Source organism: Chryseobacterium sp. L12 (assembly GCF_056133985.1).
Genome location: NZ_JBVYOF010000024.1, coordinates 1 through 57,671 on the forward strand (window position 1 = coordinate 1; position 57,671 = coordinate 57,671).

Consider the following 57,671-nt stretch of genomic DNA (forward strand, 5'->3'; position numbering starts at 1 on the left):
GCAACAGCAGTTTCAGGAACGATTTCCCAGACGAATGTAAGCTGTAACGGCGGATCTAATGGTTCAGCATCAATAACAGTTTCTGGTGGAACTGCACCATATACATATTCATGGTCACCAACAGGCGGAACTGCTGCAACAGCAACAGGACTTTCAGCAGGAACTTATACCGTTACGGTAACGGATGCTAATTCTTGTACAACAACAAGAACGGTAACTATTACGCAATCGGCTGCTGTTGGAGCTCCAACTGGAGCTGCTGTTCAAAGTTTCAACGCTGGTGATACTTTAAGTGCTTTAGTTGTGAACGGACAAGGTATCAAATGGTATGCTTCTGCTGCTGATGCTGCAAATCATACAGGTAGTTTACCAATGACAACTCTGATTGTAAATAATACAACCTATTACGCTACACAAACTTCCGGTGGTTGCGAATCAACGGCTTCATTAGCTGTACTCGCTTATAACGCAAGTTTAAGTGTTGGTAATATAATAAAGTCTAATTCATCAATGCAGATTTATCCTAATCCAGTTAGAGAAGTTCTTAACTTCAGTGGTGAGGAAAAAATAATCAAAGTAGTAATTTTCTCGGGTGAGGGAAGAAAGATTACGGAGAAAACTTTCCAAAAAGGTGAAAGAAGTGTTGATGTTCATTCTTTAGTACAGGGAGTATATCTGATTCAGGTTTTCACACAAGATAATACTCAGACATTTAAGTTTATCAAAAAGTAAATTAATGTTCATTTAGATAATAACAGCAGTAATTATATTACTGCTGTTATTTTTTTATATTAATTGTAATGGAGAAGTAATTATTTTAAATTTTAAATAATTATTAATAGAATAAATGAATAGATTGTAGTTGGAATATTATTTTTTATAATAATTATAAATATGCTTTAAATGCTCAATTATCGTAAAATCCCTGAATAAATCACAATGATAAATTCTTATATTTGAAAGGATAAAAACTAATAACTATGTACAACTTTAAAACCGTTCAGAGGGTCTATGAAACCGCCTAATCAATACTGATACCATCAAACAGTCCTTATTTCGAGCTTAGAAATGTCTTCTTTATTACATGAAGACAGGTTTATTAACACCAAATTTTACAAAAATGATTATCAACAAAATTCTCAACGTCGATGATTATTATTACGACGTGTTCATGGCGATTTCAGAATCCCTCACAGGATTTTCCGTGAACGAACTGCAATCTACAGGCTTAACCGAGATTTATTACCAGTACATTCTCAGCCAGATTGAAACGGCAACTTTTATCGAATTTCTGAATGTTTCTAAAAATGTTCTTGAAAATTCTGAGAACAAGGAACAGCTGAAAAGCACGATTAAAGCTGAAATTATTGCCAATCCTGCAACTCAGGGCATTGCTCAGAGTGTTATCACGCTTTGGTATCTGGGAACCTGGGAAGGTGCTTATGTAAACGACAGATCTTATAAAGAAGGTCTTGTGTGGACGGTAATGCATGCGCATCCGCCGGGAGCAAAACAGCCGGGCTTTAAATCTTGGGAAACAAAACCTGTAAACAGCAACTCATGAATCATACAGAAAAAACACCGCAAAAAAAAGATGTAATCATCGTAGGAACAGGAATTGCCGGTTCTTTGATTGCTAAACTTTTAACAGACCATGTTTTTGATACAGATGCAAAAAAAATGGTTCACCGTACTGAAACGGACGACTCAAAAACCTACAAAGAACTATCAATCTTAATGTATGAAGCCGGATTGGAAGCCGGAATAGAGTTGGATTCTGCAACATCAATGGTTACTTACAACGATTATATCCGTAAGTTCTACATGGAAGAAGCCAAAGTTCCGAATTCACCGTATCCGGATCTGAAACAGGCGCCTTCTCCGAATGTTCTGGATATGCAGCCAATTGTTCAGCCTTTTCCGGATAAAAAAGGGTATTTGGTGCAGTTTGGTCCAATGCCTTTTGCGAGTGATGCCATTCGTGTAGGAGGAGGAACCACGCTTCACTGGCTCGGAACAACACCCAGAATGCTTCCCAATGATTTCAGACTGAAAGAAAAATACGGCAGAGCCATGGATTGGCCAATTGATTATGATACTTTGAAGCCTTATTACGAAATGGCCGAATTTGAGATCGGTGTTTCCGGAAATGTGGCAGCACAGCAATATCCTATCAACGAAAGTGTGGAAGAATATTACGGCAAAGATTATGTGTTTCCGATGGAAGAAATCCCGCAGAGTTATATGGATCATCAGATTATAAAGGGATTGGCGGGAACTTCAGTTCAGATAAATTCAGAAGAAATTCCGTTAACGATGGTTCCATCACCGCAAGGAAGAAATTCTACTCCGAATATTGCTTACGGAACCTCTAAATTAATTAAGGTGGAAGCTTCAGAATCAGGATATCAATTATCATTAAACAATATCGAAGATGAGGAGTATAAAGCTTTAGGATCAGTCTGGAATCCTTATCAGGGAGAACGTTGCGAAGGAAATGCCTCATGTGTTCCTATTTGTCCGGTTCAGGCAAAATATAACGCCTTGAAAACACTCAAAAAAGCTTTGTATAAAGTCAATAAAAACCAGAATATTCAGAGAAACCACAATATTCAGATTCAGGCGCAGAGTGTTGTTTATAAATTGAGTGTAGATGTGGAAGATCAGGAAAAAATCTCTAAAGTTCACATCAGAAGATACATTTCAAGGGAAAAAACAGATTTTGTGGAAGAAGTGATTGATACTAAAAATTCCATTGTCATTCTTGCTGCAAACGCTTTTGAAAATCCTAAAATTCTTTTAAATTCAAAATATACTGTTTGGGAAAACGGACATAAAATTGAAAAAACCGCAGCCAACAGAAGCGATCAGGTAGGAAGAAACCTGATGGATCATATGGTAATGCTGACTTGGGGATTATTTCCTGATCCTGTTTATTCTTACCGAGGTCCGGGTTCTACAACCAATATTTCGTCTTTCCGTGACGGAAATTTCAGAAGTGAATTTTCGGCGTGGATTTCTCCTCTCGACAATTGGGGATGGAGCTGGCCCGCTTTTTCTCCCGGATCAGACCTTTCACAATTCTTAAATGAAGGACTTTTCGGTGAAGACCTGAAACAGGCTTTAACGTACAGACTTTCCAGACAGGTGCTTTTCCATTTTGAAATCGAACAGCTTCCGAATCCTAATAACAGAGTAACCATCAACGATCAGTATTTGGATGTATTGGGAATTCCGCGTCCTGTGATTAATTATGAACTGACGGAATACGAAATGAAAGCAATGCAGCAGGCAAAACAGGCTTCAGATCAGATGTTTGAAAGATTGGGTATTCAGGATTTTACTCAATATAACGCAACAGACAACAATACTTTTGTCTATGACGGTGTAAGATATTCTTACAACGGAGCAGGACATATTGTAGGAACTCACAGAATGGGCGATAATCCCGATGATTCTGTAACCAACAGTTATTGCAAATCCTGGGATCATCCTAATTTATACATTGTAGGAGCAGGAAACATGACCACGTTGGGAACTTCTAATCCTACACTTACTTTATCCGCATTTACCATCCGTTCCGTAGAATCTATTTTGAAAGATCTGGAAACAATTTTAAAATAAAAAAAATGAGACAAAGACTTATCAATAAATCAGAACCTCAGGAAAATAATAATCTTCTGAGAAGTTCTTTAGCTAAAAATACCATTGTTGCAGAAGCAATTTCTTTACAGTCGTTATTATTTGATTCAAGCATCAATAAAGAAAACTGGATCGAAGGTCTGAAATATCACAGTAAAACGTTAACCAATCTTTTGCTGAATAACCAGATTGAAGAATTTAACCAATATCTGCAGTCTCAGTTTCACGGCGAAATCTCTGAAATGTTTCCTGTGGCAGAACTTTCAAAAACATCTTTTGAAGTTAAAAAAGGATTAACAGAATTAGATTATATTCCTATTTTACAGGATCTTTTGCAGACCGCAATTTTAATAGAACATTCTACCATTCCCCCGTATTTAACGGCATTGTATTCTATTAAAGACGGAACCAACGTTTTGGCATCACAGATTATCAGAAGTGTTGCGGTAGAAGAAATGCTTCACATGATTATGGTTTGCAACGTGATGAACGCAGTAAGCATTCAGCCTTCAGTGAACAGACCCGAAAATTACCCGACTTATCCGATGAAATTGCCAATGAATGTAGATTTCTATGTGGGGCTGGAAACATTTTCTTCAAACAGCATCGCAACTTTTATTGCTATTGAAAGTCCGAGTAATCCTTTGGTAGAAGCTCCGAAATACGATTATGATGCAGAACCGAATGCTTTACTTTCAAAAAGTGCAGTTCAGGAAAATAATCTGTGGACACTGGAGAATATGAAAGATTTTATGATGCAGAATGTTCATACCATCGGAGAATATTATGATGTTTTATTCTTTTATATTGTTGTTTTCCAGATTATTGCTTACTATAAAGCCAACGGGAAATTGCCTCAGACTTTTGAAGAATTAAATAAAGGCGGAATTTTTACTGGAGATCCTGCCAAACAGATCCGTCCCGAACAATATTATGGAAGTGGCGGAAAACTGCATCCCGTAGAAGCTTTGGAAGGGGTAATTCTTGTTTTTCAGGAAATTAAAGGACAGGGAGAAGGTGCAGATGATTCTATTTTTGATGTAGATGCGTCACAGTTTGAAGAAGGGGCAGAACTGGCGCATTATTTCAGATTTAAAGAAATTTTCCATGAACATTTTTATTTGGAAGGAGATTACACACCGTTTACCGATGAAAACGGAATGATGCCGGTAACAACTCCGCCTGTCGGAAAACCGCTTCCTGTCGATTGGAACGCAGCCTATCCTATGAAGCCAAATCCAAAAATGGCAGATTATCAATCGAATCCGCAGTTATTTGAGCAGGGAAAAGCATTTAATGAAACCTACAAAAAATTGTTGGATGCTATTCAGGCAGCTGTAGAAGGAAATCCCGAAGAACTGGCGAAATCCGTCATGTATATGTACGGTTTGAAAGAGCAGGCAATCGGATTGATGAGTCAGCCATTAGATTCGCAGTATAATGCGGGACCTACTTTTGAATTTCCTTTATAATTAATCAACCAAAAAACTAATATATCATGTTAAAAAGAAAAAAAGACGGACTGGAACAACAGGATGGTCAACTCTTAAGAGCCTCGGCAGAAAGTACAAAAGGCTATTTGGCAACGCTTATGGATGGGTATTCCAAACTTTTGATTGATGATCCTGTAAGACCATTTAGAGAAGAAAATTTAGCGGAAATCGCCAATAATGTTGATTATGGAATTTTAGCAGCTCTGGAAGGAACCTGGGTGAGTTACAATGCGAATTACAATCAAAACATTAAAAGACCGTCATTAGGAAGCGGAATTCATACGACGATTATGCCTTCTCCGGGAACTGATCAAAATAGAATTCCTGGGAAATTCAGCTTTGATACGGAAGAATATATTGAAAAATTAACTTTCGAAATCGTTCCGGGCGGTGTTCGTAACCGTGGCGGTGCGAGTGAACTGTTTTGTGGTGCGGTAAAATATGATCAGACCATTAAAAGCGTAAATAAAGTTGAAGGAAAACCTGATCTGGAATACGCAGGGATTCACGAAGAAAACGGAATGTATCTTTGGCTGAGTGATGTGTACAATTATGCAGCAACCAAAGAAACCATTGAAAAAGACCGCGGAATTCATGCATTTTCGCAGGAAGATTATCAGAAATACGGTTACAAAGGGGAATACAGAAATGAACCATTGGTTCAGGTAAAAGATGACTTTGGAAATGTGAGCTATATTCTTTTAAGTGAATTAAAAGAAGGGCAGGAATATTTTGAAATTATTCCGGCGCAGGAAATAAAGCCGGGAGACGGCATTACCGGTCCTTATTTTATTCCGGATTATTCGATCTCCAGAAGTGGCGTTATTCCTCACGGAAGCACGATTACCTTATTGGGAGATATTGCACCGAGCGGATCAAATTATTTAATCAGCGGTGCTCCGCAATTTCCTTACGGTGATGCAGCGTGGCAGCCGGATCATCTTGCGATTTCACCAACGATGGGCGGAGCCGGTGCAAGTGTGGCCAACCCGATCAATCTCGATCAGCCAGCTCCGGCTTGGGTTCATGAGACATTAACTGACGAAAACGATCCCGGTTCCAATAAAATATATACTCAAAGAATTCTTGCGAACGATCTTTATCCTTATTGTGTAAGACCCGATATGCGACTGAGAGATACATTAAGCGGACAAAATGTTGCCAATTATGTTCTGATTCAGATGTCGTCAAAAATGAAAACCGGAGCGCAGGGAGGAATTTTAAATGTTCCTTTTGTTAACCGATTTGTTCCTACTGTTGAAGTAGATTTCAGAATGTGGATAGAAACGGTGATAGAAGACGGAAAAGAAATCCTTCAGCTGCAATATGAGCAGATTATCTTTTTTGAATTTGATTTCGGAAATGACGGCGGTACTACAAGCTGGCCGCACATTCAGGTGAATACGCTTCGTAAGATTGAAGATATTCCTGCAGATCAGAGAAAAATTATTGAAGAGCAGTTTTTCAACGTACCTTCCGGAATGAGTATGACAACACCTGCTACCAATGCTGAACGTGCTGTAAATCCTCCTGCAGGATGTCCGTATCATAAACCTTAATTTTAATTTTAATAATAATTCTACGGTGTTGATGATTAAACACCGTAGTTTTTTTATTATGGATGTGTTAATTCTTTAAAGTTGGCAAAAGCACTTTATTATTAATTATTTTTGATACTGAGCTAACTTCAATAATAGTAGTACTTTATAATGTTTTTTTAAATTAGATGTGGTATGCAGTAATTTGATTTTGAATATAGTATAGGCTTTGGTGGCACATGCTTTGCGTATTTAAGAGTATGACACCAACCAAAAATTCACAAAATACAGACCTTGATCTGGAAGTGCGCCATGCTTTCAAGGAATTTGTTGATGATACACTTTTTCCTTGTGTGGCAGCCAAAGCTGCACTCAACAGAGATCAGATGCACATTTTTGTTGCAGGTCATTTAGCTTGTCCAAAAGATGATCAAGATATCCTGGACTTTATTTATAAATTTATAGATGAATATAGAGCATCAGAACAAGATTTTCATACCGTCTGTGTAATTTTTCCTGAAACACACCCGATCAATGAAGAAAGTTTTGACCGTTTACTATGGAGCAGATTACAGGCATTGTCTGATCTTGATGCACTGAAGTATCCTTATGACCGACGGGTAGATACTGATCCTTCATCACCACAATTCAGTTTCAGTTTAGGAGAAGAGGCGTTTTTTATCATAGGTCTTTTCCCGGGAAGCAGCAGAGAAGCAAGAAGATTCCGGTATCCGACCATTGTATTCAATCCTCATGCTCAGTTTGAAAAGCTCAGATCATTAAAGAGATATGATAAGATGAAAAATATTGTCCGTAAGAGAGATGTTGAGCTAAGTGGTACTATTAATCCGATGCTTAATGATTTTGGTGATGATTCTGAAGCCTATCAATACAGCGGTATGCAATACGACAAAAACTGGGAATGTCCATATAAATATAATAATCAATGAATACAATTTCGCCACGAAGCGGCACGGCATTTATCCTTAAAAAAGGAGAAAAACTTAAAATAACAGATATAGCAGGAGAACAGGTTTCCGACTTTATCTGTTTTAATCTGAATGATACCAAAGAATATCTGTCGTCTGGAAGAACAATAGATTATGCAGAAACTATCTTTCTTACTAAAGGAGATCCTTTTTATTCAAACAGGAGTAACATTATGTTTAATATCCTGGAAGATACAGTAGGTCGTCATGATTTTTTGCTGACTCCATGCAGTGCAGATACGTTTCGTATCATTTATGGACACGAAAATCCACACCGTGGCTGTTTTGGTAATCTTTGTGAAGCGCTGAAACCATACGGCATTGAACCGGATGCTATTCCTATCTGTTTTAATGTTTTTATGAATGTAACGGTTGATGGCGAAAGCGGTAAAATAAGTGTGCTGCCTCCTAAAAGTGGGGCAGGAGATTATATAATCATTGAGGCAGAAATGGATCTGATTATAGGAATGACAGCCTGTTCGGCAGAAATGTCTAATAATTATTCTTTCAAACCGATTGGCTACACAGTTATATGAAGTTTTCTTTTTTAATTAAAGTTTAAAATTGTTAAAAAAAACGCTGTAAACCTTTATGTTTACAGCGTTTTAGCTTATTTTGGTTTCCCAACTGGCGGAGAGTGAGGGATTCGAACCCCCGGACCTGTTACAGTCAACAGTTTTCAAGACTGCCGCAATCGACCACTCTGCCAACTCTCCCTGAACTCCGATTATATCGTTGTTTACAGTGGTGCAAATATAAAATGTTTTTTTATTTTGACCAAGAAAATTTTGTAATATTTTTTATTACCAGTTTTTATCAATCATAAAGATCATTTGTGTCATTACTACGGCTCCTAAAAGCAGCTCTCTTTTGCTGACTTTGTCAAAAGTATCTTTTTCTGAATGGTGATAATCAAAATATCTCTGAGTATCTACAACAAGCTCCGCAAGAGGAATACTCAGCTTTTTTAAGGGCGCAATATCCTGAATGGCATCTGTCTGTCCAAAATCATATACTCCATAAGGCAGAAAATAATTTTTCCATTCAAATATAAGCTTTCTTCTCTGGGGTGACATATCAAGAGAAAAACCTCGTGGAGAGTAACCTCCTGCATCTGTCCCCAAAGCAAAAATGTGTTTTTCATCTTTCTTTTTTGCCTGAGCTTCATACATATCCCGTCCCTGACCGCCGTTTTCGCTGTTGGCATACAATACTATTCTCAGAGTATGGTTGTTATCATATCCCAATGCTTTAAATGCGCGAAGAACCTCAATAGACTGTGCTACTCCGGCTCCGTCATCATGAGCTCCTTCGGCAAAATCCCAGGAATCCAGCTGTGCGCCAATGAGTATTATTTTGCTGTCTTTTTTACCCGGAATCTCACCGATAATATTATGATTGATGGTTTCACCCTTTAATTCTGCCGTCATATTGATTTTAGCTTTCACCGTTTGGGTTTTCAGGAGTTTTTCCAGTTCATCAGCAGATCTTACACCTATTGTTAAAGCTGGAATTTTTGCTTTATCATCCGGTTCGTAATAAATCATTTTTGCATGCGGAATATCATCTGAAGCGGTCGTTAGTGAACGGATGATTAATGCTTTTGCACCTTTTTTACCGATTACCGATGCCGATAATAGTTTAGATTTAGCAGCAATCAGATAAGAATCTGTAGTATTGATGATGGTAGGATCTATCATATAGTTTACAAATATGATTTTATCCTTTACCTGTGCGGTAGTGAGATTTACCAGTTCCTGTGCAGTATTTACCAAAAGAATATCGGCAATCAGATCTTTGCCTTTTGTCCCTTCTGAATTTCCGAAAGACAACATTCTCACATTTTTCCAGTCACCGGATGAGGTTTTGATCTGTAAAGATTCTTTTCCCCGTACCCAGATCGGAACTTTTACCTCCTGTTTCCATACATTTTCTGCTCCTGCTTCTTTCAGTTTTTTTTCTGCCCATTCGGTAGCTTTTGCATATCCCGGAGTAGCACTGAATCTTGCTCCAATTCCTTTGGTAAGTTCGCCCAGATTATCGTACGCCGTACCATGAAGGAAAACTTCATCTGAAATTTTCTTAAATTCTTCCTGATAATTAAATTTAGGTATCTGTTTTTGCTTTTTGGCAGGATATTTTTTTTGTGAAAATAAAAATCCACTCAAAAAGAGTGGAAGTATGATGAGTAAGATTTTTTTCATTTTTACTGACCGTTTTCTTTTCGGAGTATAAAAATAAACAAAAAAACAGATAATTATTGCTTCATATCGTACATTAATAAAGCTGTGATCAGTTTTGGTTCTATAAATGTACACTTCGGAGGCATTCTCAGCTTCAGATCTGAAATTTTAATCATATCATTAAAGCTTACCGGATATATACCAAACCCTACTTTACCTTCGCCGTTATCTACCTTTTCTTTTAGAAGATTGATTCCTGCAATGTCTGATGTTCCTTTTACATAAGATATTTCGTCTGAACTGTCAGAATCTTCAATATTTAAAATATCATTAATGATATATTTATCTAAAATATGATGATCCAGATTATCCAATGACATTTCCTGAGATCTCAGGTCATGTTTTACGTGTAATGAATAAAATTTACCTTCCATATACATAGAAATGTGAAATTTTTGGGAAGGGTAGTACGGTGTTTCACCTTTTTCGTGAATAAGAAAATACTTTTCAAGTCTCTTTAAAAATTCATCACCTGAAAGATCTCCCAAACTTCTGACAATTCTGTTATAATCATGAATTTTAATCGACTGATTGGATACAATGAAACTGTATACAAAATTGTAAGCTTCTGTACCGTTATGTCTTTTATTTTTTTCTTTCAGCCGTTTGGCATAAAGTGCGGTAGATCCGATTCTGTGGTGACCGTCTGCAATATAAAAAGAATCAATCTGATCAATTACTTCCTTAAACTGCTGTAGCTTCAGGCGGTTATCAATTCTCCAGATTTTATGTCTAATTCCTACGCTGTCTGTATGGTTAAAAATCGGAACATTTTTTTCTTCATGATTCATCAGCAATTCTATCTTAGAATTGGAAGGGTAGGTAAGGAGCACCGGCTCTGCCTGAAGATTCACCTTCTCAAGATAGTGTGCAAGTTTTTCCTTTTTCTGCGGAATGGTACTTTCATGCCTTTTTATCTTCCCTGCCCAGAAATCTTCAATGCTTGATAAACCCAAGAGTCCTCTGAAAACCTGTTTGTTGGGATAAATCTGTTCGTAAAGATAATAGGCAGAATTGTCCTGAACCAGAACATTTTCCTCCAGCAATTCTTCGAAAGTAGAACGTATTTTCCTCAGATTCCGGTCTACATCCTTAGATTTGCTTACAACATAAGGTTTAATCATGTTGATGTACGTTTTTTCTACTTGCGCTTTTTCTGCAATTTCGCTCTGTGAATAGTTATCTAAAGGATGTGTGGGAAATGTAGCCTCATGATCCTTATGAGGTCTTATTCCACGGAAAGGTTTAAAAACAGGCATATATGTGTTATAGTTTCTTTTTAATTTCGATTATTTGTTTAGCTAGCTCAGTACCTATTTTCTCTTGTGCGTCAACAGTATTTCCGCCGAGGTGAGGGGAGAGAGAAAGGTTGGGATTCATTAATAGTATCAATTCCGGAGCCGGTTCGTTTTCAAAAACATCCAATGCTGCTCCTGCTACTTTACCGGATTCTATAAAATCAAGCAAAGTTACTTCATTGATTACTCCGCCTCTTGCTGTGTTAACGATATAAACTCCGTCTTTCATTTTTTCAAACTGAGGAGTATCAATAATATATTCTGTAGTTTGCGGAGTATTGATGCTTATAAAATTTGCATCTTTTAAAAACTCATCGGTGTTATTGGTAGAAGTAATTTCAAAATTAACTTTTTGTCCATCGAAAAAATCTAAGGTTAAAACCTCTGTTCTTGGTTTTCTGGTAAGGACTTTTACTTTCATTCCTAAAGAAATCCCCATTTTTACCACTTCCTGCCCAATACTTCCGAATCCAATCACTCCTAAAGTTTTACCAGCCAGTTCATAAGCGTTGCTGAAAGACTTTTTCATTGCATTAAAATGAGTTTCTCCTTCTAAAGGCATCAGTCTGTTCGACTCATGTAAAAACCGGGCTAATGAAAAAAAGTGAGCAAAAACCAGTTCCGCAACAGATTTTGATGAAGCAGTAGGTGTATTGATGACATACAGTCCTTTCTCAATGGCATACTCTACATCAATATTATCCATTCCGATACCGCCTCTTCCTACGATTTTAAGATTGGGACAAGCGTCTATCAAGTCTTGTCTAACTTTGGTTGCGCTTCTTACCAAAAGCACGTCTACGTTATTTTCGTTGATGAAATTGATGACATGATCCTGAGCAACTCTGTTTTCGAGCAATTCAATTCCTGCATCTTTTAAAGCAATTTCTCCGGCTTTTGAAATTCCATCGTTAGCTAAAACTCTCATTTTTTATTTTAATTTTGATATATAAAACTGAATATTTAAAAAATATTTAATTGAAGCGCAAATTAAGAATTTTTAAAATAATGTTAATTATTTATCAGATTTAAGATTGATAATCCTATTTTATTGATCTCATCACATCTACAAGAACCTGTACACTTTCAATAGGCATAGCATTGTAGATACTTGCCCGGTAACCTCCCAAACTTCTGTGACCATTCAGTCCGTTGATTGAGGCTGCTTTCCATGCCGCATCAAATTCTTCTTTCTTAGTTTCATCAAGCAGCTTAAAAGATATATTCATGAGAGAACGGTCTTCTTTCACACAAAAAGTCTCAAACAGAGGATTGGAATCAATTTCGTCGTAAAGCAATTTAGCTTTAGCTTCATTTCTAGCTTCTGCTGCTGCAATTCCGCCGTTGTTCTCAAGATATTGTAAAGTTAACAGAGATGCATATACCGGGAATACAGGAGGGGTATTCAGCATAGATTCTTTACTGATATGCTGCGCATAATCAAAGTAAGAAGGAATATTTTCTCTTCCTGTTTTTTCGAGAATCTCTTTTTTAATTACGACTAAAGTTACTCCTGCAGGACCCATGTTTTTCTGAGCTCCGGCATATATCAAATCAAATTTTGAAAAATCAAGCTGTCTTGAAAAAATATCAGAACTCATATCACAAACCATCAATGTGTCCGTTTCCGGAAAGGTTTTCATCTGGGTTCCGTAAATTGTATTGTTGGAAGTGCAGTGAAAATAATCGTATTCGGCACCTACTTTATAATCTTTTGGTATAAATGAGTAATTTTCTTCCTTAGAAGAACCTACAATGTCCACATTTCCTACTTTCTTAGCTTCTTTAATTGCTCCTGCAGCCCATGTTCCGGTATCAAGATAAGCTGCTTTTCCGCCTACTTTCATCAGATTGTACGGAACCATGGCAAACTGAAGACTTGCTCCGCCGCCCAAATACAAAACTTCATATTCGTCGCCCAGATTCATCAGTCTTTTCACAATGGCACGAGCTTCATCCATTACCTCTACAAAATCTTTGCTTCTGTGAGATATTTCCAGAATAGATAAGCCAATTCCGTTAAAATCTAAAATAGCTGCTGCCGATTTTTCAAATACTTCCTGTGGTAAAATGCATGGTCCTGCACTGAAATTATGTTTTTTGCTCATTTTTGCTGTTTTTAAATTGCTTCTCACCTTAAGATCAGCATTTATTTATAATATATTTTGATTGTGATTTATCCGTAAAAATCAAAAAACCGTCTCATGTTGGATGAGACGGCAGTACTTATTCACCGTGTAAAAATGCTTTTTTATTCAGTAAGGCTTCCTCAGATTCTACATGATCTTCATCCGGAACACAGCAATCTACAGGGCAGACTGCGGCACACTGTGGTTCTTCGTGAAATCCTTTGCACTCAGTACATTTGTCTGTAACGATAAAGTAAACATCGTCACTTACAGGTTCCTGCGGTGAGTTGGCATCTACCGTAAGACCTGAAGGCAGAGTAACAATTCCTGAAAGTTCGGTACCGTCTGAAGCTTTCCAGTCTACTGCTCCTTCATAAATTGCATTATTGGGACATTCCGGTTCGCAGGCTCCGCAGTTAATGCACTCATCAGTTATTTTAATAGCCATCGCTAATTTTTTTTAAATTTGCACAAAATTACAAAATATTCCCCAATTTTGCAGTAATTATGAACAACGAAAAAAGAGTTTTAGGACTCAGCAGGCTTAGCCGGTATATCACAGACTTTTTAGCAAAAGAATCAGAGCTTTTTAACGATAATGATGCCGAATTTGAGGGTGTTTTAAAAAGATCTGAAATTGAAAACCCTTGGTTTACCATTGAAAATCAAAAGTATGCATTGAAGCAGTGGGCAGAATTGATGACGGTGGAAAATTTGAACAAATGGCTTGGTAATTATTCTCTTACCAAAATTTCCAAAAAAGTCGGACTTATTTTAGCAGGAAATATTCCGCTGGTTGGGTGGCATGATGTAATTTCGGTTATACTCAGCAACCATATTCCTCTGATAAAACTTTCATCAAAAGACAAACTGATGATTCCTTTTTTATTAAAGAAATGGAATGAGTTTTCTGAAGAACCCATTATCTTTGAACTGGTGGAGAGACTCGAAAGTTTTGATGCAGTAATAGCTACAGGAAGTAACAACACGGCAAGATATCTTGAATTTTACTTTAAAAATCATCTCAATATTATCAGGAAAAACAGGACTTCTGTATCTGTTCTGAAAGGAGACGAAACCGAAACTGAACTAAAGCTTTTAGCTAAAGATATTTTCCAGTACTTTGGTTTAGGATGCAGAAATGTAACAAGAATTTTTATTCCCAAAGATTTTTTAATTGACAGATTATTTGAAAGCTTTATTGAATTTCAGGACGTGATTAACCACAATAAATACGCTAATAATTACGATTACAACAGAGCGATTTACCTTTTGAATCAGGATAAATTCTGGGATAATAATTTTGTAATGCTGAAGGAAGACGATAAATTATTCAGTCCGCTTTCTGTTATTAATTTCAGCAGATACGATTTTCTGGATGAAGTGAAAAGTTTTATCGCTGAAAACGAAGAAAATATTCAGTGTGTGGTAGCAAAAGATGAACTCGGATTCAATTCAGTTTCTTTTGGTGAAGCGCAGAATCCAGGATTAGATACTTATGCTGATAATGTGGATACTATGAAATTTCTGGAGGTTATCTGATTTATTTTCATTAAATTTAGTCGGTTTTAAACATGATTTAGAATGAAAATATCAGGCATTATTGTTTTTTTACTGACAGTTTCTTTTTTTTCTGCACAGAATATAAAAATTCAAAAGGCAGATTTGCCAAAAGATAGAGTAGAAGCGTACAATCAATCGTTTTTTGATTTGGTTACTGCATTGAAAAAATCGGATAAAAATCAGGCAAGCCGCCTAATTTCTGATCAGCTAAAGGCAGATAACTCTGATCTTTTGGTGCAAAATCTTTCAGGAGGAATCAGTTTTGAAAGAAAAATGAAAATATATCAAACAGGAAATATTGAAATTGGTGGTGTAATGTATCCTGCTGTTCAGTACAAATATGAATCCGACTTATCGGTTTCACCAACAGATATAATTACTGTTGTATTTCAGAATGACGGAAAAATCAAAAAAATAATACCGTATTACAGCAAATAAAAATATAATATATAAATATGATGAATGATTCTTTGGTAGCTTATTCTACAGATGTTGAAAAAGCTGAATTTTACAAAAAAACTTACCTGCACGTTGCTTTGGCAATTGTTGCATTTATTGCGGTAGAAACCATATTGCTAAACGTAGTTCCTGCCGAAATGATTTATATGATGGTAGGGCAGAGATACAGCTGGCTTTTGGTTTTGGGAGTTTTCTGGCTGGCTTCATTTTTAGCTACAAAATGGTCTCTTGCACAAAGCAGATCTACACAATATTTCGGATTGGGAGTTTATGTGCTGCTTCAGGCTATTATTTTTCTGCCGATGATGTATATGGCGATGGCGTATACAGGTGGCGGAGAGGTTGTTTTTCAGGCAGCAACACTTACTGTTGCCATGTTTTCGGGAATATCTTTTATAACGTTTACATCCAAAAAAGATTTTTCCTTCCTAAGAAACATTATTGCTATTGGAGGATTTATTGCTTTGGGATTGATCGTTGCCGGAATGATTTTCGGTTTCAACCTTGGGCTTTGGTTTTCTGTGGGAATGGTAATTCTTGCTTCTGCAACTATTTTGTATCAGACCAGCAAACTGAAGGATGCCTATTCGACAGACCAGTATGTAGGTGCTTCTTTACAGCTTTTTGCTTCAATTATGCTTTTATTCTGGTATATCCTAAGAATTCTGATGAGCAGAAGAAGCTAAAATAATCAGTAACTCTTTACATAAAAAATCCTGATATAAAGTATAAATATCAGGATTTTTTTTGAATTATTTTAGTGCTTTTGCCACCATTTTGCAGTCTGCAGATTTCAAATTTTGTCCGCCTTTGTAATCAATTTTCTTTTCATCGGCGTAGCGCATGATTCCATTTTCATCTTTCTGATTTCCAATACCTTCAATGAGCATATTATCTTTCTGTATAAAGAAAATATCTCTTTTACTGGTTATTCCTTCAGAAGCAAATTCATAGGTAACTTTCAGAGTATCACCAGATTTGAAGCCGGATAATTCACCCTTAGAACTGTCTTTTTCAAAATTCTTGTAACTCATTTTACCCGATAGAGTTCCCAGATTATCATCTATGCTTACAAAAACGCTGTCTTTACCCGTAACACCCATATAGCAATAAGTTTTAGCGCCCAAGGTGTCAATTTGTTTTTCAGATTCGATTTCTGTATTGTTTGATAAAGAATCGCTGTTGGTTGTAGTATTTGCTGTATCGGTTTTTTTATTACAGTTAACTAAAAGAACAGATAAGATAGTGATTGCTGCAATTTTTTTCATAGATAGAATATTAAATGTTTAAAAAATTTGAGTTTGAAATGTTATGTTAAATAAAATTCTGTTAGCTAAAATAGTAAAATGCATACAAATCGAATAACAATTAATTGAAAATCTAATCGCTGAGAATCTCTTATAATTTTTTTTTCCTGGAGATACTTTTAATTATTTATTGTTAGAATCAATTTCATATATCATTTATTAATTGATAATTTAGTTTAACATAATAATACAATTGTAAAATTTGACACAATTGATAATTAATTATATATGTTATAAAAAGTCCTATAATTTATATTATGTTAAATAAAGTAATTTTCAGATTTTTATTTTCTTTTTCATAACTACATATTCCTACCCGAATAAAATCTTTTTAAAAGCCTTTGCTGCAAGGTGAACCTGTACTGCCCAATCATCAGCAGCGTCGCTTCCGGCATCATCCGAAATGTATTTCAGACATAAAAAAGGAATATTTTCTTTCATACAAATTAAAGCTAATGAATAAGCTTCCATATCAACAACATTGTATTCGGTGTTGATGTGATTCATTTCAAAATTGTCGCCGCTTCCGCAAATTCCTTCTGGAAGATGATTCATTTTTAATCCGTTGTCCAAAATTACAGGAATCCTAGAAAGCGGAGTTTCAAATTTTTTAAAACCCAAAGCCTGTACATCCATATCTCTCTGAATAAACTGGGTACAACATACTACATCACCTTTTTCAAAGCCAATTCCTCCTGCCGAACCCAGATTTATAATCAGTTTAGGTCTGTTTTTCTGCAATTCTTTTGTAAGTTCAATAGCAGCATTTACCTTTCCGATGCCTGTTAACAGCTTTTGGGTATGATCAAATTCTTTTGCTGCTTCTGATTCTAAGGCAAATATGAACAGAATATCTTCTAAACTATAAGGAATATCGTTAATGTGTATCATTTTATATTATGTTAAATAGAACAGGATTCATCTTCACCGCAAGTTAATGTACCTGTGTTTTCTTCATATATTTCAGATTCTTTATATGTCTGTGTAAGAGCATTTACAAAAAAATCTGCGGGCTGAGCTCCCGAAATTCCGTATTTCCCATCAAGAATAAAGAACGGAACCCCTGAAATTCTGTTATCTTTTGCTTGTTTAATGTCCAACTGAATATCGTTTTCAAACTCATTGTTTTGCAGACAGTTCTGAATGTCTGTATCGCTGATTCCGACAGATTGTGCAATTTCTGTTAAGATATTAAAATTGCCCACATTTTTTCCATCAATGAAGTGTGCTTTAAATAACTCCTCTTTAACCTCATTAGTTTTGCTGTATTTTTTGGCTAAATGGAGAAGCTGATGTGCTTTGTAAGTATTGGTAATCAATGCATTTTCAAAATTAAAATCAATTCCAGAAGCTTTTCCCATCACAGCAACCTGCGCTGTCATTTGTTTAGCCTGCTCAACAGAAACTCCTTTTTTATTTCTAAAATATTCATTTGTTGTCATTGTTTCAGAAGAATCTAATGTAGGATCAAGCTGAAAGCTTTTCCATTCTATTTCTATCTGATCTTTAAAAGGTATTTCCTGTACTGCCTTTTCAAAATTTTTCTTTCTTATGTAACAGAACGGACACATAATGTCTGACCAAATCTCTACTTTCATTTTTTATTGATTTAATTGTTTTTTATAAATTTTATCAGCAAATAATACATGAGCCAATAATGCTGCTAATCCCATACTTACCCCCACAACACAGACTCCTTTCCATTCTGCATATTTCCATGCAACAGAGGCAAGATAAGTTCCGAGTGATCCGCCGATGAAATAAGATACCATGTATACTGTATTCAGGCGGTTTACGGCATTGGTTTTAAGTAAGAAATAATTGGTCTGATTCATTATATGATTAGACTGTACTCCTAAATCAATAAGAATCACTCCAACAATAAGTCCCCAATAAGTATCACCTGCAAAATAGCTGAATCCCCAACTTGCCGTTAAAATTAAGATAGAATATAAAATAATCCGGTTAATGCTCATTTTCTTTTGCAAGCCTCCCACTTTTGCGGCAGCCAAAGCTCCCACCGCTCCTGCGAGACCAAAACTTCCTGCCACGGAGGCTCCTGCTTCGAAAGGTGGTCTTTCTATGTGAAAAACAAGGGTGGTGAAAAGTGCGCACAAAGAACCAAATCCCATAGCTCCGCGAAATGATGATAATTGAAGAACCGGCTGGGTTTTAGCAAGTTTTATAACCGAATTCATAAGTTCAAAATACGTTCCCTTGAAATTAGGCTGTATTTCAGGAAGCATTTTATACACAACAAACCATACCAAAAGCATAAGTGCCGCAGCAATTCCGTACATTGATCTCCATCCCCACATCTCTCCCACTATACCTCCCACAAATCTGGAAAGCAAAATTCCCATCAGCAAACCTGAAACGACCAATCCTATGTTCGCCGATTTTTGTGTTTCGGATGATAATTCTGCTGTAATAGGAACAAATAGCTGAGGAATAACAGAGGTAGTGCCTATAAGAAGACTTGCTACATATAACATCCATAGATCCGTTGCAAAAGTCATCCACAGAAGAGATAAAATCACCAGGATTAAATCTATAAGAATAAGTTTCTTTCGTAAAAATTTATCTCCTAAAGGAACTATCATAAGCAATCCAAAAGCATAACCCAGCTGAGTAAGTACGGAAATTTTTCCTGCTGCACTCTCTGTGACGTTCAGATCTTTTGAAATAAGCCCTAATAAAGGCTGATTGTAATAATTATTGGCTACGACAAGTCCGGAAATGATTGACATAAGCCAGATAATAGTCTTTGAAATTCCTTTTGGAGACGGATTCTGCATGAAATCTGCTTTGCTGTTTAAACCGAGTAAAGATAATGATTCAGGCAAAGATCAAAAAATAATTCAATATGTAAACATGAATAGAGCCAATCATTATTTTCAATTGGAAAGTTTGAAGAGAAATTCAGAAAAGAGCCAGAGAAGAAATAGAAAAAAATAATAATTTTATAGGGCTTGATCTTTATAGATAGATAATTATAAACACAGATATACCGTCTGTGTTTTTATTTTTCTGATTAAAAATGATTCATTAATAGGGTTTGGTGTAAAAATAGATAAGATTTAAGAAAATTCAACCTAAATCATTCTGATATGGATCAAAAAAATAATTTAGAAAAAAGAAGTCTCAGAGGCAAAACAGTTGTAGTTACCGGAGGAAGCAGCGGTGTTGGAAGAGCAACCGTAGAAGCCTTTGCTCTTGAAGGCTGTAATGTTGTCATTGCAGCAAGAGGACAAAAAGCCTTGGACGAAACTTTACAACTGTGTAAAGATCTTGAAGTAAATGCTATAGCAGTTTCTACCGATGTATCGGTTTCATCGGAAGTAGAAAATCTTGTGAAAGAAGCTGTAAACCAATTTGGAAGAATAGATATCTGGGTAAATAATGCAGGAGTAATGGCAAGCGGAAAATTTGATGAGATCCCCATGGAAATTCATGAGCAGGTCATAAAAACTAATCTTTTCGGATATATGAATGGGGCTTATCATGTTTTAAAATTGTTTAAAGAACAGACAGAAGGAATTTTAATCAACAATATATCAATTGGCGGATTTATGCCGGCTCCGTATAGTGCAGTATATTCTTCAACAAAATTCGGAATTCGCGGGATGATGGAATGTCTGCACGGTGAGGTTTCAGAATTTAAAAATATTCATATTTCCAATCTTTATCCGCAGATTCAGAGATCTACCGGAAATATGCATTCGGCAAAATATTCAGGATTAGATTTCAAAATTCCACCATTCGCAGCTGATCCCAGAGATACGGCAGAAAAAATAGTACAGCTTGCAAAAGATCCCAAAAAAGATTTCTTTCCGGATTTTACTTCGTGGCTTCTGACCAGTGTTTATAAATTATTTCCAAAAACAATTATAAATACAGCTTCCGCAGGAATGCGCATGATGATGAAACTTAAAAACGCACCTGATGATTCCGGTAATGTATTGGAGGAATCTTCATTGCCTCACAGAATTTATGGAGAGACTTCATTGCCTGTTCCGGGTAAAAAAACTAAGATTGCCATGCTTACAGGATTAGGTTTAGGATTGGCTTTTATGGTAATTAAAGCAAAATCTTCCAAAAAAGGCTGAAGCTTTCCAAATGAATGATACATTGAAAATCAGATCTTTAAAATGTTCTGATTTTTTTATTGTATATTATCATAGCTAAATGTTTCTCTTTATTGATGACTTATTTTTGGTGTTACAATATAAATCTTAAATTTGTAGCTTTAGGTTTTATCAGAAATGAATTCAAAGGAACAGTTTATCAGTAAATCAATAGAAGCAAAAGAAGTTTACCTTCCTCACCTTTCAGCCGATCCGGTTATTTTCGGATTTGATCAAAATGAGCTAAAAGTGCTTCTTATTAAAATGAATTACCGAAAAAAATGGTTTTTACCGGGTGGATTTATTGATAAAAATCTGGATCTTGACGATGCGATTAAGAAAATTCTTGAGGAAAGAGCCGGTCTTACGGATATTTTTGTCGAAGAATTCGGTGTTTTTGGTAAAATCAACAGAAGCGAATCTTATTTTGAGGATTTTGACGAAACACTTTTCCAGAAGCAGCGTTTTATAACGATTGGATATTATGCATTATACAATCCTGAAAAAATACATCCTATTCCTGATGAGTTTACTGAAGCCTGTGAATGGTTTTATCTAAGCCAGCTCAACGAAATAGATCTGGGAATGGATCATAGGGAAATTATTGAAAAAGCTTTGCTTACATTGCGTGAAAAAATTTCAATTAAACCTATCGGATATAATCTTTTGCCGGAAAAGTTTACTTTAACGGAGCTACAGAAACTTTATGAAGCAATTTTGGGAAAAGAACTTAACAGAGGAAATTTTTACAGAAAAATTAAAAATCTGGGAATTCTTAATAAACTTGATGAGCAGAGAAGAGGTGGTGCTCATAAAGCTCCGGATCTCTATTCTTTTGATGAAGAAAAATATACTGCTGCCCTGAAAAACGGGCTCAATAGCTGGTAAAAAAACCGTCTTGTAGTTACAGGACGGCTTTTTTGTATTTTTTTTGTCTGAGATTGTAATTAAACTTTCATAATCTCAGCTTCCTTCACTTTCAGGTGGTCATCACAAAGTTTTACATATTTATCTGTAAGTACCTGAATGTCTGCTTCGATGTTTTTGATAAGATCTTCAGAAACTCCATCTAATTTTTTAAGCTCTTTCAAGCCATTTTGTCTCGCATTTCTTACCACAATTTTGGTATCCTCTGTTTCAGCTTTAGCCTGTTTTGCCAGGTCTTTTCTTCTTTCTTCAGTCAAAGGAGGAACATTAAGAATGATGTTTTCACCATTATTTGAAGGGGCAAATCCTAAATTTGAATTAATAATTGCTTTTTCAATTGCTCCGATCGCAGTTCTGTCCCAAGGCTGAATAGAAATTGTCATGGCATCCGGTACAGATACGTTGGCAACCTGATTGATAGGTGTAGGTGCTCCGTAATATTCTACCATTACATCCTGCACCATTGTTGTAGAGGCTCTGCCGGCTCTGATTTTTTGAAATGCATGATCCAAATGTTTGATGGCAGAATCCATATCCTGCTTTACAGATTCTACGATAAGATCTAATTCTTCCATTATATAATAAAAATTTGATAAATTACACATTTATTAAAGATTCAAGTTAAAAGATATAAAGATATAAGTGAAAGCTGATTAATTAAAGGTCAGACATCCCTATTTTTACTTTGCTCCTTTCTTTTTACTTTGATCTACAAATCAACTAATGTTCCAATATTTTCGCCTTCAACAATTTTAAGAAGGTTTCCTTCTTTGTTCATATCAAAAACAATAATTGGAAGTTTGTTTTCGTGACTCAATGTAAAGGCAGTCATATCCATCACCTTAAGATTTTTTTCATACACTTCATCAAAAGTTAACGAGTTGTATTTTACCGCATTTACATTTTTCTCAGGATCACTGTCGTATATACCGTCTACTCTTGTTCCTTTCAAAATTACATCTGCATCAATTTCTATAGCTCTTAAAGTTGCTGCCGTATCTGTTGTGAAATAAGGATTTCCCGTACCCGCACCAAAAATGACTACTCTACCCTTTTCAAGATGTCGTACGGCTCTTCTTTTGATAAAAGGTTCTGCAACCTTATCCATTTCTATAGCAGACTGAAGCCTTGTTTTAATGCCTGCATCTTCCAAAGCTCCCTGCAATGCCATTCCGTTGATTACAGTTGCAAGCATTCCCATATAATCTCCCTGAACCCTGTCCATCCCTTTTGCTGCTCCGGCTACACCACGGAAAATATTTCCGCCTCCGATTACAATGGCAATTTCACAACCTTTATCAGCAACTTTTTTTATTTCCTGTGCATACTCCATTAGTCGGTCGTTATCAATACCATATTGTCTGCTGCCCATTAAAGCTTCACCGCTCAGTTTAAGAAGGATTCTTTTATATTTCATTTTAAATTTTAATAAATTTATTTCAGAATAATTGGTCTGAAAAATTAACTCTGCAAATATAATCATTATAAATATTGAAAAAAGAAAAATATTTGTAGATAAATATTGACAGAAATATTTTGATAAGTAGCAAAAAGAATTATTTTTGCATTAATTATATACTGATTTGAAGAAATTATTATTATTTCCACTATTTCTTTCAGGAATTGTTTCGTTTGCTCAGAACGGGACAAACGTTTATCCTTTTCTGAATATTCCTGTTTCTGCAAGACAGGCAGCTCTTGGCGGTGATGTGATCAGCATAAGAGATAAAGATGTCTCCTTTGCTATTGCCAATCCTGCGTTACTGAATAAGGAATCGCATAATCAGCTTTCAGTAAATGCTGCAGCATATCTTGCCGACACAAAATACGGAACTATTGCATACGCAAGAGATCTGGATAATGGTCACATGGTGACGATCAATGGAAGATACATGAATTACGGAAATATTCCCCGAACTGATGAAAGCGGTTTTGAAATGGGTGATTTCACTGCTTCAGATGTTTCCGTAGGTGCAGGATACGCCTATCAGTTTGAGGAAGACTGGACGATTGGGGGAGGTCTTAATTTTATCACATCAAAAATAGACACCTATACTTCTTCTGCTATTGCGGGAACTGCCGGAATTACTTATCATAATAAAATCAACAAAGAGGTAGCATCAGTTGTTTTCAGAAACTTCGGATATCAGCTAAGCTCTTTCAATGGAGTAAGAGAAAAACTTCCTTTCAGAATAGATTTAGGGTACACAAAAATTTTAAAGAATTTTCCTCTTGCCGTAACAATTACCGCTCATGATTTGCAGCAGTTTGATATTTCTTCAGATTACAATATCAATGAGCAGGAAGTTGGCATTGGAAGAAAAATAGCAGATCACTTCTCTGTAGGAGCAGAGCTTTTTCCTGAGAAAGGATTCAATATCAGACTGGGCTACAACGTAAGAAGAGGAAGCGAACTTGCCGTATTGGATCAGCGAAATTTCTCAGGTATTTCCGGAGGATTTGGTCTGAAGATATCAAGATTCCGTATAGATTATGCACATGTACGCTATCATAATGCTTCTAACGTTAATCAGGTTGGTATTTCTGTGGATTTGAATACCCGTCACGGAGAATAAAAATAGATTCATGTCTGTATCCTTGATTTTTTCATAAAATTTCTTGAAATTTGTATTATGAAAAAACCAGTAATTGCTATTGACGGCTACTCATCTACAGGAAAAAGTTCAATATCAAAAATCATTGCCGAAAAACTTGGAATCGTACATTTAGATACCGGTGCTTTGTACCGTGGTATTACATGGTTTGCTCTTCAGAACTGCACAGATAAAGATGGCAATATCAGTTTGCAGAAACTTTATGATTCTTTTCCAATCATCAGTCTTGAATTTAAAAGAGATGAAGATGAGCTGGTTTTATATGTCAACCAGATCAATGTTTCAAAAGAAATAAGGACGGCAGAAGTTTCCAATCATGTAAGTTTTATTGCGAAACAAAAAGAAGTAAGAGATTTTCTGCTTGAAACTCAAAGGTCAATTGCAAGAAATGAAGGCGTTATTATGGATGGAAGAGATATTGGAACTGTTGTTTTGCCAAGTGCGGATTTTAAGTTTTTTCTTACTGCAAGTATTGAAGAGCGTACCAAAAGAAGATATGAAGAACTTCTCTCTTTAGGATTGGAAACCGATATCGATCAGGTACGGGAAAATTTAATTGAAAGAGACCGTATAGACAGCGAAAGAGAAATTTCTCCGTTAAAAAAAGCCGATGATGCAATTGAGATAGATAATACAAATCTTTCAAAATCTCAGACGATAGAAAGCATTCTTTACCATTTAAAAAAAATTAACGATTTTTATTAATTATTAAACTGATTGGTATATAAATTGTAACCTTATTTATCAAATACTATTATACTAACTATTAAAAAACAAAAAATGTCTAAAAAAAATAATACAGCAGGTATTTTGGCAGGACTTTTAGCAGGTGCTGCAGCAGGTGTCGTATTAGGAATGCTTTACGCTCCTGAAGAGGGAAAAGAAACCAGAAAAAAGATCAAAAATAAAGCTGAAGATCTTAAAGATCAGGCTAAGAATAAATATGGCGAAGTATCTGAAAAAATGAAAGGACAGTATGAAAGCATTTCATCTACTTTCAAAGAAACAGCAAACAATGTTGCTCATACCGTAAAAGACGGATATGACAAATATAAAGATCAGATCGTATCAAAAACTACCGACATGGTAAAAGATGTTGAATCTGGATTGAACGATCTTAAAAATTAATATTTAATTTATATTAAATACATAGAAAAGGAACTTTGTAAATGAGTTCCTTTTTTTATAACTTTAAAAAATAAAAGGATGATCGAAACTATAAAAGAATACGCATCTAAAAGAATAGATCTGTTAAAAATTGAAGCGACAGAAAAATCTTCAATTTCAGCAGGCGTAATTGCCTATCTCGTTATTTTGCTGGTAGCTTTTGGCTTTTTTATCATTCTTTTCAATTTTGGTTTGGCATTTCTTATCGGTAAAGCACTCAATGACTATTCGCTGGGCTTTCTTATTATTGCAGGCTTTTATCTGCTCATCATGATTTTGGTGGTGGTTTTTAAGAAAAAAATTGTAAATATGGTCGCAGATAAAGTAATCCAATTTTTAAATCATTAAAATTATGGGAAGAAATTACAACAGCTTAGAAGAACTCAGGAGAAAAAAGAAACTTCTGAAAGAAGAAGTCAACGATCTTGAGGGACTTTTAACTTTCAAAAATACAAAAGAGAGTCTCAGTGCATTTACCAACGGGCTTACTGACCAGTATCTGAAAGAAAAAATAGATGAAAATGGTGAAGAAAAAACCGTTATCCGAAAAGATGTAATTGCGAAACAGATTACTTCCGAAGTAAAAGATCTTATTTTAAGCAAAAATACGGCAATGGGTATTGCCGGAAGTGCGCTGAAAGGTGATGCCATGGATACTGTTCTAAAACTGGCAGTAACGGCGTTTGTTGCTAATTATGCAAAGAAAAATATGAAAAGTTCTAACTGGAAGAAGAAGATTCTGGGTGCAGCCCTAATCTATGTTGCGCCAGTAGCTCTGAAATTTGTTCGTACAAAATTAGAAGCATATCAAAAAAGCAAAAGTGTATCCAGCATGGAACAATTGATATAAGTTTTGGAGTTGGAGAATCCTGACGTTTTACGTAATTGTTCTCCTGCTCTTTAACTTTAATTTAAACTCTAAAAAGCTGACCAAGAATTATTCCTGCTGCCATAGAAACATTGAGGCTTTCTGTAGATTGCGATTTCCCGAATCTTGGAATACTGATTTTCTTATGAAGTAAATTTTCAGTTTCGCTTCTGATTCCGTTACCTTCGTTTCCTAAAATTAAATTTATTTTTTGAGGTTTTTCAAAATGATAAATATTCTCCCCTTCCATATCTGTTCCGATATTGGAATTCTGAGTTGAGGAAAGATATTCTGTCAAATTACAGTAAGCAATATTCACCCGTGTGAAAGATCCCATTGTAGCCTGAATGACTTTTGGGTTGTAAAAATCTACAGTATCCTCGCTACAGACAATCTGTTCTATGCCAAACCAATCAGCAAGCCTGATAATTGTTCCTAAATTTCCTGGATCCTGTATTCCGTCTAATACTAACTGGAAATTTTTTTCTTCAAATTTATTACTTTCCGCAAGCACACAGACAGCAACCGAATCTTTTGGATTTTTAAGGAAACTTATTTTTTTTAGTTCATTTTCAGATAACTGAGTAAACTTCACCTCTTCCGAAAGAAAATTGTTTACCTGTGTAGAAAATATTTCCCTAATTTTAAAGTTAGAATTAGGAAGTTCCATTATAGTTTTATTACCTTCAACCAAAAACAAGTTGTATTTTTGCCTGAACTTCTTTTTATCTAAAGATTGTAAAATTTTAATTGTATGAGCGGTAAGCATTATAAGAATTCTCCTCAAAAGTATTATAAAATAATATCATTTGCAACATTTGTCGGATTACTTTATGCCTGTAGTACCACAAAGAAAGTTCCGGACGGAGAATATCTGCTTACACAAAACAATTTTGAGTTTGAAGACAAAAAACAGTTTTTTGATGAAGAACTGAAAGATTACGTACAGCAGAAGCCCAACAAAAAGCAGCTGCTCTTTTTACCGCTTGGCTTACTTTTTTATAATGCTGCCAATCCTAAGTATGATACACTCCTTAGTGAATATATGACCTATCCGAGCGAAATGAGAAATCAAAAACTTCGTGATTCTCTTTTCATTAAATACAATATGCAAAGCAGTGTAGGGAAAAGTCTTTTTATGGACAGGCTTTATCACAATTGGGGAACTCCGCCTGTAATTCTTGATCAGACAAGAACAGAGAAAAGCGCAGAACAGATACAAAATAGAATGACATACAGAGGCTTTTGGGATTCTGAAGTAAAGTATAGTCATAAGCTGGATTCGGCTGCTAAAAAAGCCAATGTAAATTATTCAATTAAACATAATGCTCCTACCTATATCAAAGAATATTATTACAATATTCCTGATGCGGGAATCAAAGGAGTTTTCAGGCAGAGACTTCATGAAAGCTTGGTAAGAAAAGGACAGATATTAGATCAGACCGTTTTAGAAAAAGAGATTTCCAGAATCAATGAGCTCATGCGTGATAATGGCTATTACAGATTTAACGCAGCTAATGACGAAGTTGGTTTCGTGGCAGATTCTCTCAAAAGTACAAAAGAGGTTCCGCTCGTTTTGGAAATACATAAAGATTCTTTAGATAGACCTTACAAAAGAGCCACTTTTGGAAATATTGATGTTGCAATAGTCAATCGTCCTTCAGATTTTCCGAAACGTACGGTAAAAGACAGTCTTAGAAGAATAAGATTTCATAAAATTAACGATCAGTATAAAACTCCGTCTTTATGGAGAGCAATTATTGTTGACAGTGAGTCCCAATATGATCAGAAAAAGCTAGATCTTACCAAAAGAAATCTTTTAGCGATGAACAATTTCAGTATTCTGAAAGCAAGAGATTCTTTGCGACAAGGTGGTGTGAATGCTCCTAATGACAGCATTGTTGATGTTCTTTATGTATTAAAACCGCTGGATAAATACGAACTGAAAGTAGGAACAGACCTGAATTATTCTCAGCTTTTAAATTTTGGTATTTCGCCATCTGTTGATCTTACCACAAGAAATGTTTTTGGAGGTGCAGAAAACCTTACCACAAGTGTTGCGGGAACTTTTGGATCTATCAGAAACCCTAAAAATCTGGATAAAAGAATTTTAGCCTATGAATATTCTGCACAGGCATCATTGAGTTTCCCAAGATTATTGCTCCCTTTCAGCTATTATAAATTGATTCCTAAACGATACTCTCCTACTACATCTATAGTTTTGGGAGCATCAGTACAAAATAACATCGGACTGGGCAGAACTAACTTCAATACAGGATTAAATTACTTTGCGAATGTGAATGATCAGTCGTCTCACAGACTAACTTTATTTAATACTTTATTCAGTTTAACAAAAAATAAAGACAGTTACTACGATTTTTTCGTTAACGACAATATTATCAGGCAAACAGTTTTTGATGATTATTTTACTTATAATCCTCAGGCACAACAGCAGTTCAATTCCGGAGCTTTGACGAGAGATCAGGTTTCTGAACAAATTTTAGCAGATGAAGGATATGTAAATACTTTAGATAAAAAAAGGGCTGAAGATTTATTATCTTTTTTGGGAACTCTTGTTAATAAAGACAGACAAACACAGGATGTTTTGATTTCATCAATGATTTATAATTTTATTTATAACGAAATTGGTAAAAAAGATTACCCTAATGCATTTTATTTCAATGGTAAAGTTGAATTGGCGGGAAATATTCCGAGTATTTTTAATCAAAGCAGAAATGACGGTGGTGGTGTGCTGCGAAGTCCTGAAAGAACGATTTTCGGAATTCCTTATGCACAGTTTGTAAAATTTGATTTTGATGTCAGAAAATATTTTAAATTCAACGGAAATCAGACTTTGGCACTTCGTCAGTTTATTGGTTTGGGTATTCCTTATGGCAACTCTTCCACAATGCCTTTTGTGAGATCATATTTCAACGGTGGAGCAAATGACATCCGTGCATGGATCGCTTTTGGAGGTCTTGGTCCGGGAGGATCTCAGATTGATGATAAAGTTCGTACTTATCTCATGGGAAATATAAAACTTACTACTAATATTGAGTACAGAATCCCATTTACGGAAATGTATGAAGGTGCAATTTTTACCGACATCGGAAACGTATGGAATACAGAAAATAACGGCTTTGATGATCAGTTTAAATTCAATCGTTTTATTCGCGAAATGGGTGTCGGAAGCGGACTTGGATTAAGGCTGAATATCGCTTATATTACTTTAAGAGTAGATTTGGCGTATAAAATATATGATCCTAACAAACCAGACGGAGAGAGATGGAGATTTAATAAATTTCAGCCATTAAAACCAACATTGAACATTGCTTTTGGATATCCTTTTTAATCTGGAGAAATTCCTAAGACAAAATAGACCACTGCCACTACCCTCGCCAGAATTTCACGGGACTGGTTTCGGTAGTAGCTTTCGGGTTTTGATACATCCTGCGCATCAAAACCCAATGCATTCATATTATTGTTTCTGGCGAAAAAGAGCGCTCTCAGATTGTGAAAACCTTGGGAAACAATGATTACGTTTTCCTTATTGTAGGTGTTTTTACAACGCAAAATACTTTTGTAGGTGTTGAATCCTTCAGGATCTTCAATGATAATATCTTCAGGAACACCTTCCTGATAAATAAGATAATTTTTCATTGCAGCAGGCTCATTATATCCCTTACTTTTTTCACCGCTTACAATTATTTTTTTAATTTTTCCGTGATGATAGAGAAGAGCGGTTGCATCCATTCTTTTTGTAAAATAAGGATTTGATAATCCTGAACGCATTCTGGGAGAAGTTCCCAAAACCAAAGCCACTTCGCGAGGAGGAATTTTTGATATTTTAGTGTACGTTCTTCCTCCCGTCAAGCCAAAAACCCATGCATTAGAAAGACATACCAAAAGAAAAACAATTTCTATTGATAAAATAATCGATCGGTATATGTTTCTGATGATTCTCAATTAAAATCAAAATTAAGCTTTATTTTCTGACTTTTTGCAATCGCCATACATGCTAAAATTTTCCCCTGAGCTTCTTCTCTTTCTGTTAAATATTCATTTTCCAGCAGCTCAACTTCGCCGTACTCTAAAGTGCATTCACAGCTTCCGCAAATCCCCGATTTGCAAGAATACGGCAGCGGGAAATTTTTTGTAAGAAGTTGTTGCAGAATTTTATTTCGGTTGTTCTCAAGATTTGTTTCGTAATGCTTTCCAAAGAGTTTGAATTCTACTTTAATATCTTCAATGAGTGGAAATTCTTTTTCTACAGGATAAAGATCGTCATTAAATTCTTCAAATAATTCAAAATGAATGTTTTTCTTTGGAATTCCGTGATGATAACATGCATTTGCCAAAGATTTAATCATTTCTCCCTTTCCACAGATTAAAACTTCATCTACAGCATCCCAAATAGTAGATTCCTCATCCGTATCATCAAGATGTAAAATCTGATTGATAATTAAACCCAATTTTTTTTCGTCTAATCTTCCGAAGAAAAAATGATTATCAGGCTTTTCATGAGAATAAAAATAGAAAATCTGAAACCGCTCACCGTAAGTTTCGGCTAATTGATCAAGAGTCTTTTTATAGGCAGTATCTTCAGCACTTTTATTACCAAAAAAAAGAAACAGTCTTGTTCTGGGTTCTTCATGAAGAATATTCTTGAAATGGCTTAAAATTGGAGTAATCCCGATTCCCGCCGCAAATCCAACAATCGTTCTGAATTCGCTTGGTTTTGAAACTAAAGTAAATCTTCCTGCCGGTTCGCTTACCAAAATTTCATCTCCTTCGTGATAATCTTTGAAAAGATGTGAGGCTGCGCCGTTCTCAGAATTTATTTTGATGCCTAAAGCAATTGTATTTTCAAAAGGTGCGGATGTCATAGAATAATCATTAATGACTGTTTTACCCTGAAAATCTATTTTTACACTTACAAACTGACCGGCTTCAAATGAAAACTGATTTTGCAATTCCTCTGGAATGTCAAATTCCATAGAAAAAGTATTTTTGGTAAGTTGTTCCTTTTTCTTTATTTTTAGCCAATGAAACCTGATAAGTTTCCCTTTGTAGATTTGTTGTTCCATACTTCAATTCAAAAATAATAAAAAATAATCATGAAGCCAGCATTACTCTATTTTTCTCTGAGAAGAAAATTTTAGTAACGGCTATGTTTCCAAAGACAATTTATAAACAAAAAATTTAATATCAACGAATTTTTTATAGAGATAAACTGTTGATACAATTTAAAATTTTAGAAATGAAAAAAATAATAGTTTCAGTTTTTTTAGCCACAGCATTGATGAGCTGTAAAAAAGAAAATGAAAAACTGCAGGAAGCTGATACAACAGAAGATTCCGCAGCAATCTCAACCATGCCAGAAACTGAAAATCCAAAAGAACCGATCAAAGCTTTTTCGATACAGGAAATGAATGAATTCCTTCAGAAGAAAAATGACACACTTTATGTAACCAACTTTTTTGCAACCTGGTGCGGTCCTTGTGTAAGGGAAATTCCTCATTTTAAAAATAAAATACAGGAATTGAACGGGAAGCCTGTAAAAATTACTTTTGTAAGTTTAGACAGCAAAAGTGACTGGACTACCAAAGTGCCTCAGTTTACAGATGAACTGGGAATAAGAAACAATACTGTTTTGCTGGACGGCCAGCTTCTTGATCAAAACTTTTTCACATCCAATTTTAAACAATGGACGGGTTCTGCCATTCCTTTTACCTACATGCGAAAAGGTGATAAAACTGACGAAACTTTAGGAATGATCAGTGAACAACAGCTGACTGATAAAATCAACTCTTTTTTGAAATAAATAAGAATTAGATTTTGTCATGTTAAATAAATTTGGAATCCTGTGTTTAATATTGGTCTTTGCAATTATTTTTGCATCAGCGATTAATCTGAATACAGGATTTTTAAGTTTAAGTTTTCATGATTTTTTCTTTGAATCTGCCAACAGTCAGATTGCTGAAATCCGCATAAATCGTGTGTTGGTTATGCTATTGGCAGGAATATCAATTCCCACTTCTGGATTTCTCATGCAGGAATATTTCCAGAATCCTTTGGCGGGACCGGATGTTCTAGGAATTACTTCCATCTCGAGTCTTACCGTAGCTTTTTATATTTTCTTTTCACAAAGTATACTTTTGCCTGAGTTTCTTCAGAACAGTTTTTTGAGTCTTTCTGCCATCGCCGGAAGTCTTATATTAATGCTTATACTTTTATCTGCTTCCAATAAATTTCAGGATAAATCTTACCTGATTATTTTCGGTTTTCTGGTATCGGCTTTTGCGGGAGCAATTGTATCTCTGCTGCAATTTTATGCGGAAAATCAAAGTCTTAAAAATTATATTCTTTGGTCTTTCGGAGCGAATAATATGGTAACGAGAAATCAGATTTACGTTCTATCAATATTAATATCTGCAGGGCTTTTCTTTTGTTTTAAAACAATAAAACCGTTGATTGGGAATTCGTTGGGAAATTCTTACGCACAAAGTCTGGGAGTTAACATGAATACACTCAAGATGCTGATCATTGTATCTTCTTCGCTTCTTTCTGCATCTGTTACAGCTTTTTTAGGTCCTATCCTGTTCATAGGAATTGTAGTACCTCATTTCTGCAGGCTCATTTATAATCCTTCAAAACTTTGGCAGCAATGGATTCTTAATATGTTTTTAGGAATGCTTATGATGCTGTTCTTTTCAATCATTGCTGAAAAAAGTCAGATTCCAATTAATGTAATCAGTTCGGTTTTCGGAATTCCGGTCATATTGATGATGCTTTTAAGACAAACTAAAGTTTAGGCTGAAAATTTTAATTAAATTACTTGTAAAGCTAACTTCTTCTTTAACTAAACTATGAAGGAGGTTTTCTACAAAATAAGAAATGAATGATAACTGCTTTCAATTAAATTTAAAATGCGTAAAAATTCAGTTCTTATTTTTCAACACCATCTTTTACTATTTTTCCTACTTCTACTTTTTCTTTAATTTTAATGAAATTAGGATCTAAAATTGCCATTCTTTCCGCAATAGCTTTATAAGTCGGAAACTTCAGAATCGAAGCTCTGCCCGACATTTCGCGGTATAAGGTAAATGTTTTTCCGCCTGCTGTTTTGAGTTGCTTTGTTGTGGTAATATATTTCCCGATAAACTTGCTTTTAGCATCATAAATTTCAAGATCAATAAAAGATTTATCGGTTATTGTGTCTTCTGAACCGAAACTTACGGGAAGATTGGTAAAATATCCTACCGGAACGCCATTGCTGAGAATTTCTCCAACATTATTGACTGTAATATTAAGTTTGTCGATTTTAGAGCGAGTAGTATATGCTTCTTTAGTTTTATTGTCCAGTTTTCTTTTAGGAGAATTTTTGAACAGCTCATCAAGATTCTTAATGTTTATTCCTCTTTCATCAATAATTTTTAAACTCTTGATGCAGGTATAAACTGCCGATTTTTCATCACCTGAAAATGCTGATGGTGATATATAATCCAGATCAAGTATTTTTTCCTGATTGTAAATTCTATTAAGTCTGATATAACTGTCTCTTACTGAATCTACGATACTTCTGTCTACAAATTTAACTGTGAAAATCGGTGTTTCTTTTAAATCCATAAAGGTATACTCTCCGGATTTACTTGAAATTTTTGCGACGTGAATTCCTTCCAAACTTACAATTCCTCTTTTGGTTTTTATGTTTTGAGCATGAATTAAAGCATAAAAAACCATTAAAAAAATCATTAAACCTTTCTGCATATAACAAGTTTTATAAACATAAAAAAAGTGTAACAAAGTTACACTTTCCTGAAAATATATTTAGCTTTATATTTAATTATTCGCAAAGGATAATTCCTTTATCATGATTAAATTCTATCACACCGCTTTTGATAGGATAAGAAAAAACAGAATCTTTCTCATTTTCTTTAGTGAAATGTTTAGCATAAGTATTGTCTATACTATTTGTATAAAGTTTTACTTTGCCACCAACCAAAGAAGATACGATTCCTGCGTGATTTTTCATAATATGAAACTCACCGTTTTTTCCCGGAAGCAAAACAGAGTTTACCTCTCCTTCAAAAACTACATATTCTGGTGTTAATATTTTTATGTTCATTTTAATTTAGATTTGAAGATTTCAGATTTCAGATTTCAGACAACATTAAAGTCTCATGTCTAGTATCTCAAATCTTTATGTCTAATTTATTAAGCGTTATCCGCTAACATTTTTTGTCCGGCTTCGATCGCTTCTTTGATGGTTCCTTTCAAGTTGAAAGCAGCTTCAGGCAGGTGATCTAGTTCACCATCCATAATCATGTTGAATCCTTTGATGGTGTCTTTAATATCTACCAAAGATCCAGGAATACCTGTAAACTGTTCTGCTACGTGGAAAGGCTGAGATAAGAATCTCTGTACTTTTCTTGCACGGTAAACAACCAGTTTGTCTTCTTCTGAAAGTTCTTCCATACCAAGAATTGCGATAATATCCTGTAATGCTTTATATCTCTGAAGAATTTCTTTTACTCTCTGAGCACAATTATAATGTTCCTCACCGATAACTTCCGGAGCTAAGATTCTTGACGTAGAAGCCAAAGGATCAACCGCAGGATAAATACCTAATGAAGCAATTTTTCTGTCTAATACTGTTGTAGCATCCAAGTGAGCAAACGTAGTTGCAGGAGCCGGGTCAGTTAAGTCATCCGCAGGTACATAAACCGCCTGTACTGATGTAATTGAACCGTTTTTAGTTGAAGTAATTCTTTCCTGCATCGCACCCATTTCAGATGCCAATGTTGGCTGGTAACCCACCGCAGATGGCATACGACCTAAAAGTGCAGACACCTCAGAACCAGCTTGTGTAAAACGGAAAATATTATCTACGAAGAACAATACGTCTCTACCTTGTCCGGTTTCTCCACCATCTCTATAGTATTCAGCTAAAGTAAGACCAGAAAGTGCTACTCTTGCTCTTGCTCCAGGTGGCTCGTTCATCTGTCCGAAAACGAATGCAGCTTTAGAATCTTTCATTGCTTCTAAATCTACTTTAGAAAGATCCCAACCTCCATTTTCCATAGAATGCATAAAGTCATCACCATATTTGATGATACCTGACTCTAACATCTCTCTCAAAAGGTCATTTCCTTCTCTCGTTCTTTCACCTACTCCGGCAAAAACTGAAAGACCTCCGTGTCCTTTTGCAATATTATTAATCAACTCCTGAATTAATACCGTTTTACCTACACCTGCACCACCGAACAAACCAATTTTACCTCCTTTTGCGTAAGGCTCAACCAAGTCGATTACTTTGATACCTGTAAATAAAACTTCTGCAGAAGTTGAAAGCTGATCAAATTTTGGAGCTTCTCTGTGGATTGGTAAACCTCCTTCTTTAGAAATCTCCTGAATTCCGTCGATAGCATCACCAACAACGTTGAAAAGTCTTCCGTTTACAGCTTCACCAATAGGCATCGTAATAGGTTTACCATAACCAATTACTTCCTGACCTCTTGTAAGACCATCTGTTGCATCCATTGCAATACATCTTACTGTGTCTTCACCAATATGCTGTTCTACTTCTAATACTACTTTTTCACCGTTTCCTTTTGTAATCTCCAAAGCATCATAAATGCTGGGAATTGCTTCCACATTCGAAAATACTACGTCGATTACAGGACCAATAATTTGAGAAATCTTTCCTTTAATTTGGTTTGCCATTGCTAAATTTTTTCTTGGTGCAAATATAATCAATCTTGGGAAACTCACAATTGCTAAAAAAAAGATTTTTGTCATGCTTTTTCAATAATTTGCCAATGTAGCAGTTTACCGGTTTATCAATCATTTTTACGGATAAAAACATTGGTACATTGTTATATCAATACATTGTTACATTATACTTATATTTGCAGTCAAAATTTTACTATTGAAAGTTTTCAGAAATTTCAGCGATTATTTTTCCAAAAAACCATTAGCCTTATCTTTAGGAATGTTTGACGGCGTTCATCTTGGTCACAAATACATTATGGATGAATTGAAAAAAGCAGGTTCTGAAAACAATCTCGAAACAGCAGTTCTTACTTTCTGGCCGCATCCAAGATTTGTTTTTAATCCTAATGAGGATCTTAAGCTTCTTAATACTTTAGAGGAAAAGACTTTACTGATGGAAAAATATGGTATCGGGAGTCTGTTTCTTAAAGAATTTGATGAAGAATTTCGAAATTTAACAGGAGAAGAATTTGTAAGACAGATTTTGATTAACCGGTTAAATGTAAAATATTTAATTATAGGCTACGATCATTCTTTCGGCAAAAATAAAAGCGGAAATTTTGAATTGCTCAAAAAACTTTCAAAAGAGCTGGATTTTGAGGTTGAGCAAATGGAAGCTATCAATATTCACGAAAATAACATCAGCTCGACAAAAATCAGAAAAGCATTATTGGAAGGTAATATTATAAAAGCAAATGAAATGCTGGGTTACCAATATTCACTTTCAGGAACTGTAGTTCATGGCAAAAAAATAGGAAGAGCGATTGGTTATCCAACAGCCAATATCGAAACCGAAAATATCAAACTACTTCCCAAGAAAGGAGCTTACATTGTAGAAGTTTTTGTCAAAAATCAGTCTTACAAAGGGATGTTAAGCATCGGAACAAATCCTACTGTGAATGGCGAAAAATTAACCGTTGAAGTGTATATTCTTGATTTTGAAGAAGATATTTACGACGAAAATATAACGGTGAAGTTTAGGGATTTTCTTCACGACGAAATTAAATTCGAAGGCATGGAAAAATTGGTTGAAAGATTGGATGAGGATAAAAGGTTGACAAAAGAGTTTAACTTTTAAGCTGGCTGATTTCTTCTCTTATTTTCTTCGTCAATGATTTGAAAACCAAATCATACGAGTGATCAATCATCTTTAAAATCAAATCTTTCTTAAGCCCGTCAACGGAAACAGAATTCCAATGTGTTTTATTCATATGATACGCACCTGTAATCTGAGGATATCTTTCCCGAAGTTCCAGACTCCATTCAGGATCTGTTTTTACATTGATATTTAGAGGCTGCTTTTCTAAGGGCATCAGCAAAAACATTTTTGTACCTACTTTCATCACAAGAGTTTCTTCGTCAAAAGGAAAGCTTTCCGTAACTCCTTTTTTGGAAAGACAATAGTCTAAAATGTCGTTGGCATCCATTTCGTATATTAAGTTAAGTTAATAATTAGTAGGATAATAATTATGATATAATTTATAATATTTGTTTCAAATTTATTAATTTTAAGAATGAAATGCCACAATAAACTATAATTGTATTAATCAATTAATGTAAATATAAAAATTTATAAATTAAGACTAATATAATTAAATAAAAAAAATCTATATATGAAAGCTTTGGTAATAGGCGCTACAGGTGCTACGGGGAAAGATTTGGTACAGCAACTTTTGTTGGATAATGATTTTAATGAAGTAAATGTTTTTGTAAGAAAACCTCTTAATATTTATAACGACAAGCTGAAAACTCATGTAATTGATTTTGAAAAGCCTGAAGAGTGGAAGAATCTTGTTGATGGCGACGTAGCTTTTTCATGTTTGGGAACCACTTTAAAAGATGCCGGAAGCAAGGAAGCACAGAGGAAAGTTGATGTTGATTACCAATATGAGTTTGCCAAAGTTGCCAAAGAAAATAATGTGGAAGATTATATATTAGTTTCTTCTTACGGTGCTGATCCGAAGTCAAAAATATTTTATTCAAGAATGAAAGGGGAACTGGAGCAAGCGGTAAGAAATTTACATTTTAATAAAATCACCATCTTCAAACCGGGAATGCTGGAAAGAAAAGATTCTGAAAGAACCGGAGAGGTTTTAGGAAGCAGAATTATTAAGTTTGCTAATAAGCTGGGATTATTTGAAAGTCAAAAGCCATTGCCTACTGCAGTTTTGGCAAAAGCCATGATTAATGCTTCTAAAATTAAGAGCAACGGATATTCCAGTATTAAACTTGGTAATATCTTTTGTTTCGCAGAAAAAAATCATTAAAATATTTCCTAAATAAAAAAGCTTAACAGATGATCTTTCCGTTAAGCTTTTTTTATAGGTGAATTTAAATTGAATTATTTAGCCTGTAATTGAGCTTCTTTAGCTCTCATTTCTACCACTTTAGGCTGGTTTTTCATGATTGAATAAATTTCTTTGAGTGTAATGACCGCATCAAGACTATCTGGTTTTGTTTGGTACCATTTTTCTGCGTATGGAAGAGCTTTAGCAAATCTTTCTTTTCTTGCCTCGATGAGTTCTGTAGCTTTGTCAGAATCTGTTTTTCTAACGGCATTGATTGCATCAACGGCTTTTGCATCGTCACCAATTACTGTATACACCAAATTTTGATGTGCTTCAGCCATTGTAGGTTTTAGCTCTAAAGCCTTTGTGAAAGAAGTAATTGCGTCAGCCTGAGTTGCTTCATCTTTTGACTGCAAAACTCCTAGATTATACCAGTTGGTTGCATCATTAGGATTTTTTGCTATCTGCTCTTTAAGATTTGTCATAAATTGATCAGTTTTACCTGATGCATAGAGTGCACTTCCCTGATATTCTTTTAATTTAGCGTTATTTGGATACTTTGCCAAACCTTTTTCTATCACTGCTAAAGCTTCATCATTTTTCTTAGCATTTAAAAGTAAAGTAGATAATGTTTCATACATATCCGGCTCTACGCTTTTAGTCTGCTCAGTTTTGTATTCTGTATAATCTTTTGAACCGGTTTTCTTCAAAGTCTCCCAAATATCTTTGTTCAGAGAAACAACTTGTCCGGTTTTTGCTTCTTTCGCTGTATATTGTGTCTGTACACCAGTAAATCCTGAGTTTACCAAATCTGTATAAATTTTGATAGCTTCATCTACATTGTTTGCTAATGCATAACTTAAACCGGCATAATACATGTAAATTTTATCATCATTACCATTTGTTTTAAGCAAATTGTAAAGCTCTACAAATTTAGGACCAGCTACGGTATAGTTTTTTGCATTGTAGGAATCGAAGGCTACTTTGCTGGTTGCATCTACTTGTGCAGCTACATCTTGCTTTTGTGCAAAAGCTAAAGACGATAGCGTTATTGCTACACTTAAAATTAACTTTTTCATAGGTGAATTTTTAACTATATTAATGATTATTCAGAGTCAGACTCTATGTCATTTTCTGAATTATTATTTTCTAAATTTTTCTCTGATTGAGATTCATCTTGGTTAGGAACAACATTCTCTTGTGCCACTTCATTTTCCAATTCCTCTTCTGCAACATCTTTATCCATTTCTACTTTTGCAATGGCTGCAATCTCATCATTCTTTTTAAGGTTGATCATTCTTACTCCCTGAGTATTTCTACCCATTACTCTCATCTCATCCATATTCATTCTGATGGCAACACCGGATTTGTTAATAATCATCAATCCATCGTCGTCCGTCACGTTCTGAATAGCAATCAAATTACCTGTTTTCTCTGTAATATTCAGAGTAATAACCCCTTTTCCGCCTCTGTTGGTAATTCTGTAATCTTCTACAGCGGTACGTTTTCCGTAACCTTTTTCAGATACCACAAGTACCGTCTCGCGCTCTACATCATTTACAACAATCATTCCAATTACTTCATCATCTTCCTCCATAGAAATACCACGCACTCCGATAGACCCTCTTCCTACCTCTCTTACTTTTTCTTCCGGGAATCTGATGCACTTTCCGTTTTTGGTAGCAATCATAATCTGAGATTCTCCGTTGGTAAGATAAGCACTCAGCAACTGGTCGTTTTCTCTGATTTCAATAGCATTAATACCATTTACTCTCGGTCTGGAATAAGCTTCAAGTGAAGTTTTTTTAATAGTTCCGTTTTTAGTGATCATTACAACATTCATCTGATTGATATAATCTACATCTTTCAGATCATTGGTTCTGATGTATGCTTTTATTTTATCATCGGGTTCAATGTTGATCAGGTTTTGTACGGCTCTTCCTTTTGCCGTTTTAGAACCCTCAGGAATTTCAAATACCCTCAACCAATAGCATTTACCTTTTTCGGTGAAAAACAGCATATATTGGTGGTTGGTCGCAGAAACAATATATTCTAAGAAATCTGAATCTCTCGTAGTTGCTGCTTTATTCCCAACTCCTCCTCTGCTTTGGATTTTATATTCTGAAAGTAATGTTCTCTTTACATAACCGGCGTGTGAAATCGTAAGAACTACCGCTTCATTCGGAATGATGTCTTCAATTGACATTTCTCCACCTGAGTAATCAATTTCAGTTCTTCTTTCGTCGCCGTATTTTTCTTTAATTTCAATTAATTCATCCTTAATAATCTGGAATCTCCTCGGTTCGTTTGCCAAGATATCTTCTAAATTATTAATTTCTTTCATAATTGATTCGTATTCGTCACGGATCTTATCAAGCTCCATTCCTGTAAGACGAGCCAAACGAAGATCAAGAATAGCCTGAGCCTGAATTTCAGACAGATCAAATTCCTGAATAATTCCTTCTTTTGCTGCCTGTGGAGTGGCACTGTGACGGATAATTGAAATTGCTTTATCTAAAGAATCCTGAGTACCGATCACTTTCATGAAACCTTCAAGAATGTGCGCTCTTTCTTTTGCTTTTTTAAGCTCGTACTCGGTTCTTCTTACGATGATCACGTGTCTGTGCTCAACAAAGTGATGGATAATGTCTTTTAAATTCAGCTGCTCCGGTCTTCCGTTTACCAATGCAATGTTGTTAACACTGAAAGAAGTTTGAAGTGAAGTATATTTATATAATAAGTTTAAAACAACATTAGGAATTGCATCATTTTTCAATTCATAAACAATACGCATCCCGTTTCTGTCAGATTCATCTCTTATTTCAAAGATTCCCGGGATTTTTTCATCTTTTACTAACTCAGCTGTTCTGGCAATCATTTCAGCCTTGTTTATTTGATAAGGTATTTCGGTTACAATAATTGCATTTCTGTTGTGCACTTCTTCAAAGCTTACTTTTGCTCTAAGGACTACTCTGCCTCTTCCGGTGTGGAAAGCATCTCTTACACCATCATAACCGTAGATGATACCTCCTGTAGGGAAATCCGGAGCAACAATATGCTGTATCAGTTCATCAATTGTAATCTCTCTATTGTCTATATATGCGGTGATTGCATCTATAGATTCTGATAAGTTGTGAGGCGCCATATTCGTTGCCATACCTACTGCGATACCGGAAGTACCATTAACCAGGAGATTAGGGATTTTTGTAGGCATTACGGTAGGCTCCTGTAAACTGTCATCAAAGTTATTTTGAAAATCTACCGTTTCTTTATCTAAATCTGCTAAAATTTCGTCAGATATTTTTTTAAGTCTTGCTTCTGTATAACGCATTGCTGCAGGTGGGTCACCATCCATAGAACCGAAGTTACCCTGCCCGTCAACCTGAGGATAACGCAAACTCCACGGCTGTGCCATTCTTACCATCGCATCATAAACGGAAGAATCTCCGTGCGGGTGATATTTACCCAAAACATCACCAACGATTCTGGCTGATTTTAAATATTTTCTGTTTGAAAAAACTCCCAAACCATACATACCGTAAAGTACTCTTCTATGTACGGGTTTAAGACCATCTCTCACATCTGGTAATGCTCTCGAAACAATAACCGACATTGAATAATCAATGTAAGATGATTTCATTTCATCAACAATGTTGATAGGAATTAATCTTTCTCCTTCTTTTTGCATATATAAGTTTTATTACAATGATAATCAGACTATTAAAAATACGCCTGAAAACAATTTATTTTCAAATTTTAATAACGGGCTAAGTTACAAAATTTTTGACGATTTTTGCCTGAGAATTATATCAAAATATCTTAAAAAATATTAAATTATGAGTGTACTGAGCCTAACTTTTCATTGTATGAAAAGCAATATAACAGAGTGGGAAAAATATGTAGATGAAACTTTGATTCTAATGACTGAAAATCTGATGGATGTAGATCAATATATTCTTTCTGAAGTAGATAGCGACTATATAGAAGAAGGTAAAAACTATAATCTGCTGCTGATTTTTTCAGATGACGAAAAAAGGGAAGAGTTTACCAAAAGCGAATTATTGAATATAACAGAAAGAATTGAAATCAAATTTGGTGATCAGATTATGATTTTTAATACTTCTCTGAATCCTATTAAAAAAAGAATTTAAAATAATAAAACCCCTTTTGTAAAGGGGTTTGCTTTTAAATAAAATAATCTTTTGAATAATAAAATTTTTTCTGAAGGTTGTCTTTCGAAGTGTCTTTTTTGTTTTCCAGACTTCCATGTCTTGGGTGAGGTGGTTTTGGTGGTTTTGGAGGTCTTGGAGGTGGATGACACGCTGCCAAAGCAAATGTGATGCTAAAAACAACCAAAAACTTGAGTAAATTTTTCATATTTCTTCTGTTTGATTGCTAGTAATGAATCAAGCTAAGTGCCAAAAGTTTTTCTTCTTAGTTTTTTCTCTTAAAATGTAAAAAGCATCCCTGTCGGATGCTTATTTTTTATCTTCTATGTTTGTTATGACGCGGTTTGTGTTTGTAATGTCCATGGCCATGACCTTTTTTTTGCATATATACTTTTTTTACCTGTCCCGGAGGAGCTGCTCCCCTTCTACCAGGATGGCTGTGTACGATACAGGAAGTCAGTATAGCGAAAATAACTGTAACTCCCATCAGTTTCATTAATCGTTTCATATCTATCATTTTAAAAACTGATTTGGATAGGTACAATCATGATGCCAAATGATGTTTGCAATGTAAGTCAGAGATGTTATAAGATTAAACTGCTTTATTCATAATCCCACACTTTCGCTGCGTTTTTCAAGCATAACGAGGTCTTTCCATACACCATGTAGCATACCTACTTTTTTTCTCGTTCCCACCATTCGAAAACCATTTTTCTGATGAAATTTTATTGAAACTTCATTTTCCGGAAAAATATTAGACTGTAAAGTCCAAAACCCATGATGTTCGCTGTCTGCAATCAGTTTTTTCAAAAGTAAAGTCCCTAAACCTTTGCCTAAATATTGCTGATCGAAATAAATACTTACCTCTGCAACACCTTTAAAACATGCTCTTTTACTTACTGGCTTTAGCGCACACCACCCTATAATAAGACTGCTGTCATTTTCCAATACCCATCTGCATTCACTGAAAAAGCTTGTATTCCATTCTTCAGCGCTTGGTAATTCGGTATCAAATGTAGCGATTCTGCTGTCAATTCCCTGCTGGAAAATTTCCAGTACTCTACTTTCATCCTGCGGAAGCATTTCTCTTATTTCATAGTTCATTACTAATGCTTTTACTTTAATACATAATTTGCTGTGTCTGAAACTTTACAGTTTCACCGCCAAATTTAGATAATAAAAGGCAACAAAAAAACTGCTTTTTCAAGCAGTTTCATATACAGTTATTTTTACAGAAATTATCTGTTGGAGATATCCAGTCTTACAGGCATTACGAATGATGAAGCCAGCATATTTGCATTCAGTTTGTTAGAATCAATCTTATACTGAAGATGAGATAAAACATTTTCAATCTCTTTACTTACGTTTTTACAATCTCCTTTTGAGCGTACATTGATGATCTTACCATTTTCCGCAATGTCAAATTTTACTTCAGAATTTACAATTCCTTCTTTGTAGTCGGAATTTGTAAAATCAAAGTTTTGGATAAGTAATTTCTTAATCTCAGCGAAAGCATCATTTTTATTGATTAATACCTCCTCAATGGTATTGCTTTCTTTTGTCTGGGCATTTGCTGTATTGATTATAGATGCAAATCCGAATATGATGAATGTTCCTAATAGTATTTGAATTTTATTTTTCATAAGTCTTTGATTTTTGATTAGTTAAACTTTCTTATATCAAAGATATATAAAAATATTCATATTAATTTCATATTCAGTTAACATTCAGTTAACATTAAAAATTAAAATGTTGTAAATGAGATGTTTATATATGAAAAAATATTAAAAATTTAATATTGCAATCCTCTTTTCTTATTTGATTTTCATATTTTAACCTCAGTTCGGGATAAAAAATAAATTTAAATAATTGACTTATCGCATTATATTAATGTATCGCTACGAAAACAGAAGATTTTTTACTTTTTGAAAGTTTTTAAGCTAAACAGCCACTTTGTTTATTGAAAAAAGACAAAAATGGCATTACTTTAAGTTAAAGTTTATACTGAGTGTAGTCGAAGTGCCTTTTTTATCTTAAAACTGAATTCCTGATAATTGAATCTCTTTGTTTAACAATGCGTTTTGAAAACCTTATCCCGAACTTGGGTTATTTTAGTTTAATAAAGGTATTAATTACGTCTGTTTTTATAAAATGATGAGATATATTATTTCTTACTTGGATAAATAAAATCGGTGAAACAAACTGCTTCACCGATTAAAAATAATAATAAGATGTTAATTTAATGTATCTATATGATTAAAGTATATATCACTTTTCCCAATTAATTCTTTTGGTCTGAACATTCCGAGAATCCGTTCCGATCATAATGTCAAATTCTCCGCCTTCCCAATCGTAATTCAGCTGATCATCATGAAATTTCAGATTTTCAGGAGTTAAACTGAAACTGATGCTTTTTGTTTCTCCTTTTTTAATGAATACTTTTTGGAAGCCTTTCAATTCCTTCACAGGTCTTACCACTTTCCCGAATAAATCTCTTATGTAAAACTGCACCACTTCTTCCCCATCGTAATTTCCGCTGTTGGTAACATTTACACTGATGTTTAAGGTCTGATTTCCTTTAAGAATTGTTGAACTTAAATTTATATCAGAATATTTAAACTGAGTATAACTTAATCCATAACCAAAAGGGAATTTCGGGTCATTATCCAAATCAATATAAGCGGAAACATAGTTTCTGTCTGTATTGTTTTTTGCCGGTCTTCCTGTATTATAATGATTGTAATAAACAGGAATCTGTCCTTCTGTTCTTGGGAAAGTCATGGGAAGTTTTCCGCCCGGATTTACCGTTCCGAAAAGTACGTCTGCAATAGAATTTCCAGCTTCGGTTCCTAACCACCAAGTGTAAACAATAGTTGGAATATTGTCTGCTGCCCAGTCAAAAACCAGAGGTCTTCCTGCATTGATCATTAAAACAATCGGCTTTCCTGTTTTGGCAATTTCTTTCAGAAGATCTTCCTGAACTCCAGAAAAATGAATATTACTTCTACTCTTTGCCTCACCGCTCATTGCGTGACCTTCACCTAAAGTCATAATGACTACATCTGCTTTTTTTGCCGTTTCCACCGCTTCGGCAAACATCGATTTATCCTGATCGTCTACATTTGCGCCTTTTGCGTATAGCAATGTTGAGTTTTTGTCTAATTGATTTTTAATTCCGTCAAACTGCGTTACAATTCTCTGGTTATCATCTTTAAATGCCACCGACCAAAATCCGTGATTGGCAGAAGTTTCTTTTCCAAAAGGACCAATTAAAGCAACCGTTTTTACCGATTTTGAAAGAGGTAAAATGTTCTTTTCATTTTTAAGTAAAACAATACTTTTTGAACCAAATTCTCTTCCGAATTTTCTGTTTTCAAGATTATTTAATTGTTCTTTCTGTCTTTTTTCGTCACTAAATCTGTAAGGATCATCAAACAATCCCATTTCAAATTTTTTAACCAAAATTCTTCTTGCTGCATCATCAATCAGCTTTGGATCAACTTTCCTTTCTTTAACCAAATTAGGAAGTTCAGCCATATAAGCACGGCTTTCCATATCCATATCGCTTCCCGCAATGATTGCTTTTTTGGCAGCTTCTTTGTTATCTTTTGCATAACCGTGAGGAACCATTTCACCGATACTTCCCCAGTCTGAAACCACAAAACCATTGTAGTTCCATTTACCTTTTAATAAATCTCTTAAAATATATTGATTGGCTGTTGCCGGAATTCCGTTGATGTCGTTAAAAGAATTCATAAAAGTGGCAATACCCGCTTCTGCAGCTGCTTTGAAAGGTGGTAAATACGTTTCATGCAATTGTCTTAAACTCATATCAACAGAATTGTAATCTCTTCCGCCAACTGCCGCTCCGTACGCTGCAAAATGCTTTGCACAAGCCATGATCGCATCCAGATTTCCCAAACCTTTTCCCTGAAAACCTCTGATTCTTGCCAAACCAATCTGTGTTCCCAGATAAGTATCTTCACCTGAACCTTCCATTACTCTTCCCCATCTCGGATCTCTTGCAATGTCGACCATCGGGGCAAAAGTCCAGTGAATTCCGTAAGCGGAAGCTTCGGTTGCTGCAATTCTTTCGGATTTTTCAATCAATTTTAAATCCCAGCTTGCTGCCTGACCCAAGTTCACCGGAAAAGTTGTTCTGTAACCATGAATCACATCCTGTCCGAACAGCAAAGGAATTTTTAGTCTTGATTTTAAAGCTAATTCCTGAAATTTTCTGGTTTCCTGCGCTCCTGCAACATTCAGCATAGAACCTACTTTTCCCTGTTTTATTTCACTTAAAACATTTGCTGAGCTGGAATTTTGAGGACCTGTAGCATATTCAAACCCTGAATACTGAACAAGCTGCCCCACTTTTTCCTCTAACGTCATTTTTGATAAAAGTTCAGAGACTTTCTGATCAATTGTTTTTTGCCCGAATGCATTAATTCCAAATACTGTAAATGCTAATATGAAATAAAGTCTTTTCATTTCTGATTGAATTTTGATTGTGACTTGCTAACTTTAATTTAAAATACATTATAAACAAAGAATTTTACAAACTTCATCATTGTTTTTTTAAAGCTAACAAAATTACAATCAATAAATTGTTTGTGGTTAATCCTTTTTAAAAGACATATGTTGCCGTGGCATTTCCTGCAATCGTTACAGGAGCGGTCTTTTGATTCATTTTAATATTGAAGTTTCTTTCGGAAGAACTGCTGTTTTGTACAATAAGAACCGTTTTTCCGGCAGGTGTTTTGAAGGCTGCGGTCGCAAGATTATCCAGCTGGGTAGAAGCAATTCTTACAGAGTTTGCCGGAACAAATTTGGAAGCATGCGCAATAATATAATATGCTACGTTTTTTTCATAACTATTTGCACTATTAATAGTAACTGCACCTTTACATTGTTTGCATCCGCCCTGTGTATGCGGACCAAAAGAAGCATTATTGGCAACATTCCATTCCAGTGCATTTCTACTCCAGTTTCTCATCGAACCAATGATCACATTCTTGATGTGCCAATCCAGATCTCCGCCAAAATTCCCAGCTGAACTCGTCCATTGTTCTGTAAAGTAAACATTTTTATTTGGAAATAAATTATGAACGGTACTTAATGCAGAAATATCACCTGCATATAAATGAAATGCAGATCCATCAACAAAAGGATAAGCCTCAGAATCATTCAGAATAGCTAAAGGATAAGCCGGGTTGTCACAATTGTGATCGTAAGTAATAATTTTAGTATTAATATTTGCTGTCTGAAATGCTGGTCCCAAATGAGTTTTGATAAAATTTGTCTGATCTGTAGCACTCATATACATGCTTGGATTATTACCCGGATGCAGCGGCTCGTTTTGAGGGGTGATCGCATCAATATTGATTCCCTGAGATTTCATAGCCTGAATATATTTTACAAAATACTGTGCATAGACATTGTAATATTCAGGTTTTAGGCTTCCACCAATGCTGCTTCCGTTGTCCTTCATCCATACAGGAGATGACCACGGTGTTGCCAGAATTTTTATGTTAGGATTAATCAATAAAATATCTTTCAGCATTTGAACTAAAGCCTGATCTTTGTTAAGACTGAAATTTGACAAAGAAATATCAGTCTGTCCTGCAGGCATATCATCATAAGAAAAAACTTCACTGTTTAGATCTGATGCGCCGATACTTATTCTTAAATAACTTACGCCGATGCCATTGCTGCTGAAAAGGTCATTTAGTAATTCCTGTTTTTTTGATGCGCTTAGCTGATTGATTACTTCAACACTTCCTCCGGTTAAAGTATATCCAAAGCCATCAATGGTCTGGAAAACCTGTGCAGGATCTATATCAATGTTTCCGTAATTATTTGGTGACGAACTAAAATAAGCGGCATTCTGCTGCTGTAACTTTACAGACTGATCGCCTTTTGTAACCCAGATCTGAACGGGATCGCCGGATGTGTTTCCGCCTCCTCCGTTTACCGGATTTTCATTACCTGATAAATCTGCTGTTGTATTACTGCAATTAAAAAAAGAAAGAAGTGCTAGACCGCAAAGTGCAGCACCTCTAAAGAAACTATATGAATTTTGTAATTTCATTTTAAATCTTTATGGATTAAAAAAATTATTGCATTCTTCGGAACTCCACCTTGTCAATGCTTAGACTGTTTACCGTTTGTCCGCCGCATTTGATAACAAGATACACCGTTCCGGTAGCAGTAGCAGTAAAAACACCGCCGTTTTTGCCGCTATTGCAGCCAACAGAGGATACTTTTCCTTTGAATTTCCCTGTACCGCAACCATCCCATGTATTGATGTTTCTTAGGACCGATCCGCTAATGTCTTGTCCCGAAGCAGGAATACTGTTTACAACATATACCTCAAACCAGGTGTTTACCAATGGAGTATCAGAAGACGCTACCATATCAATAGAATATGATTTCCCTGCTTCAACATTAACAGATTGATAAATAGCCTGTTGGTTACTTCCTGATGCTACAATTGTAGCTTTACCGTTAGCAAGTACCCATTGCGCTCCTGAAGCACTAATTTTGTGAATAGACCATTTTGAAATTTCGTCCGGAGTATCAAATCTTCCGCCCTTAATCATGTTACCAGATACAGGATCCGAAGTAGGCACAACAACGGTCTGTTCCGATTTTCCTGCCATCATTCCTCCTATTCCTACAGCCTGATGCTGAATTACATAAGTGCCTGCATCAGGAAGGAAGATTTTTTCTTCACCTTTACCATTGTTGAAACCATCATCATCAATGTTCCACTGAGAATTAAGATAATTATTATGATTTCTTTTTAAAGTATATCTGTTTTCAGCGGTTTTAGAAACTGTAAAAGATGCATCAACAGGATCTTGATTAATTCCGTTTCCTTCCACAGATTCCGGTACACAGCTCGACAAAACGGCTGCCGTTGAAAGAAACATCAGGCTTTTATTAAAATATTTAGCTATCATGTTTTTTAGTTTATAAGATTAATATCCAGGATTTTGTTTTAAAATAGTTCCGGTAAGTTCAGTAAGAGGAATTGGCATAATTTCATTTTTATTAGCAACAAATCCTTTTGAAGATAATTTTGATGCAGCTTCACCCCATCTGACCAAATCAAAAAATCTGTGACCTTCACCAGCAAGTTCTCTTCTTCTTTCATCTTTTACAGCCTGCATTGAAACCGGTACTGAAGACAATCCTACTCTTGCTCTTACCGCATCTAAAAGAGCCTGAGCTCTTGCTCCGGTTCCGTTTAGTGCTTCAGCCTCCATTAGATACGTGTCTGCCAATCTGATCAGGATGTAATTTTGGCGGTAGTTTAATTCTGAAGCACCAGGAAGCGTTGTTTTTTCGTCCTGAGTAGGCATAAATTTATTGAAGAAGTATCCTGTATCCATATATGCCGGAGAATAATCTGCTTTATTTTGCTGCTTTAGTAATCCCATATTCAGGATTGTTGCATTAAATCTTGGATCATTCTGCATAAAGTTTGCTAAATCTGTTGTTACAGCATTGAAAGCCCACCCTCCAACAACATCCGGAGCATCCTGTGTTTTTTTTACATAAGATCTCGGTGCAGTCATAATACAGATTGAGTTTCCTTCATCCTGACCCTGTCCCCAAAAACTCCAGTCTGAGTTGGCTTTATTGGTATGGGTAATTTCAAAGACAGCTTCTGTAGTAAATTTGTTATCAGTAACCCATAAACTGTTATAGTCAGAGACAAGACGATAACCATATTGACTCGTGCTTCCAGGAGTTCCGTTTACTTGTGCCAGTTGTGCTGCAGCTTCTGCTTTTTTGTTCTGATAAAGCAAAACTTTCCCCAACATAGCTCTGGCTGCCCCTTGTGTAAGACGTCCTCTCTGCTCCCCGTTTACCATCATCGGAAGATTAGGAATTGCTTCGTTGAGATCTTTTTCGATCTGGGCATAAATTTCGGCAGGTGCAACTTGCGGAACATTATAAAAATCGTCATTCACCGTATACGTTTTAAGTATCAGCGGAATATTTTTAAACATTTTTAACAAATCAAAGTAGTAGATTGCACGTAATGTTTTGGCTTCAGCAATAAATCTGTTTCGGGTATTATCATTCATTTGAGCTTCAGGAGCTCTTGCAATCAATTCATTGGCACGCGCAACACCCTGCCAGTAATCTCTCCAATAGCTTGCAGGCATAGTGGTCTGATTAACTTGCCAATTGGAAACTCCCTGAATGCCCGCTCCATCGGTAGCACTACCACCACCAGCATAAAAATCGTCTGAAGCTGCATTAAAAAAAGTTACCATATTTTCAAAACCTCCCGCATTTTTTCTGAGGACATCGTAAGTACCGACTAATGCAAAGAAACATTCCTGCTCATTTCTGAAGAAGTTTGCGAAAGCCCCTTTATTGTCTTTCTCTTCCAGATTAGAATCATTACAAGACGTTACAACAGTAGGAACGGTTAAAATGAATAACGAAGCTAAACTTATTTTTAAAAATTTATTTTTCATAATGATTTAATTAAAATGTTATGTTAGCGCCAAACATAAAAGTTCTGGCTTGAGGATAAAATGCTCTGTCGATACCGTAAGAATCTCCCGCAGCGATTTCAGGATCGTAGCCTGTATATTTTGTAAATGTGAATAAGTTTTCACCTGTTATATAAAAGCGAACTTTACTTGCGCCAATATTTTGAGAAATATTTTCTGGAAGCGTATATCCCAGAGTTACAAGTTTAATTCTGAAATAATCTCCTTTTTGTAAATACCAGTTTGAAAGTCTTGAGTAGTTTTTGTTTGGATCGTTTCTTGTAATTCTTGGATTTTCGTTGGTTGAGCCTTCACCAGTCCATCTATCTAAAATTCTTGTCTGGTAGTTTGCATCAAGTATATCCAATCTTCTTAATCCCTGGAAAACTTTATGACCTGCAGCACCCTGACCGAAAACACTTAAATCCCAGTTTTTGTAGTTTACATTGACCGTTGCTCCAAAGTTGTATTTAGGAATTGAGCTTCCTAAGTTTACTTTATCCGAATCATTAATAACTCCATCACCATTAGCATCTGCCCAGATAAAATCTCCTGGTTTTGCATTAGATTGATACATCTGTCCGTTTGCGTTTACATAAGAATCAATCTGTGCCTGATTTTGGAATACTCCCAAAGTCTGGAATCCATAGAAGCTGTTATAGGCCTGTCCCGGTACAATTCTTTGTATAGGACCCATAGACTGAAAGCCCGCTCTGTCTTCATACGCCTGTCCTCTTACCAATGAAAGAACCTTGTTTTCGTTGTAGGCTACATTACCATTTACAGACAATGAAAAGTCATTCCAGGTTTTTTTATATCCCAATTCCAACTCAATACCTCTGTTCTCCATATCACCGGCATTCTGAAACGCTAAACCGGTAACTCCTACATAGCCAGGTATTTGTACCGCGCGAAGAATATCATAAGTCGTTTTCTTATATACATCTACAGTTAAAGTAAATGCATTGAAAAGTTTCATATCTGCAGCGACATTGGTCTGGGTTGTTGTTTCCCATTTTAGATTTTCATTAGCAAGTCCGCTAGGTAAATAACCAGGCATCACAGTTCCATTTCCATCCGTATAATTTGCTCCCGCTACATAAAAGCTGGCAAATTGAAAAGTAGGCATACCGTCATTTCCTAAAGTTCCGTAACCTCCTCTTAATTTGAATGTATTTAAAACATTATTTTCTGGCCAGAAATTTTCTTTATCAATATTCCATCCTAAAGAGAATGATGGGAATATTCCCCAGTGTTTATTTGCACCAAATATTGAGGAGCCATCATATCTTAACGTTCCTGTAAATAAATATTTGTTTTTGTAGTCATATATTGCTCTACCAAAGTATGATGCTTTGTTCCATTCCACATTATCCCAGGCATTTACTGCACGGTTATCTGATGGGGTGTAAAAATTGAATGAAGCCAGCTCATAACTTGAAACAGGAAGATTAGTATAAGTTACAGTTTGCCCGTATCCTATATTATAATCATAATATCCTGTTCCTGCCATTATATTCACGTTGTGATCTCCAAATTTTTTCTGAAATGTAAGCGTGTTTTCCATGCTCCATTCAAATTTTGTTTGGGTGGTTCTGCTGAGGCTGTTGTTTCCTGTATTGGTATTATTTGGATTCAGATAAAATAAAGGTGTGAAATTTTGACTTCCCCAATATGCTTTTTTACCATTTAATGAAGATCTGAGGGTAAAATTATTTAAGAATTTTACTTCTGCAAAAACATTTCCAATGAAATCATCAGACCAGTTGCGGTTTCCGAGTTGTGTATACTTGAAAGCAAGCGGGTTTGACATTTCCTGGTTTACATAAGGTGATATACCGTATGGATTTCCGTTTTCATTTCGTATAATGTAAGGGTTTGAATAAGCAGGTGTGCTTATTACATTAGGATCAGTTTCCACCAATGGAGTTATAGGATCTAAGTTTACCGCCGAACTTAAAGGTCCGCCAAATTCTCCGTTAGCATTAATTCCCTGATTTTTCTGATTGGTATAAGCAAATGTCTGCCCCAATGTCAACCAGTCTGTAACTTTATGAGTTGAGTTTATTCTTGCGGTAAGTCTTTTATAATAAGAAATATCCCGCATTACAATTCCCGACTGATCATAGTATCCAAAAGAGCCGTAGAAAGTAGATTTCTCATTACCACCCTGTACGCTTACTTCGTGGTTTTGTCTGTCTGCTGAACTGAAAATAGCATCCTGCCAATCTGTTCCTGCACCAAAAGCAGAAGGATTCTGAAATCTCGCAGTTCCGCCATCATTTACAAAACCTTCATTAATAATTGTAGCATATTGAGTAGCATTTAGCAAATCAATTTTTCTTGCAGCGTTGCTCACCCCAAAAAATCCGTTATAATTTAAGTTTAATCTTCCTTTCTTACCTTTTTTAGTAGTAACCAAAATTACCCCTCTTGCTGCAGAAACTCCATAAATTGCAGATGAGGCACCATCTTTCAACACCTCAATACTTTCTATATCGCTTTGTGTAAGCCACCCGATACCATCAACTACAATACCGTCTACCACCCAAAGAGGATCATTATTTGATGAATAACTGGTAATACCTCTTACCCTAATCGTTGCAGAAGCTCCAGGCTGTCCGGAGTTTGTTACCACATTTACACCAGCAGCTCTACCCTGTAAAACCTGTTCCGGTTTTCCCGCCGGAATTTTTGCAATATCTTCTTCTTTGATACTTGCAATTGCTCCGGTCACGTTAGATTTTTTTTGAGTACCATAACCAATCATCACGACTTCCTCAATCTTTTGTTCGTTAGAAAGCGTGTCATTCGGCGTGTTCTGAGCATTAAAATTTGCAGTAAAATAGAGTACTGCAACCATGCCCAAACTTCTTGATATTTTTACATTCATATACAGTTAGTTTTTTAATTCTCAAATTGAGACAATAAAAATATATATTTTTTTTAATTATTAACATTTATTTGATAATTATTTTAATTTTTCCAGTATTTTTGGGAACTGAAGGCAGGTCTGAAAGGCAAAAAAATGTTAAAAACTGTCGTTAAAAAGTTAAAATATTTCTCTAAAATGATTACCAAGCAGCCCAATATTTCGCTTCCCCTTAAGCTTACTTTTCTTATTTTTTCAATGGTACTCAACTGTATGGGCATTATTATTCTTCAGCTTTCGGACGAAAAAATCAATTATAATAAGCTGGGATTTTTAGAGTCTTTTAAAGATATTCCTATTGCAATTATTTCACTTTTTGCTGTGGGTTTTATCAGTCGTTTCGGAACTAAAAAATCTTTGATATTTTCACTTCTTTTGGTAGGTGTATGCTCACTTATCTTGCCTTTCGTTGAGGTATTTTGGTTTTATAAATTATGGTTTGCCATTATCGGAACCTGTTTTGCCCTCGGAAAAATTTGTGTTTACGGAATTATCCGCAACAATATGATAGAGGAAAGATCACTCGCAAAAACCATGAATAGTGTAGAAGCAGCTTATATGGTGGGAATTTTTGTTGTAAATATGGGATTTGGACTGCTGATTTCAAGTAAATTTGGTGAGTTCTGGAAGTTTGGTTTTTTGTTTATCTCTCTTATATCATTTGTTACAGTCTATCTGTTTTCGGTGATCAAAATAAGTGAGCCTTCAAAGATAAAAGCCACTCTCCTTCCCGATCTTTCAGGCTTCGGAAATCTTCCTGTTGTATTTTTTTTAGCCGTTATATTTTTTATTGTTTTTACGGAGCAGAGTTTCAACTCTTGGCTGCCTGCATTTTATAAGGATCATTTTAAAGTCAATTCATTCTTTGCACTTCAGGCAACGTCTTTTTTAGCAGTGTTTTCCTATATAGGTCGGGTTTTAACTTCAAAAATTATTCAGCGTTTTCCTTTACACCGTTATTTTATTACCTGTGTTCTACTGATCATTTTTGTTTTGATTCTCATCTCTGTATTGCTTTTTTTCTTTCCCGATAATTCAGCATTTTTAGTATATGTGTTCCCATTCATAGGACTGTTTCTTGCACCTCTTTATCCTGTAATTAATGCAAAAATGATTGCCACCATTGATAAAGATAAAATTAATACTTTCACCTCACTCATTGTAATATTCTCTTCTTTGGGAAGTTCTGTAAGTTCAATGATAATCTCAATATTATTTGAAAATCAGCTTCTTAATTACTATTCAATATATGTATTATCAGCCGTTACAATTATTTTATTGCTTTCTTTTTTCTATTTTAAGCTTCTCAGGACAAAAATTTAAAAAATAATTTTATTTTTACGAAATGAAAACTGACCACAATAAAAGTATTGAAAGCCTAAAAGAACTTATTGACAGTAAGAATTTAATTCCTAATGTCTCTGTAGACTGTACTATTTTTGGTTTCCATGATAATATTCTGAAAGTTTTATTGCTTAAATATCACGATCTGAACCTCTATTCTCTTCCCGGCGGTTTCGTATTTATTGATGAGGATCTCCGGGCTGCTGCAGAACGAGTATTATATGAAAGAACTCATCTAAAGGGTCTTTTTCTGGAGCAATTTCATACTTTCGGAAGAGTTAACCGTACGGAAAATAATGTACACAAAACTTTAATCAATAATAAAGGTCTGGATGTACCAATGGATCACTGGATCTTACAGAGATTTATTACCGTTGGTTACTGTAGTCTGATAGACTTTTCACTTGCCAATACTTTTCCTGATGCGTTCAATGAATCCTGTGCATGGTTTGAAGTTGGTAAACTGCCACAAATGGCGTTTGATCATGACAGAATTATTGCAGAAGGTCTGAATCATCTCCGTAAGAATATTGATACGCAAATTGCTGCCAGTAATCTTTTGCCGGAAAAATTTACCATGAAGGATCTCCAGTGTTTATACGAAACTATTTTGGGTGAAAAACTTAGGAGAAATAATTTTCAGCGTAAGATATTAAGTACTAATTCTTTAGAAAGAATGGAAAAATTATATGACGGATCTGCCAATAAAGCTCCGTATCTGTACAGATTTATAAAAAAATAACCGGAATTTTTTTTTCAAGCCTTACAAAAAAAGTTTATTTTTAGCAAAATTAATCGCATGTCATATTATCCGCTTACAAGCATCCCGGATTATTTCGGAATAGATGCCTTACTTACCGAAGAACACAAACTTATACGCCAATCTGTAAGAGACTGGGTAGAAAGTTTTGTAATGCCTAATATTGATGAAGCTGCTCAAAATCATACAGATTTGCCCAATCTGATGAAAGAATTAGGGAAAATAGGTGCTTTGGGACCTTATATTCCTGAAGAATACGGAGGATCGGGTCTTGATCAGATTTCTTATGGTTTAATAATGCAGGAACTGGAAAGAGGCGATTCTGCAGTGCGTTCTGCTGCCTCAGTACAGAGTTCGCTGGTAATGTTTCCAATCAATGAATTCGGTTCTGAAGAGCAAAAAAGAAAATATCTGCCTCAATTAGCTTCTGGAGAAATGATCGGATCATTTGGTCTGACTGAACCTAATCACGGTTCAGATCCCGGTTCTATGGAAACCTATTTTAAAGATATGGGAGATCATTATCTTTTAAATGGAGCGAAAATGTGGATTACCAATGCTCCACTTTGTGATATTGCCGTAATTTGGGCTAAAAATGAAGAAGGAAAAGTACAGGGCTTAATTGTTGAAAGAGGAATGAAAGGCTTTACGACCCCTGAAACTCATCATAAATGGAGTCTCAGAGCTTCTAAAACAGGTGAACTGGTATTTAATGATGTGAAAGTTCCTAAGGAAAATCTTCTTCCCGGTGTTACAGGATTGAAAGGACCTTTGTCTTGTTTAAATTCTGCCCGATACGGAATTTCCTGGGGAGTTATAGGTGCAGCAATCGACTGTTATTGTACTGCTGTGCAATATTCTAAAGAAAGAAAACAATTTGGAAAACCTATTGGCTCTTTTCAGTTGCAACAGAAAAAACTTGCTGAGTTTTTAACGGAAATTACTAAAGCACAGTTGCTTTGTCTGCAATTGGGGAATCTGAAAAATGATCACAAAGCTTCACCCGCTCAGATTTCAATGGCAAAAAGAAATAATGTGAAAATGGCAATTGATATAGCCAGAGAATCCCGTCAGATTTTAGGCGGAATGGGAATTATGGGTGAATTTCCGATGATGCGTCACGCTGCCAATCTTGAATCTGTCATTACCTATGAAGGAACTCACGATGTCCATTTGCTGATCACAGGTCTTGATATTACAGGCTTTAATGCTTTTTAAATATAATTAAACCTTCAAGTAAAATCTTGAAGGTTTTTTTTAATAAATTATTTGCGATATTCACTTTAAAAAGATTTTGACTTTTCAATGAAATTAATGTCAGGATTCAGAATTTCTAAAATTAAATTCTGAATAGAAATCATTGCATCATCAAGGCTTCCCTGAGCAAATTCCAGTGATACCACTCCTTTTTTGGCATCTGCAAAACTCCATATTCCTGTTTCTACGGGATAACCCCAAAATTCCGGCAGATTCTGAATAACATACTGATAAAGGCAGAGCTGCATTGCCTGTTTTCTCTCACT

The 57,671-nt window shown here is 35.3% G+C and carries 55 protein-coding genes and 1 tRNA gene (1 of these 56 running past the window's edge); 26 read left to right on the forward strand and 30 right to left on the reverse strand.

What is annotated here, in order from left to right; translation table 11 throughout:
• The 7 genes from AC0NBN_RS13350 to AC0NBN_RS13380 all read left to right on the forward strand — a co-directional run.
• The coding region (locus AC0NBN_RS13350) for a T9SS type A sorting domain-containing protein (RefSeq protein WP_160814133.1) at positions 1 to 732 on the forward strand (732 nt) is incomplete at its 5' end.
• A 388-nt stretch (positions 733 to 1,120) separates the two neighbouring features.
• Complete coding sequence (locus AC0NBN_RS13355; protein ID WP_160814132.1) at positions 1,121 to 1,564, forward strand: hypothetical protein; 444 nt, start codon at positions 1,121 to 1,123, stop codon at positions 1,562 to 1,564.
• The gene (locus AC0NBN_RS13360; RefSeq protein ID WP_160814131.1) at positions 1,561 to 3,624 is read left to right on the forward strand and encodes a GMC family oxidoreductase; all 2,064 of its coding nucleotides are present in this window, start codon (positions 1,561 to 1,563) and stop codon (positions 3,622 to 3,624) included. Before AC0NBN_RS13355 ends, AC0NBN_RS13360 begins: the two co-directional genes overlap by 4 nt.
• 5 nt (positions 3,625 to 3,629) lie before the next feature.
• Complete coding sequence (locus AC0NBN_RS13365) at positions 3,630 to 5,114, forward strand: ferritin-like domain-containing protein (protein WP_160814130.1); 1,485 nt, start codon at positions 3,630 to 3,632, stop codon at positions 5,112 to 5,114.
• A gap of 26 nt (positions 5,115 to 5,140) precedes the next feature.
• Positions 5,141 to 6,694 (forward strand): peroxidase, FMP-type, encoded by a 1,554-nt coding sequence (locus tag AC0NBN_RS13370; RefSeq protein ID WP_474468580.1) that lies wholly within the window; start codon positions 5,141 to 5,143, stop codon positions 6,692 to 6,694.
• A 239-nt stretch (positions 6,695 to 6,933) separates the two neighbouring features.
• Positions 6,934 to 7,623 carry a guanitoxin biosynthesis heme-dependent pre-guanitoxin N-hydroxylase GntA gene (gene gntA, locus AC0NBN_RS13375; protein ID WP_160814129.1) on the forward strand — a complete coding sequence of 230 codons (690 nt, stop codon included), beginning with the start codon at positions 6,934 to 6,936 and terminating at the stop codon, positions 7,621 to 7,623.
• Positions 7,620 to 8,198 (forward strand): urea carboxylase-associated family protein, encoded by a 579-nt coding sequence (locus tag AC0NBN_RS13380; RefSeq protein WP_160814128.1) that lies wholly within the window; start codon positions 7,620 to 7,622, stop codon positions 8,196 to 8,198. Before gntA ends, AC0NBN_RS13380 begins: the two co-directional genes overlap by 4 nt.
• 92 nt (positions 8,199 to 8,290) lie before the next feature.
• On the opposite strand, the gene AC0NBN_RS13385 is transcribed toward AC0NBN_RS13380, so the two are convergent.
• The 6 genes from AC0NBN_RS13385 to AC0NBN_RS13410 all read right to left on the reverse strand — a co-directional run bounded on the left by AC0NBN_RS13385 (position 8,291) and on the right by AC0NBN_RS13410 (position 13,780).
• Positions 8,291 to 8,378: transfer RNA gene (locus AC0NBN_RS13385), tRNA-Ser, on the reverse strand.
• Between the two features lie 87 nt (positions 8,379 to 8,465).
• Positions 8,466 to 9,866: a M28 family peptidase gene (locus AC0NBN_RS13390; RefSeq protein ID WP_160813925.1), complete on the reverse strand. Its 1,401-nt coding sequence runs from the start codon at positions 9,864 to 9,866 to the stop codon at positions 8,466 to 8,468.
• A gap of 53 nt (positions 9,867 to 9,919) precedes the next feature.
• A complete protein-coding gene (locus tag AC0NBN_RS13395; protein ID WP_160813926.1) occupies positions 9,920 to 11,164 on the reverse strand; it encodes a DUF1015 domain-containing protein in 1,245 nt (414 codons plus the stop codon).
• A 7-nt stretch (positions 11,165 to 11,171) separates the two neighbouring features.
• Complete coding sequence (locus AC0NBN_RS13400; protein WP_160813927.1) at positions 11,172 to 12,131, reverse strand: D-2-hydroxyacid dehydrogenase; 960 nt, start codon at positions 12,129 to 12,131, stop codon at positions 11,172 to 11,174.
• Positions 12,132 to 12,246: 115 nt separating this feature from the next.
• Complete coding sequence (gene serC, locus AC0NBN_RS13405) at positions 12,247 to 13,311, reverse strand: 3-phosphoserine/phosphohydroxythreonine transaminase (protein ID WP_160813928.1); 1,065 nt, start codon at positions 13,309 to 13,311, stop codon at positions 12,247 to 12,249.
• 118 nt (positions 13,312 to 13,429) lie between these two features.
• Complete coding sequence (locus tag AC0NBN_RS13410) at positions 13,430 to 13,780, reverse strand: 4Fe-4S binding protein (protein WP_089743945.1); 351 nt, start codon at positions 13,778 to 13,780, stop codon at positions 13,430 to 13,432.
• 59 nt (positions 13,781 to 13,839) lie between these two features.
• On the opposite strand from AC0NBN_RS13410, the gene AC0NBN_RS13415 reads away from it, so the two are divergent.
• The 3 genes from AC0NBN_RS13415 to AC0NBN_RS13425 are packed head-to-tail and all read left to right on the forward strand — an operon-like array spanning position 13,840 to position 16,040.
• Positions 13,840 to 14,874, forward strand: a complete 1,035-nt coding sequence (locus AC0NBN_RS13415) for an aldehyde dehydrogenase family protein (protein WP_160813929.1) — start codon at positions 13,840 to 13,842, stop codon at positions 14,872 to 14,874.
• Between the two features lie 42 nt (positions 14,875 to 14,916).
• Positions 14,917 to 15,333 (forward strand): hypothetical protein, encoded by a 417-nt coding sequence (locus AC0NBN_RS13420; protein WP_160813930.1) that lies wholly within the window; start codon positions 14,917 to 14,919, stop codon positions 15,331 to 15,333.
• 17 nt (positions 15,334 to 15,350) lie between these two features.
• The gene (locus tag AC0NBN_RS13425) at positions 15,351 to 16,040 is read left to right on the forward strand and encodes a Bax inhibitor-1/YccA family protein (protein ID WP_160813931.1); all 690 of its coding nucleotides are present in this window, start codon (positions 15,351 to 15,353) and stop codon (positions 16,038 to 16,040) included.
• Positions 16,041 to 16,106: 66 nt separating this feature from the next.
• Here AC0NBN_RS13425 and AC0NBN_RS13430 read toward each other — a convergent pair whose 3' ends face one another.
• The 4 genes from AC0NBN_RS13430 to AC0NBN_RS13445 all read right to left on the reverse strand — a co-directional run bounded on the left by AC0NBN_RS13430 (position 16,107) and on the right by AC0NBN_RS13445 (position 19,459).
• The gene (locus tag AC0NBN_RS13430) at positions 16,107 to 16,622 is read right to left on the reverse strand and encodes a hypothetical protein (RefSeq protein WP_160813932.1); all 516 of its coding nucleotides are present in this window, start codon (positions 16,620 to 16,622) and stop codon (positions 16,107 to 16,109) included.
• Positions 16,623 to 16,973: 351 nt separating this feature from the next.
• Complete coding sequence (locus AC0NBN_RS13435) at positions 16,974 to 17,552, reverse strand: phosphorylase family protein (RefSeq protein ID WP_160813933.1); 579 nt, start codon at positions 17,550 to 17,552, stop codon at positions 16,974 to 16,976.
• A gap of 11 nt (positions 17,553 to 17,563) precedes the next feature.
• Complete coding sequence (locus AC0NBN_RS13440) at positions 17,564 to 18,259, reverse strand: DsbA family oxidoreductase (protein WP_160813934.1); 696 nt, start codon at positions 18,257 to 18,259, stop codon at positions 17,564 to 17,566.
• 3 nt (positions 18,260 to 18,262) lie between these two features.
• Positions 18,263 to 19,459, reverse strand: coding sequence for an MFS transporter (locus AC0NBN_RS13445; RefSeq protein WP_160813935.1), 1,197 nt, complete (start codon positions 19,457 to 19,459; stop codon positions 18,263 to 18,265).
• Between the two features lie 312 nt (positions 19,460 to 19,771).
• Between AC0NBN_RS13445 and AC0NBN_RS13450 the strand changes: the two genes are divergently transcribed.
• Positions 19,772 to 20,770: an SDR family NAD(P)-dependent oxidoreductase gene (locus AC0NBN_RS13450; RefSeq protein ID WP_160813936.1), complete on the forward strand. Its 999-nt coding sequence runs from the start codon at positions 19,772 to 19,774 to the stop codon at positions 20,768 to 20,770.
• A gap of 156 nt (positions 20,771 to 20,926) precedes the next feature.
• Entirely contained in the window at positions 20,927 to 21,676 is a 750-nt protein-coding gene (locus AC0NBN_RS13455) for an NUDIX hydrolase (protein ID WP_143885087.1), read from the forward strand.
• A gap of 59 nt (positions 21,677 to 21,735) precedes the next feature.
• Here the strand turns inward: AC0NBN_RS13455 and frr are convergent, their stop codons facing one another.
• Positions 21,736 to 22,290, reverse strand: a complete 555-nt coding sequence (gene frr / locus AC0NBN_RS13460; RefSeq protein WP_143885086.1) for a ribosome recycling factor — start codon at positions 22,288 to 22,290, stop codon at positions 21,736 to 21,738.
• A 134-nt stretch (positions 22,291 to 22,424) separates the two neighbouring features.
• Positions 22,425 to 23,132: a UMP kinase gene (gene pyrH / locus AC0NBN_RS13465; RefSeq protein ID WP_143885085.1), complete on the reverse strand. Its 708-nt coding sequence runs from the start codon at positions 23,130 to 23,132 to the stop codon at positions 22,425 to 22,427.
• Between the two features lie 166 nt (positions 23,133 to 23,298).
• On the opposite strand from pyrH, the gene porQ reads away from it, so the two are divergent.
• The 5 genes from porQ (at position 23,299) to AC0NBN_RS13490 (ending at position 26,347) form a co-directional block, all read left to right on the forward strand.
• Positions 23,299 to 24,291 (forward strand): type IX secretion system protein PorQ, encoded by a 993-nt coding sequence (gene porQ, locus AC0NBN_RS13470; RefSeq protein WP_089743922.1) that lies wholly within the window; start codon positions 23,299 to 23,301, stop codon positions 24,289 to 24,291.
• A 57-nt stretch (positions 24,292 to 24,348) separates the two neighbouring features.
• Positions 24,349 to 25,035: a (d)CMP kinase gene (gene cmk, locus AC0NBN_RS13475; protein ID WP_160813937.1), complete on the forward strand. Its 687-nt coding sequence runs from the start codon at positions 24,349 to 24,351 to the stop codon at positions 25,033 to 25,035.
• Positions 25,036 to 25,110: 75 nt separating this feature from the next.
• Entirely contained in the window at positions 25,111 to 25,458 is a 348-nt protein-coding gene (locus AC0NBN_RS13480; RefSeq protein WP_143885082.1) for a YtxH domain-containing protein, read from the forward strand.
• 78 nt (positions 25,459 to 25,536) lie between these two features.
• On the forward strand, positions 25,537 to 25,845 hold the full coding sequence (locus AC0NBN_RS13485) for a phage holin family protein (RefSeq protein WP_143885081.1): 309 nt from the start codon (positions 25,537 to 25,539) through the stop codon (positions 25,843 to 25,845).
• Positions 25,846 to 25,849: 4 nt separating this feature from the next.
• Entirely contained in the window at positions 25,850 to 26,347 is a 498-nt protein-coding gene (locus AC0NBN_RS13490; RefSeq protein WP_160813938.1) for a phosphoribosyl-ATP pyrophosphatase, read from the forward strand.
• Between the two features lie 61 nt (positions 26,348 to 26,408).
• Here AC0NBN_RS13490 and AC0NBN_RS13495 read toward each other — a convergent pair whose 3' ends face one another.
• Complete coding sequence (locus tag AC0NBN_RS13495) at positions 26,409 to 27,134, reverse strand: RNA methyltransferase (protein WP_160813939.1); 726 nt, start codon at positions 27,132 to 27,134, stop codon at positions 26,409 to 26,411.
• Here AC0NBN_RS13495 and tamL point away from each other — a divergent pair.
• Complete coding sequence (gene tamL, locus AC0NBN_RS13500) at positions 27,120 to 29,717, forward strand: translocation and assembly module lipoprotein TamL (RefSeq protein ID WP_160813940.1); 2,598 nt, start codon at positions 27,120 to 27,122, stop codon at positions 29,715 to 29,717. The two genes, AC0NBN_RS13495 and tamL, sit on opposite strands and share 15 nt — an antisense overlap.
• Here tamL and AC0NBN_RS13505 read toward each other — a convergent pair.
• Both AC0NBN_RS13505 and AC0NBN_RS13510 read right to left on the reverse strand, forming a co-directional pair.
• On the reverse strand, positions 29,714 to 30,322 hold the full coding sequence (locus tag AC0NBN_RS13505; RefSeq protein WP_474468607.1) for a SanA/YdcF family protein: 609 nt from the start codon (positions 30,320 to 30,322) through the stop codon (positions 29,714 to 29,716). The genes tamL and AC0NBN_RS13505 overlap by 4 nt on opposite strands.
• A 5-nt stretch (positions 30,323 to 30,327) precedes the next feature.
• A complete protein-coding gene (locus AC0NBN_RS13510; RefSeq protein ID WP_160813942.1) occupies positions 30,328 to 31,452 on the reverse strand; it encodes a ferredoxin--NADP reductase in 1,125 nt (374 codons plus the stop codon).
• Positions 31,453 to 31,625: 173 nt separating this feature from the next.
• Between AC0NBN_RS13510 and AC0NBN_RS13515 the strand changes: the two genes are divergently transcribed.
• Together AC0NBN_RS13515 and AC0NBN_RS13520 are read left to right on the forward strand one after the other, a co-directional pair.
• On the forward strand, positions 31,626 to 32,189 hold the full coding sequence (locus AC0NBN_RS13515; RefSeq protein ID WP_160813943.1) for a TlpA disulfide reductase family protein: 564 nt from the start codon (positions 31,626 to 31,628) through the stop codon (positions 32,187 to 32,189).
• A 19-nt stretch (positions 32,190 to 32,208) separates the two neighbouring features.
• Positions 32,209 to 33,180 carry an iron ABC transporter permease gene (locus tag AC0NBN_RS13520; protein WP_160813944.1) on the forward strand — a complete coding sequence of 324 codons (972 nt, stop codon included), beginning with the start codon at positions 32,209 to 32,211 and terminating at the stop codon, positions 33,178 to 33,180.
• A gap of 133 nt (positions 33,181 to 33,313) precedes the next feature.
• Here the strand turns inward: AC0NBN_RS13520 and AC0NBN_RS13525 are convergent, their stop codons facing one another.
• From AC0NBN_RS13525 to atpD, 3 genes are all read right to left on the reverse strand, one after another.
• Positions 33,314 to 34,135 (reverse strand): hypothetical protein, encoded by an 822-nt coding sequence (locus AC0NBN_RS13525; RefSeq protein ID WP_160813945.1) that lies wholly within the window; start codon positions 34,133 to 34,135, stop codon positions 33,314 to 33,316.
• Between the two features lie 76 nt (positions 34,136 to 34,211).
• Entirely contained in the window at positions 34,212 to 34,493 is a 282-nt protein-coding gene (locus tag AC0NBN_RS13530) for a FoF1 ATP synthase subunit delta/epsilon (protein ID WP_089743901.1), read from the reverse strand.
• 89 nt (positions 34,494 to 34,582) lie between these two features.
• Positions 34,583 to 36,091, reverse strand: coding sequence for a F0F1 ATP synthase subunit beta (gene atpD, locus AC0NBN_RS13535; protein WP_160813969.1), 1,509 nt, complete (start codon positions 36,089 to 36,091; stop codon positions 34,583 to 34,585).
• A 205-nt stretch (positions 36,092 to 36,296) separates the two neighbouring features.
• On the opposite strand from atpD, the gene AC0NBN_RS13540 reads away from it, so the two are divergent.
• On the forward strand, positions 36,297 to 37,217 hold the full coding sequence (locus tag AC0NBN_RS13540) for a bifunctional riboflavin kinase/FAD synthetase (protein WP_160813946.1): 921 nt from the start codon (positions 36,297 to 36,299) through the stop codon (positions 37,215 to 37,217).
• Here AC0NBN_RS13540 and AC0NBN_RS13545 read toward each other — a convergent pair.
• The gene (locus AC0NBN_RS13545; protein ID WP_160813947.1) at positions 37,207 to 37,566 is read right to left on the reverse strand and encodes an MmcQ/YjbR family DNA-binding protein; all 360 of its coding nucleotides are present in this window, start codon (positions 37,564 to 37,566) and stop codon (positions 37,207 to 37,209) included. The genes AC0NBN_RS13540 and AC0NBN_RS13545 overlap by 11 nt on opposite strands.
• A 186-nt stretch (positions 37,567 to 37,752) precedes the next feature.
• Between AC0NBN_RS13545 and AC0NBN_RS13550 the strand changes: the two genes are divergently transcribed.
• On the forward strand, positions 37,753 to 38,406 hold the full coding sequence (locus tag AC0NBN_RS13550; RefSeq protein ID WP_160813948.1) for an NAD(P)H-binding protein: 654 nt from the start codon (positions 37,753 to 37,755) through the stop codon (positions 38,404 to 38,406).
• 74 nt (positions 38,407 to 38,480) lie between these two features.
• Here the strand turns inward: AC0NBN_RS13550 and AC0NBN_RS13555 are convergent, their stop codons facing one another.
• Positions 38,481 to 39,506 carry a tetratricopeptide repeat protein gene (locus AC0NBN_RS13555; RefSeq protein WP_160813949.1) on the reverse strand — a complete coding sequence of 342 codons (1,026 nt, stop codon included), beginning with the start codon at positions 39,504 to 39,506 and terminating at the stop codon, positions 38,481 to 38,483.
• A 26-nt stretch (positions 39,507 to 39,532) separates the two neighbouring features.
• Positions 39,533 to 42,115: a DNA gyrase subunit A gene (gene gyrA, locus AC0NBN_RS13560; RefSeq protein ID WP_160813950.1), complete on the reverse strand. Its 2,583-nt coding sequence runs from the start codon at positions 42,113 to 42,115 to the stop codon at positions 39,533 to 39,535.
• 148 nt (positions 42,116 to 42,263) lie between these two features.
• Between gyrA and AC0NBN_RS13565 the strand changes: the two genes are divergently transcribed.
• The gene (locus AC0NBN_RS13565; protein WP_143885067.1) at positions 42,264 to 42,578 is read left to right on the forward strand and encodes a DUF4286 family protein; all 315 of its coding nucleotides are present in this window, start codon (positions 42,264 to 42,266) and stop codon (positions 42,576 to 42,578) included.
• 34 nt (positions 42,579 to 42,612) lie between these two features.
• Here AC0NBN_RS13565 and AC0NBN_RS13570 read toward each other — a convergent pair whose 3' ends face one another.
• From AC0NBN_RS13570 to AC0NBN_RS13605, 8 genes are all read right to left on the reverse strand, one after another.
• Positions 42,613 to 42,804, reverse strand: coding sequence for a hypothetical protein (locus AC0NBN_RS13570; RefSeq protein WP_160813951.1), 192 nt, complete (start codon positions 42,802 to 42,804; stop codon positions 42,613 to 42,615).
• Positions 42,805 to 43,202: 398 nt separating this feature from the next.
• Positions 43,203 to 43,700: a GNAT family N-acetyltransferase gene (locus tag AC0NBN_RS13575; protein WP_160813953.1), complete on the reverse strand. Its 498-nt coding sequence runs from the start codon at positions 43,698 to 43,700 to the stop codon at positions 43,203 to 43,205.
• Between the two features lie 134 nt (positions 43,701 to 43,834).
• A complete protein-coding gene (locus AC0NBN_RS13580; protein WP_143885063.1) occupies positions 43,835 to 44,239 on the reverse strand; it encodes a hypothetical protein in 405 nt (134 codons plus the stop codon).
• 625 nt (positions 44,240 to 44,864) lie between these two features.
• On the reverse strand, positions 44,865 to 47,087 hold the full coding sequence (gene bglX / locus AC0NBN_RS13585) for a beta-glucosidase BglX (protein ID WP_160813954.1): 2,223 nt from the start codon (positions 47,085 to 47,087) through the stop codon (positions 44,865 to 44,867).
• A gap of 136 nt (positions 47,088 to 47,223) precedes the next feature.
• Positions 47,224 to 48,687: a glycoside hydrolase family 30 beta sandwich domain-containing protein gene (locus AC0NBN_RS13590; protein WP_160813955.1), complete on the reverse strand. Its 1,464-nt coding sequence runs from the start codon at positions 48,685 to 48,687 to the stop codon at positions 47,224 to 47,226.
• 25 nt (positions 48,688 to 48,712) lie between these two features.
• Complete coding sequence (locus AC0NBN_RS13595; RefSeq protein WP_160813956.1) at positions 48,713 to 49,561, reverse strand: hypothetical protein; 849 nt, start codon at positions 49,559 to 49,561, stop codon at positions 48,713 to 48,715.
• 18 nt (positions 49,562 to 49,579) lie between these two features.
• On the reverse strand, positions 49,580 to 51,094 hold the full coding sequence (locus AC0NBN_RS13600; RefSeq protein WP_160813957.1) for a RagB/SusD family nutrient uptake outer membrane protein: 1,515 nt from the start codon (positions 51,092 to 51,094) through the stop codon (positions 49,580 to 49,582).
• A gap of 10 nt (positions 51,095 to 51,104) precedes the next feature.
• Positions 51,105 to 54,005 carry a SusC/RagA family TonB-linked outer membrane protein gene (locus AC0NBN_RS13605; protein WP_160813958.1) on the reverse strand — a complete coding sequence of 967 codons (2,901 nt, stop codon included), beginning with the start codon at positions 54,003 to 54,005 and terminating at the stop codon, positions 51,105 to 51,107.
• Positions 54,006 to 54,182: 177 nt separating this feature from the next.
• On the opposite strand from AC0NBN_RS13605, the gene AC0NBN_RS13610 reads away from it, so the two are divergent.
• Genes AC0NBN_RS13610 through AC0NBN_RS13620 form a run of 3 tightly spaced genes read left to right on the forward strand, consistent with a single transcriptional unit; the run spans position 54,183 to position 57,366 of the window.
• On the forward strand, positions 54,183 to 55,367 hold the full coding sequence (locus AC0NBN_RS13610; protein WP_160813959.1) for an MFS transporter: 1,185 nt from the start codon (positions 54,183 to 54,185) through the stop codon (positions 55,365 to 55,367).
• Between the two features lie 22 nt (positions 55,368 to 55,389).
• On the forward strand, positions 55,390 to 56,130 hold the full coding sequence (locus AC0NBN_RS13615) for an NUDIX hydrolase (RefSeq protein ID WP_143885058.1): 741 nt from the start codon (positions 55,390 to 55,392) through the stop codon (positions 56,128 to 56,130).
• Between the two features lie 57 nt (positions 56,131 to 56,187).
• Complete coding sequence (locus tag AC0NBN_RS13620; RefSeq protein ID WP_143885057.1) at positions 56,188 to 57,366, forward strand: acyl-CoA dehydrogenase family protein; 1,179 nt, start codon at positions 56,188 to 56,190, stop codon at positions 57,364 to 57,366.
• A gap of 65 nt (positions 57,367 to 57,431) precedes the next feature.
• On the opposite strand, the gene AC0NBN_RS13625 is transcribed toward AC0NBN_RS13620, so the two are convergent.
• Positions 57,432 to 57,671 carry the end of a PD-(D/E)XK nuclease family protein gene (locus AC0NBN_RS13625; RefSeq protein ID WP_160813960.1) on the reverse strand. 2,451 nt of this gene lie beyond the right edge of the window, so 240 of the gene's 2,691 nt are visible here — the last part of the coding sequence; the start codon falls outside the window, past its right edge; its stop codon occupies positions 57,432 to 57,434.

What these genes read in the sequence shown, in the direction of transcription:
- pyrH (WP_143885085.1), bottom strand. Translation starts at nt 23,132, where the DNA reads ATGAAATATAAAAGAATCCTTCTTAAACTGAGCGGTGAAGCTTTAATG.
- AC0NBN_RS13620 (WP_143885057.1), top strand. Translation starts at nt 56,188, where the DNA reads ATGTCATATTATCCGCTTACAAGCATCCCGGATTATTTCGGAATAGAT.
- AC0NBN_RS13450 (WP_160813936.1), top strand. Translation starts at nt 19,772, where the DNA reads ATGGATCAAAAAAATAATTTAGAAAAAAGAAGTCTCAGAGGCAAAACA.
- AC0NBN_RS13370 (WP_474468580.1), top strand. Translation starts at nt 5,141, where the DNA reads ATGTTAAAAAGAAAAAAAGACGGACTGGAACAACAGGATGGTCAACTC.
- AC0NBN_RS13600 (WP_160813957.1), bottom strand. Translation starts at nt 51,094, where the DNA reads ATGAAAAATAAATTTTTAAAAATAAGTTTAGCTTCGTTATTCATTTTA.
- AC0NBN_RS13605 (WP_160813958.1), bottom strand. Translation starts at nt 54,005, where the DNA reads ATGAATGTAAAAATATCAAGAAGTTTGGGCATGGTTGCAGTACTCTAT.
- AC0NBN_RS13515 (WP_160813943.1), top strand. Translation starts at nt 31,626, where the DNA reads ATGAAAAAAATAATAGTTTCAGTTTTTTTAGCCACAGCATTGATGAGC.
- AC0NBN_RS13435 (WP_160813933.1), bottom strand. Translation starts at nt 17,552, where the DNA reads ATGATACACATTAACGATATTCCTTATAGTTTAGAAGATATTCTGTTC.
- AC0NBN_RS13580 (WP_143885063.1), bottom strand. Translation starts at nt 44,239, where the DNA reads ATGAAAAATAAAATTCAAATACTATTAGGAACATTCATCATATTCGGA.
- AC0NBN_RS13545 (WP_160813947.1), bottom strand. Translation starts at nt 37,566, where the DNA reads ATGGATGCCAACGACATTTTAGACTATTGTCTTTCCAAAAAAGGAGTT.
- AC0NBN_RS13610 (WP_160813959.1), top strand. Translation starts at nt 54,183, where the DNA reads ATGATTACCAAGCAGCCCAATATTTCGCTTCCCCTTAAGCTTACTTTT.
- AC0NBN_RS13495 (WP_160813939.1), bottom strand. Translation starts at nt 27,134, where the DNA reads ATGCTTACCGCTCATACAATTAAAATTTTACAATCTTTAGATAAAAAG.
- AC0NBN_RS13480 (WP_143885082.1), top strand. Translation starts at nt 25,111, where the DNA reads ATGTCTAAAAAAAATAATACAGCAGGTATTTTGGCAGGACTTTTAGCA.
- gyrA (WP_160813950.1), bottom strand. Translation starts at nt 42,115, where the DNA reads ATGCAAAAAGAAGGAGAAAGATTAATTCCTATCAACATTGTTGATGAA.
- AC0NBN_RS13360 (WP_160814131.1), top strand. Translation starts at nt 1,561, where the DNA reads ATGAATCATACAGAAAAAACACCGCAAAAAAAAGATGTAATCATCGTA.
- AC0NBN_RS13590 (WP_160813955.1), bottom strand. Translation starts at nt 48,687, where the DNA reads ATGAAATTACAAAATTCATATAGTTTCTTTAGAGGTGCTGCACTTTGC.
- frr (WP_143885086.1), bottom strand. Translation starts at nt 22,290, where the DNA reads ATGGAAGAATTAGATCTTATCGTAGAATCTGTAAAGCAGGATATGGAT.
- AC0NBN_RS13570 (WP_160813951.1), bottom strand. Translation starts at nt 42,804, where the DNA reads ATGAAAAATTTACTCAAGTTTTTGGTTGTTTTTAGCATCACATTTGCT.
- AC0NBN_RS13510 (WP_160813942.1), bottom strand. Translation starts at nt 31,452, where the DNA reads ATGGAACAACAAATCTACAAAGGGAAACTTATCAGGTTTCATTGGCTA.
- AC0NBN_RS13595 (WP_160813956.1), bottom strand. Translation starts at nt 49,561, where the DNA reads ATGATAGCTAAATATTTTAATAAAAGCCTGATGTTTCTTTCAACGGCA.
- AC0NBN_RS13530 (WP_089743901.1), bottom strand. Translation starts at nt 34,493, where the DNA reads ATGAACATAAAAATATTAACACCAGAATATGTAGTTTTTGAAGGAGAG.
- tamL (WP_160813940.1), top strand. Translation starts at nt 27,120, where the DNA reads ATGAGCGGTAAGCATTATAAGAATTCTCCTCAAAAGTATTATAAAATA.
- cmk (WP_160813937.1), top strand. Translation starts at nt 24,349, where the DNA reads ATGAAAAAACCAGTAATTGCTATTGACGGCTACTCATCTACAGGAAAA.
- AC0NBN_RS13430 (WP_160813932.1), bottom strand. Translation starts at nt 16,622, where the DNA reads ATGAAAAAAATTGCAGCAATCACTATCTTATCTGTTCTTTTAGTTAAC.
- AC0NBN_RS13355 (WP_160814132.1), top strand. Translation starts at nt 1,121, where the DNA reads ATGATTATCAACAAAATTCTCAACGTCGATGATTATTATTACGACGTG.
- AC0NBN_RS13615 (WP_143885058.1), top strand. Translation starts at nt 55,390, where the DNA reads ATGAAAACTGACCACAATAAAAGTATTGAAAGCCTAAAAGAACTTATT.
- AC0NBN_RS13390 (WP_160813925.1), bottom strand. Translation starts at nt 9,866, where the DNA reads ATGAAAAAAATCTTACTCATCATACTTCCACTCTTTTTGAGTGGATTT.
- AC0NBN_RS13420 (WP_160813930.1), top strand. Translation starts at nt 14,917, where the DNA reads ATGAAAATATCAGGCATTATTGTTTTTTTACTGACAGTTTCTTTTTTT.
- AC0NBN_RS13365 (WP_160814130.1), top strand. Translation starts at nt 3,630, where the DNA reads ATGAGACAAAGACTTATCAATAAATCAGAACCTCAGGAAAATAATAAT.
- AC0NBN_RS13565 (WP_143885067.1), top strand. Translation starts at nt 42,264, where the DNA reads ATGAGTGTACTGAGCCTAACTTTTCATTGTATGAAAAGCAATATAACA.
- AC0NBN_RS13395 (WP_160813926.1), bottom strand. Translation starts at nt 11,164, where the DNA reads ATGCCTGTTTTTAAACCTTTCCGTGGAATAAGACCTCATAAGGATCAT.
- AC0NBN_RS13520 (WP_160813944.1), top strand. Translation starts at nt 32,209, where the DNA reads ATGTTAAATAAATTTGGAATCCTGTGTTTAATATTGGTCTTTGCAATT.
- AC0NBN_RS13575 (WP_160813953.1), bottom strand. Translation starts at nt 43,700, where the DNA reads ATGAACTATGAAATAAGAGAAATGCTTCCGCAGGATGAAAGTAGAGTA.
- AC0NBN_RS13485 (WP_143885081.1), top strand. Translation starts at nt 25,537, where the DNA reads ATGATCGAAACTATAAAAGAATACGCATCTAAAAGAATAGATCTGTTA.
- serC (WP_160813928.1), bottom strand. Translation starts at nt 13,311, where the DNA reads ATGAGCAAAAAACATAATTTCAGTGCAGGACCATGCATTTTACCACAG.
- atpD (WP_160813969.1), bottom strand. Translation starts at nt 36,091, where the DNA reads ATGGCAAACCAAATTAAAGGAAAGATTTCTCAAATTATTGGTCCTGTA.
- AC0NBN_RS13400 (WP_160813927.1), bottom strand. Translation starts at nt 12,131, where the DNA reads ATGAGAGTTTTAGCTAACGATGGAATTTCAAAAGCCGGAGAAATTGCT.
- AC0NBN_RS13455 (WP_143885087.1), top strand. Translation starts at nt 20,927, where the DNA reads ATGAATTCAAAGGAACAGTTTATCAGTAAATCAATAGAAGCAAAAGAA.
- AC0NBN_RS13525 (WP_160813945.1), bottom strand. Translation starts at nt 34,135, where the DNA reads ATGCAGAAAGGTTTAATGATTTTTTTAATGGTTTTTTATGCTTTAATT.
- AC0NBN_RS13445 (WP_160813935.1), bottom strand. Translation starts at nt 19,459, where the DNA reads ATGCAGAATCCGTCTCCAAAAGGAATTTCAAAGACTATTATCTGGCTT.
- AC0NBN_RS13410 (WP_089743945.1), bottom strand. Translation starts at nt 13,780, where the DNA reads ATGGCTATTAAAATAACTGATGAGTGCATTAACTGCGGAGCCTGCGAA.
- AC0NBN_RS13425 (WP_160813931.1), top strand. Translation starts at nt 15,351, where the DNA reads ATGATGAATGATTCTTTGGTAGCTTATTCTACAGATGTTGAAAAAGCT.
- AC0NBN_RS13555 (WP_160813949.1), bottom strand. Translation starts at nt 39,506, where the DNA reads ATGAAAAAGTTAATTTTAAGTGTAGCAATAACGCTATCGTCTTTAGCT.
- AC0NBN_RS13380 (WP_160814128.1), top strand. Translation starts at nt 7,620, where the DNA reads ATGAATACAATTTCGCCACGAAGCGGCACGGCATTTATCCTTAAAAAA.
- AC0NBN_RS13440 (WP_160813934.1), bottom strand. Translation starts at nt 18,259, where the DNA reads ATGAAAGTAGAGATTTGGTCAGACATTATGTGTCCGTTCTGTTACATA.
- AC0NBN_RS13490 (WP_160813938.1), top strand. Translation starts at nt 25,850, where the DNA reads ATGGGAAGAAATTACAACAGCTTAGAAGAACTCAGGAGAAAAAAGAAA.
- AC0NBN_RS13415 (WP_160813929.1), top strand. Translation starts at nt 13,840, where the DNA reads ATGAACAACGAAAAAAGAGTTTTAGGACTCAGCAGGCTTAGCCGGTAT.
- bglX (WP_160813954.1), bottom strand. Translation starts at nt 47,087, where the DNA reads ATGAAAAGACTTTATTTCATATTAGCATTTACAGTATTTGGAATTAAT.
- gntA (WP_160814129.1), top strand. Translation starts at nt 6,934, where the DNA reads ATGACACCAACCAAAAATTCACAAAATACAGACCTTGATCTGGAAGTG.
- AC0NBN_RS13550 (WP_160813948.1), top strand. Translation starts at nt 37,753, where the DNA reads ATGAAAGCTTTGGTAATAGGCGCTACAGGTGCTACGGGGAAAGATTTG.